Origin of the sequence: [Chlorobium] sp. 445, assembly GCA_002763895.1 — a bacterium.
Lineage (GTDB): Bacteria > Bacteroidota > Chlorobiia > Chlorobiales > Thermochlorobacteraceae > Thermochlorobacter.
In genome coordinates this window covers 1-57,314 of record NSLH01000006.1, presented here as the reverse complement: position 1 = coordinate 57,314, position 57,314 = coordinate 1, and the positions used below count along the sequence as shown (strand labels likewise).

56 protein-coding genes, 1 other RNA gene and 2 pseudogenes (1 of these 59 running past the window's edge) are annotated in these 57,314 nt (G+C 46.4%); 36 read left to right on the top strand and 23 right to left on the bottom strand.

Going from position 1 to position 57,314, the window contains the following annotated elements:
- The 10 genes from CMR00_03895 to CMR00_03850 all read left to right on the top strand — a co-directional run.
- Positions 1–1,260, top strand: partial view of a hypothetical protein gene (locus tag CMR00_03895; GenBank protein PIO48627.1) — the 3' portion only. 27 nt of this gene lie to the left of the window's left edge; only the last 1,260 of its 1,287 coding nucleotides appear in the window; its start codon lies off the left edge, out of view; it ends in the stop codon at positions 1,258–1,260.
- Between the two features lie 48 nt (positions 1,261–1,308).
- The gene (locus CMR00_03890; GenBank protein PIO48626.1) at positions 1,309–2,175 is read left to right on the top strand and encodes a cell division protein FtsX; all 867 of its coding nucleotides are present in this window, start codon (positions 1,309–1,311) and stop codon (positions 2,173–2,175) included.
- 228 nt (positions 2,176–2,403) lie between these two features.
- Positions 2,404–2,670 (top strand): hypothetical protein, encoded by a 267-nt coding sequence (locus CMR00_03885; protein ID PIO48625.1) that lies wholly within the window; start codon positions 2,404–2,406, stop codon positions 2,668–2,670.
- Between the two features lie 14 nt (positions 2,671–2,684).
- Entirely contained in the window at positions 2,685–3,518 is an 834-nt protein-coding gene (locus tag CMR00_03880; protein ID PIO48624.1) for a hypothetical protein, read from the top strand.
- 18 nt (positions 3,519–3,536) lie between these two features.
- Entirely contained in the window at positions 3,537–4,226 is a 690-nt protein-coding gene (locus CMR00_03875) for a hypothetical protein (GenBank protein PIO48623.1), read from the top strand.
- Positions 4,227–4,301: 75 nt separating this feature from the next.
- Entirely contained in the window at positions 4,302–5,378 is a 1,077-nt protein-coding gene (gene queG, locus CMR00_03870) for a tRNA epoxyqueuosine(34) reductase QueG (protein PIO48622.1), read from the top strand.
- 3 nt (positions 5,379–5,381) lie between these two features.
- Positions 5,382–6,005, top strand: a complete 624-nt coding sequence (locus tag CMR00_03865) for a hypothetical protein (protein ID PIO48621.1) — start codon at positions 5,382–5,384, stop codon at positions 6,003–6,005.
- Positions 5,965–6,483, top strand: a complete 519-nt coding sequence (locus tag CMR00_03860; GenBank protein PIO48620.1) for a hypothetical protein — start codon at positions 5,965–5,967, stop codon at positions 6,481–6,483. The genes CMR00_03865 and CMR00_03860 overlap by 41 nt, the downstream gene beginning before the upstream one ends.
- 18 nt (positions 6,484–6,501) lie before the next feature.
- Positions 6,502–7,536, top strand: coding sequence for a 4-hydroxythreonine-4-phosphate dehydrogenase PdxA (gene pdxA / locus CMR00_03855; GenBank protein PIO48619.1), 1,035 nt, complete (start codon positions 6,502–6,504; stop codon positions 7,534–7,536).
- Positions 7,533–8,207: a cell division ATP-binding protein FtsE gene (locus tag CMR00_03850; protein PIO48618.1), complete on the top strand. Its 675-nt coding sequence runs from the start codon at positions 7,533–7,535 to the stop codon at positions 8,205–8,207. Before pdxA ends, CMR00_03850 begins: the two co-directional genes overlap by 4 nt.
- Positions 8,208–8,236: 29 nt before the next feature.
- Here CMR00_03850 and CMR00_03845 read toward each other — a convergent pair whose 3' ends face one another.
- The 8 genes from CMR00_03845 to lpdA all read right to left on the bottom strand — a co-directional run bounded on the left by CMR00_03845 (position 8,237) and on the right by lpdA (position 16,895).
- Positions 8,237–9,652 (bottom strand): exopolysaccharide biosynthesis polyprenyl glycosylphosphotransferase, encoded by a 1,416-nt coding sequence (locus CMR00_03845; protein ID PIO48617.1) that lies wholly within the window; start codon positions 9,650–9,652, stop codon positions 8,237–8,239.
- A 170-nt stretch (positions 9,653–9,822) separates the two neighbouring features.
- Positions 9,823–11,601, bottom strand: coding sequence for a hypothetical protein (locus CMR00_03840; protein ID PIO48616.1), 1,779 nt, complete (start codon positions 11,599–11,601; stop codon positions 9,823–9,825).
- 14 nt (positions 11,602–11,615) lie between these two features.
- Entirely contained in the window at positions 11,616–12,614 is a 999-nt protein-coding gene (locus tag CMR00_03835; GenBank protein ID PIO48615.1) for a beta-aspartyl-peptidase, read from the bottom strand.
- A gap of 12 nt (positions 12,615–12,626) precedes the next feature.
- On the bottom strand, positions 12,627–13,040 hold the full coding sequence (locus CMR00_03830; GenBank protein ID PIO48614.1) for a hypothetical protein: 414 nt from the start codon (positions 13,038–13,040) through the stop codon (positions 12,627–12,629).
- A 225-nt stretch (positions 13,041–13,265) separates the two neighbouring features.
- Complete coding sequence (locus tag CMR00_03825) at positions 13,266–14,225, bottom strand: protease (GenBank protein ID PIO48613.1); 960 nt, start codon at positions 14,223–14,225, stop codon at positions 13,266–13,268.
- Between the two features lie 25 nt (positions 14,226–14,250).
- On the bottom strand, positions 14,251–14,703 hold the full coding sequence (locus CMR00_03820) for a hypothetical protein (protein ID PIO48612.1): 453 nt from the start codon (positions 14,701–14,703) through the stop codon (positions 14,251–14,253).
- A gap of 93 nt (positions 14,704–14,796) precedes the next feature.
- Positions 14,797–15,381, bottom strand: coding sequence for a hypothetical protein (locus tag CMR00_03815; GenBank protein ID PIO48611.1), 585 nt, complete (start codon positions 15,379–15,381; stop codon positions 14,797–14,799).
- Between the two features lie 83 nt (positions 15,382–15,464).
- Positions 15,465–16,895, bottom strand: a complete 1,431-nt coding sequence (lpdA, locus tag CMR00_03810) for a dihydrolipoyl dehydrogenase (GenBank protein ID PIO48610.1) — start codon at positions 16,893–16,895, stop codon at positions 15,465–15,467.
- 156 nt (positions 16,896–17,051) lie between these two features.
- On the opposite strand from lpdA, the gene CMR00_03805 reads away from it, so the two are divergent.
- The 3 genes from CMR00_03805 (at position 17,052) to CMR00_03795 (ending at position 20,482) form a co-directional block, all read left to right on the top strand.
- Positions 17,052–18,323, top strand: a complete 1,272-nt coding sequence (locus CMR00_03805) for an S-adenosylmethionine tRNA ribosyltransferase (protein ID PIO48665.1) — start codon at positions 17,052–17,054, stop codon at positions 18,321–18,323.
- 63 nt (positions 18,324–18,386) lie between these two features.
- Positions 18,387–19,163, top strand: coding sequence for a hypothetical protein (locus tag CMR00_03800; GenBank protein ID PIO48609.1), 777 nt, complete (start codon positions 18,387–18,389; stop codon positions 19,161–19,163).
- Positions 19,164–19,228: 65 nt separating this feature from the next.
- The gene (locus tag CMR00_03795; protein ID PIO48608.1) at positions 19,229–20,482 is read left to right on the top strand and encodes a hypothetical protein; all 1,254 of its coding nucleotides are present in this window, start codon (positions 19,229–19,231) and stop codon (positions 20,480–20,482) included.
- Positions 20,483–20,500: 18 nt separating this feature from the next.
- On the opposite strand, the gene rnpB is transcribed toward CMR00_03795, so the two are convergent.
- Positions 20,501–20,912: RNase P RNA component class A (gene rnpB, locus CMR00_03790), an RNA gene on the bottom strand.
- Positions 20,913–21,037: 125 nt separating this feature from the next.
- Here rnpB and CMR00_03785 point away from each other — a divergent pair.
- A complete protein-coding gene (locus tag CMR00_03785) occupies positions 21,038–22,228 on the top strand; it encodes a DUF5009 domain-containing protein (GenBank protein ID PIO48607.1) in 1,191 nt (396 codons plus the stop codon).
- 11 nt (positions 22,229–22,239) lie between these two features.
- On the opposite strand, the pseudogene nagB reads toward CMR00_03785, so the two are convergent.
- A pseudogene (gene nagB / locus CMR00_03780) lies at positions 22,240–24,192 on the bottom strand (glucosamine-6-phosphate deaminase).
- 353 nt (positions 24,193–24,545) lie between these two features.
- Between nagB and CMR00_03775 the strand changes: the two are divergent.
- The 5 genes from CMR00_03775 (at position 24,546) to CMR00_03755 (ending at position 30,117) form a co-directional block, all read left to right on the top strand.
- Positions 24,546–25,700, top strand: a complete 1,155-nt coding sequence (locus tag CMR00_03775; protein ID PIO48606.1) for a hypothetical protein — start codon at positions 24,546–24,548, stop codon at positions 25,698–25,700.
- Positions 25,649–27,583, top strand: a complete 1,935-nt coding sequence (locus CMR00_03770) for a hypothetical protein (GenBank protein ID PIO48605.1) — start codon at positions 25,649–25,651, stop codon at positions 27,581–27,583. Before CMR00_03775 ends, CMR00_03770 begins: the two co-directional genes overlap by 52 nt.
- Positions 27,584–27,587: 4 nt before the next feature.
- Positions 27,588–29,009, top strand: coding sequence for a hypothetical protein (locus CMR00_03765; GenBank protein PIO48604.1), 1,422 nt, complete (start codon positions 27,588–27,590; stop codon positions 29,007–29,009).
- Between the two features lie 189 nt (positions 29,010–29,198).
- The gene (locus tag CMR00_03760) at positions 29,199–29,681 is read left to right on the top strand and encodes a hypothetical protein (GenBank protein ID PIO48603.1); all 483 of its coding nucleotides are present in this window, start codon (positions 29,199–29,201) and stop codon (positions 29,679–29,681) included.
- Positions 29,682–29,748: 67 nt separating this feature from the next.
- On the top strand, positions 29,749–30,117 hold the full coding sequence (locus CMR00_03755; protein ID PIO48602.1) for a hypothetical protein: 369 nt from the start codon (positions 29,749–29,751) through the stop codon (positions 30,115–30,117).
- 5 nt (positions 30,118–30,122) lie between these two features.
- Here the strand turns inward: CMR00_03755 and CMR00_03750 are convergent, their stop codons facing one another.
- From CMR00_03750 to CMR00_03735, 4 genes are read right to left on the bottom strand one after another with little or no spacing between them, the layout of a single operon-like run.
- Positions 30,123–30,956, bottom strand: a complete 834-nt coding sequence (locus tag CMR00_03750) for a hypothetical protein (GenBank protein ID PIO48601.1) — start codon at positions 30,954–30,956, stop codon at positions 30,123–30,125.
- Between the two features lie 45 nt (positions 30,957–31,001).
- Positions 31,002–31,562: a hypothetical protein gene (locus tag CMR00_03745; GenBank protein ID PIO48600.1), complete on the bottom strand. Its 561-nt coding sequence runs from the start codon at positions 31,560–31,562 to the stop codon at positions 31,002–31,004.
- A gap of 45 nt (positions 31,563–31,607) precedes the next feature.
- Positions 31,608–33,797: a S9 family peptidase gene (locus CMR00_03740; GenBank protein ID PIO48599.1), complete on the bottom strand. Its 2,190-nt coding sequence runs from the start codon at positions 33,795–33,797 to the stop codon at positions 31,608–31,610.
- Positions 33,794–34,915: a hypothetical protein gene (locus CMR00_03735; GenBank protein PIO48598.1), complete on the bottom strand. Its 1,122-nt coding sequence runs from the start codon at positions 34,913–34,915 to the stop codon at positions 33,794–33,796. Before CMR00_03735 ends, CMR00_03740 begins: the two co-directional genes overlap by 4 nt.
- 111 nt (positions 34,916–35,026) lie before the next feature.
- Here CMR00_03735 and CMR00_03730 point away from each other — a divergent pair, with 111 nt between their 5' ends.
- Together CMR00_03730 and aroB are read left to right on the top strand one after the other, a co-directional pair.
- Positions 35,027–35,635: a shikimate kinase gene (locus CMR00_03730; GenBank protein ID PIO48664.1), complete on the top strand. Its 609-nt coding sequence runs from the start codon at positions 35,027–35,029 to the stop codon at positions 35,633–35,635.
- Entirely contained in the window at positions 35,632–36,714 is a 1,083-nt protein-coding gene (aroB, locus tag CMR00_03725; protein ID PIO48597.1) for a 3-dehydroquinate synthase, read from the top strand. The genes CMR00_03730 and aroB overlap by 4 nt, the downstream gene beginning before the upstream one ends.
- Positions 36,715–36,913: 199 nt before the next feature.
- Here aroB and CMR00_03720 read toward each other — a convergent pair whose 3' ends face one another.
- A complete protein-coding gene (locus tag CMR00_03720; protein PIO48596.1) occupies positions 36,914–38,068 on the bottom strand; it encodes an acyl-CoA dehydrogenase in 1,155 nt (384 codons plus the stop codon).
- Between the two features lie 259 nt (positions 38,069–38,327).
- Between CMR00_03720 and CMR00_03715 the strand changes: the two genes are divergently transcribed.
- The 8 genes and pseudogenes from CMR00_03715 to CMR00_03680 all read left to right on the top strand — a co-directional run bounded on the left by CMR00_03715 (position 38,328) and on the right by CMR00_03680 (position 45,024).
- Positions 38,328–38,639 (top strand): hypothetical protein, encoded by a 312-nt coding sequence (locus CMR00_03715; protein PIO48595.1) that lies wholly within the window; start codon positions 38,328–38,330, stop codon positions 38,637–38,639.
- A gap of 42 nt (positions 38,640–38,681) precedes the next feature.
- Positions 38,682–39,711 (top strand): annotated as a pseudogene (locus CMR00_03710) (ferredoxin-NADP reductase).
- Positions 39,712–39,779: 68 nt separating this feature from the next.
- Positions 39,780–40,286 (top strand): hypothetical protein, encoded by a 507-nt coding sequence (locus tag CMR00_03705; protein ID PIO48594.1) that lies wholly within the window; start codon positions 39,780–39,782, stop codon positions 40,284–40,286.
- On the top strand, positions 40,283–40,840 hold the full coding sequence (locus CMR00_03700) for a hypothetical protein (GenBank protein ID PIO48593.1): 558 nt from the start codon (positions 40,283–40,285) through the stop codon (positions 40,838–40,840). The genes CMR00_03705 and CMR00_03700 overlap by 4 nt, the downstream gene beginning before the upstream one ends.
- A 26-nt stretch (positions 40,841–40,866) precedes the next feature.
- Positions 40,867–41,766, top strand: coding sequence for an acyltransferase (locus CMR00_03695; protein ID PIO48592.1), 900 nt, complete (start codon positions 40,867–40,869; stop codon positions 41,764–41,766).
- Positions 41,767–41,988: 222 nt separating this feature from the next.
- On the top strand, positions 41,989–42,684 hold the full coding sequence (locus CMR00_03690; GenBank protein ID PIO48591.1) for a hypothetical protein: 696 nt from the start codon (positions 41,989–41,991) through the stop codon (positions 42,682–42,684).
- Between the two features lie 50 nt (positions 42,685–42,734).
- Positions 42,735–43,475 carry a hypothetical protein gene (locus CMR00_03685; protein PIO48590.1) on the top strand — a complete coding sequence of 247 codons (741 nt, stop codon included), beginning with the start codon at positions 42,735–42,737 and terminating at the stop codon, positions 43,473–43,475.
- Positions 43,476–43,578: 103 nt separating this feature from the next.
- On the top strand, positions 43,579–45,024 hold the full coding sequence (locus CMR00_03680; protein PIO48589.1) for a proline--tRNA ligase: 1,446 nt from the start codon (positions 43,579–43,581) through the stop codon (positions 45,022–45,024).
- A gap of 67 nt (positions 45,025–45,091) precedes the next feature.
- On the opposite strand, the gene CMR00_03675 is transcribed toward CMR00_03680, so the two are convergent.
- Both CMR00_03675 and CMR00_03670 read right to left on the bottom strand, forming a co-directional pair.
- Entirely contained in the window at positions 45,092–46,744 is a 1,653-nt protein-coding gene (locus tag CMR00_03675; GenBank protein ID PIO48588.1) for a hypothetical protein, read from the bottom strand.
- Positions 46,744–47,541, bottom strand: a complete 798-nt coding sequence (locus CMR00_03670) for a hypothetical protein (protein ID PIO48587.1) — start codon at positions 47,539–47,541, stop codon at positions 46,744–46,746. Before CMR00_03670 ends, CMR00_03675 begins: the two co-directional genes overlap by 1 nt.
- A 497-nt stretch (positions 47,542–48,038) precedes the next feature.
- On the opposite strand from CMR00_03670, the gene CMR00_03665 reads away from it, so the two are divergent.
- Positions 48,039–48,455: a hypothetical protein gene (locus CMR00_03665; GenBank protein PIO48586.1), complete on the top strand. Its 417-nt coding sequence runs from the start codon at positions 48,039–48,041 to the stop codon at positions 48,453–48,455.
- A gap of 3 nt (positions 48,456–48,458) precedes the next feature.
- On the opposite strand, the gene CMR00_03660 is transcribed toward CMR00_03665, so the two are convergent.
- The 5 genes from CMR00_03660 to CMR00_03640 form a co-directional block, all read right to left on the bottom strand.
- Positions 48,459–48,857: a peptidylprolyl isomerase gene (locus tag CMR00_03660; GenBank protein PIO48585.1), complete on the bottom strand. Its 399-nt coding sequence runs from the start codon at positions 48,855–48,857 to the stop codon at positions 48,459–48,461.
- Between the two features lie 13 nt (positions 48,858–48,870).
- Positions 48,871–50,202: a 30S ribosomal protein S12 methylthiotransferase RimO gene (gene rimO / locus CMR00_03655; GenBank protein PIO48584.1), complete on the bottom strand. Its 1,332-nt coding sequence runs from the start codon at positions 50,200–50,202 to the stop codon at positions 48,871–48,873.
- Positions 50,203–50,404: 202 nt separating this feature from the next.
- Positions 50,405–50,815 carry a hypothetical protein gene (locus CMR00_03650; protein ID PIO48583.1) on the bottom strand — a complete coding sequence of 137 codons (411 nt, stop codon included), beginning with the start codon at positions 50,813–50,815 and terminating at the stop codon, positions 50,405–50,407.
- A gap of 265 nt (positions 50,816–51,080) precedes the next feature.
- Complete coding sequence (locus CMR00_03645) at positions 51,081–51,614, bottom strand: glutathione peroxidase (GenBank protein PIO48582.1); 534 nt, start codon at positions 51,612–51,614, stop codon at positions 51,081–51,083.
- A gap of 106 nt (positions 51,615–51,720) precedes the next feature.
- Positions 51,721–53,163 carry a hypothetical protein gene (locus tag CMR00_03640; protein PIO48581.1) on the bottom strand — a complete coding sequence of 481 codons (1,443 nt, stop codon included), beginning with the start codon at positions 53,161–53,163 and terminating at the stop codon, positions 51,721–51,723.
- Positions 53,164–53,309: 146 nt separating this feature from the next.
- Between CMR00_03640 and CMR00_03635 the strand changes: the two genes are divergently transcribed.
- Together CMR00_03635 and CMR00_03630 are read left to right on the top strand one after the other, a co-directional pair.
- Entirely contained in the window at positions 53,310–53,594 is a 285-nt protein-coding gene (locus tag CMR00_03635) for a hypothetical protein (GenBank protein ID PIO48580.1), read from the top strand.
- A gap of 11 nt (positions 53,595–53,605) precedes the next feature.
- Positions 53,606–54,127 (top strand): NUDIX hydrolase, encoded by a 522-nt coding sequence (locus CMR00_03630; protein ID PIO48579.1) that lies wholly within the window; start codon positions 53,606–53,608, stop codon positions 54,125–54,127.
- Between the two features lie 73 nt (positions 54,128–54,200).
- Here the strand turns inward: CMR00_03630 and CMR00_03625 are convergent, their stop codons facing one another.
- Positions 54,201–54,386 carry a hypothetical protein gene (locus CMR00_03625; GenBank protein PIO48578.1) on the bottom strand — a complete coding sequence of 62 codons (186 nt, stop codon included), beginning with the start codon at positions 54,384–54,386 and terminating at the stop codon, positions 54,201–54,203.
- Here CMR00_03625 and CMR00_03620 point away from each other — a divergent pair.
- The 4 genes from CMR00_03620 (at position 54,385) to CMR00_03605 (ending at position 57,113) form a co-directional block, all read left to right on the top strand.
- A complete protein-coding gene (locus tag CMR00_03620; protein ID PIO48577.1) occupies positions 54,385–55,038 on the top strand; it encodes a hypothetical protein in 654 nt (217 codons plus the stop codon). The genes CMR00_03625 and CMR00_03620 overlap by 2 nt on opposite strands.
- Positions 55,039–55,280: 242 nt before the next feature.
- Complete coding sequence (locus tag CMR00_03615; GenBank protein PIO48576.1) at positions 55,281–55,655, top strand: ferredoxin; 375 nt, start codon at positions 55,281–55,283, stop codon at positions 55,653–55,655.
- Between the two features lie 148 nt (positions 55,656–55,803).
- The gene (locus CMR00_03610; protein ID PIO48575.1) at positions 55,804–56,463 is read left to right on the top strand and encodes a hypothetical protein; all 660 of its coding nucleotides are present in this window, start codon (positions 55,804–55,806) and stop codon (positions 56,461–56,463) included.
- On the top strand, positions 56,460–57,113 hold the full coding sequence (locus CMR00_03605; GenBank protein PIO48574.1) for an adenylate kinase: 654 nt from the start codon (positions 56,460–56,462) through the stop codon (positions 57,111–57,113). The genes CMR00_03610 and CMR00_03605 overlap by 4 nt, the downstream gene beginning before the upstream one ends.
- The last annotated feature ends 201 nt before the right edge of the window (positions 57,114–57,314 follow it).

Sequence of the window (57,314 nt, the reverse complement as noted above, 5' to 3'; positions counted from 1 at the left end):
CTGATGCTCTGCGCGTCAAGTACGGTGTTCGCGCAAGGCGGGTCGCTTTACTCACGGTTTGGTATCGGTGAATTAAGAATACCAATGACAGCACAAATGGCAGGTATGGGCTTTGCAGGTAGCGCCATTGCTGACCCGCTCTACATCAATCGTGCAAACCCCGCCATGCTGACGGCAATTAACCAAGCGCGCATCTCAGGCGATTTTACCTATATCGGATACCTCTCAGGTACAACTCAAACCTCAGGCTACCAAGTGGTCGCTGGCTTTGAAGGAGCAAGTTTAGCCATCCCAATCTGGAATGCAAGAGTGGCGATTTCTACAGGCATTCTGCCTTACTCACGCATCAACTATAAGCAAACGCAGCGCGGTATCACAATAGCGCCAAACTCAGGCGACACTGTAAGTTACACCTTTTCATACTTTGGATTAGGTGGATTAAATAGTGTCCCAGTTGCTATCAGCGCAATTGCATTCAAAGATGAAAACTGGGGCACGATGCGACTGGGCGGTGCAATCAATTTCATCTTTGGCGCCAGTACGCAAGGCTCAGAGCAGATCTTTGACACATTCGAGTTTGTTGACTCTGCAATTAATTTTGAAGATAGGCTTGCAGGCACAACCTTCACGCTGGGTGCAGCTTATAGCTCTAAGCAAGGCATTTTTACATCATCAGGTCAAGTCATGCTGGGGGCTTCACTAACCACAGCAACAACACTCAGCGGTACACGCCAGACTATACTCACCAAAAACTTAGGCAATGCACAATTTCAAGCACGCGATACCCTGACCGTAGTAGATGGAGAGGCGAAATTACCAAGTTCGCTTGTGATTGCTGTCGCCTACAAGGGCAATGCAAACTACACCATAGCCGCTGACGTTTTGATGCAAGATTGGTCAAGCGTAAGTTACTTTGGTCGCCAAAACGAACTGCAACGCAACGCGATGCGTATTGCACTGGGCGTAGAAATTATTCCCAGCACAGAAATGCGCAGCAATATCTTCTCTCGCATAGCCTATCGTGTGGGCAGCTATTATCACCAGACAAATTTACAAGTGGGTGGCACGGGCATTGATGAGTGGGGCATCACGTTTGGAATGGGCATTCCATTGAGCGCAGAATCATCTTGCCTCGATATCTACTTGCACTATGCACTGCGCGGTACAAAAGAAAATAATCTCATTCAAGAAAACATCTTCCGAATTGGCGCGGCGCTCAACATCGGCGAAAGATGGTTTTTGCAGCGTAAAATCGAGTAGTGTGGCGTGCAGTTCGTAAAGCTGAAAAACAGCTTGCAGCAAAACTCCATGAATGTGTCATACATTCTCAAAGAAAGTTTTTCAGGCTTTCAGAGGGCAAAACTCTCTACAGTGGTCTCGATTCTGACGATTGCTGTAGCGCTGGTGCTTGCAGGTGTATTTTTGATTTTAGCACAGAGTGCCACACGTGTGCTCGAAGAAATTCGCAGCCGTGTAGAAGTCGAGTTTTTTCTTAGCGAATCGGTCTCAATGGCTGATGCAAAAGCTATCGCTGATGAGATGAGCAAAAGTGCAGCCGTCGCCAAAGTCAGCTACATTTCCAAAGAAGATGCAGCAAAGATCTTTGAGCAAGAGTTTGGCGAGAAAATTGAACAGATTTTGGGCATGAATCCGCTCCCACAGTCTATCAAAGTTAATCTCAAACCGGCATATGCGACGCTCGATAGTCTGGAGAGATTTGCGCATGTAGCATCGCAATATCAAGGCATTTTAGAGGCACGATACAATAGGGAATTGCTCACAAGCGTCGATAGTAATGCGCGTATGTTGTTTCTCATAACAGCAGGATTAGGGGTGCTGATTTCACTGGCTTCTATGGCGCTTGTCTCCAACACGATACGCTTAGCCATATACAGTAAGCGCGAAATCATTCGCACCATGAAACTTGTCGGCGCAACTTTCAATTTCATCAGAATGCCATTTCTCTTGGAAGGTATTTTTCAAGGTGCCGTAGGTGGTGCACTCTCAACCGCGCTGCTGGCGCTCCTGATGCTGCTGCTCTCAAGGATTTCACCAGAAATTTACTCTACGCTTAAACCCGCATCGCTGCCGCTTTATGTAACCTTAATCATGGCAGGGGCAACTTTAGGCTTCTTAGGAAGTTTCTTTGCGGTGCGCAAGTTTATCGACGAATGAATAAATGAAAACACAGTTTGTTACGCCACTAAATCAGTGTAGATTTAAAGCTAGGCAAAAAAGAAGGTCACGACGACTGATTCAATTGGCAAAACAAACCAAGTGATACCAAAAGGCGTGCGTGATACTTATCACAGAAAGAGAAAGAAAAAAGAAATATACTCGCATAGCAAAAAATCCTGTCATCGCTCTGTAGTTGTTTTATTAAACTTCAAAATTTGAGTGAAAATGATGCGATACGCAAAATTTCTTTTGTTAGCAATGATGCTCTGTGCCGCAGGGACAGCAATGGCGCAGTTTCCTGCTGGCGTTAGTGTGAGCGGAGCTAGGATTGGCAATCCGCAAATTGTCCGTACGGGTGATATTCTTGCGCTAAATCCAGAGACAGGCGCCTCACCTACTGGCATTGACCTTTTCTTCATCAGCCTTAATAACAACTCAGGGCGCGATATTGTCGGACTACAGTTGCGTTTTGTGTTCCGCAAAATGGTGTAGAAATCGCGCGCGGCTTGTCGAGCAACACACCGCCACGCACTCTTCCACAAGGATCGCTGCGCTTGACAAGCAACCAAATCCCCTCAAGCCTCTGGGCTCCAAAAGGATTCAACATAGATGAGAGTGCGATAAGAACACTTGCAGGAATAAATGCAACAGTAGGAGGGGTGACGAATGTACCGTCACAACTGCCGGCAGGCGTCTACTCACTGGAATGGACGCTAGTAGACCAAAATGGCAATGAAAGCAACACCGTCGCAATTGTCTTCACACTGACAAATCCAACAGGTTTTGTACAACTTATTAGCCCTGGTACGCAAGTTGGCAGTGATGCCCCGCAAGAAGAAGTCAGTTCGGTATTGCCGTTTTTCCTCTGGCAAGGTGATGCTCCGGAATATGAAATCACTGTGTGGACCGATGATACTGAAGAAGGCAGTGGCAAGCGCTTCAATGAAGAAAATAGCCCGCATCCGAACCCAAATGTCAAAGAACGCGTGCGCGTGCCAAGCTATCAATTTCCCAGCGGTGGCTCAACATCACTCGGACGCGTCGTGCGCCCACTTACCCCCGGAAAAACAGTCTACTGGCAAGTTAAGTCGTTTGCAGAAGTTGCATTTGCAGGTACATCACCACTTGCAGTCTCACCCATATATTCTTTCAAAATTAGCGGTGTCGATAGCCAACTGCTCTCAGAACTCATTCAGTTGCTTAAAGACAAATATGGCGTTCAAGGACTTGATGGTTCAACTTTTGTAAGCTGGACAGGCGTGTCTAATGGAATGCTCTACCAGAATAGTCTTGACGCAAGAACCTTGCTCAATGAATTGCGTCGCAGAACCCCAAGATAACCAAAGGAGGATTTACAAATGAGAAAGAGAACCCTAAAGACAATAATTTTTGGACTCATCGCTTTCTGTGTTGTAAGTGCAGCTACAGCAAGTGAAACGCCTATAGTGGAGGGAGAAGGCGTTGCACTGGTCATCAAAGCCGTCAAAATTGTCGAAGCGCGTGAAAAGCAAGAAGCGTGGAGAGGCGTACAACGCGGGCAGCAACTCAATTCTGGCACACAAGTGCGTACTGGCGAACAGTCCTTCTCGATTTTGAAATTTGCTGACAACTCTGTGGTGCGCGTCGCAGAAAGTTCTCAAATCGTTGTGCGCGGTGATAAAGACAACAAATCTAATGCGATGAACAAAACAATTGAGTTGAACCTCGGAAAAGTTGGTTTCAATATCAAAAAGCAAGGTGCTAACGAACAGTTCCGCTTCGTCTCACCGACTTCCGTCGCGTCTATCAAAGGCACATCGGGATACTTTAGCCCGAACAGTTTGCTGATTTTGGAAGGCTCTGCGTCCTTTGGATTAGCAGATGGAACCACGATGCAAGATGTTGGTGCCGGACAAATCGGTGAAGTGGTCAACGGTCAAGTGCAAGTGCGTCAAGCGACACCTGAAGAACTTGATGAAGCGCGCCGCGTGTTAGCTGAAATTAATGAGCGCATTATCATCAAGTTCAGAGATGCAAATGGCAATATTCGCGAGATTGAGATTAAATAGCCCGAGTACTCCATAAAATTTTGTGGAAAGCGTCTGCGTTTGTTCTGAAACCAGGCGCTTTTTTTATTTTGCCAAATGACACTTGCAGAGAAGATTAAACAACGTGCGCGTGCCTTAGGCTTTTCAGCGGTTGGCATCAGTGAAGCAAAGGAACTTGTCGAAGAGGCGAGACGATTGGAAGCCTGGCTTGAGGCGGGCATGCACGGCGAAATGCACTACATGGAAGAAAACTTTGACAAGCGCGTCAATCCGAAAAAGTTAATGCCTGAATGTCAAAGCGTAGTTTCTGTTATTGCAAATTACTATACACCTACAAAACACGAAACGCCAAGACACAGCAGAGCACATAACAGAGCAGCTAACAAAAATGAAGCATACAAAGAAGAAAAAGCACAGAGAGCAGAGAAGAGAGAAAAGCGCATGCTGAGGGATAAATCCGAACCGTGGCGTGGGCGCATATCGATTTATGCAACACGCGCTGATTATCACATGGTCTTGAAACAAAAGTTACTTGAACTCTTCGACTATATCACCGAACTGGTGGGTGAAGTCAATGGACGGGCATTCGTGGATTCGGCACCGATGCTCGACAAAGCATGGGCAGCACGTGCAGGCTTAGGCTGGATTGGCAAACATACCAATCTGATTAACCGTGAAATTGGGTCATACTTTTTCATCGGAAGTTTGCTACTCGATTGCAAACTGGATGTAGATACCCCAATGCCAAAAAATTACTGCGGCACCTGCACTGCGTGTATTGACCTTTGCCCCACAAAAGCAATTGTTGCACCTTATCAAGTCGATGCAAGAAAATGTATTTCCTACCTTACAATTGAATTGAAGCGCAACTTTACACAGGAAGAAAAGACAATGTTAGGTGAGTGGCTGTTTGGGTGCGATATTTGTCAGGAAGTTTGTCCATGGACACGATTTTCAAAGCCAACGGAACTCTTAGAATTTGCGTCAAAGCCGGAACTTGAAGCGCTGTCTGAGCGCGAAATTTTAGAAATGACAAAATCAAGTTTCAGACGCATCTTTGGCGAAACACCTGTATTCCGAACGGGGCTGCGTCGACTAAAACGCAATGCCGAGGCAGTCCAAGAGAATCTCAGCGGTATGAAAATCTCAGAAAATGAGGCAACCCAACCATAAGCTATGCCAGAATTGATCGAGCGCGCAAATACAGAGATTTTCTTTTTCATCAATAATGCGATGAAACATCCTATCAATGACCTATGGTTAGGCTACACAACACAGTTAGGAAATGGTTATGTATTGCTTCCGATTGCTATGATTATGCTTTTTTTCTATGACCGTAAATTTTTCTGGAAAAATTTTGGCTACTTGTTTGCAGCAGGTGTGGTCGGCGGTATTGTTGTTACGCAGGCGAAACTGCTCTTTGATGCACCACGACCGCTGTCATTTTATCAACGCGAGTTAGAAGCTGGGCTTGTAAGCATCAATGTAATGTTCGAGCCATTGTATGCACACTCGTTTCCATCAGGGCATTCGCAAACCGCCTTTACGGTAGCGCATAGTTTAGCTTTGCTATGTACGCGCTTTGCTTGGGGAGTACGAGCCAGTTTCTACGCTGTGGCTGTCATCATTGCACTTTCGCGAGTCTATGTAGGCGCACACTTTCCAATTGATATCTTAGCAGGCGCGCTGGTCGGCGTGCTAACTGCACATCTGACATTTTGGGGACTTCGCAAAGTTGAAGCAAAGTGGACGGCACGAAATGACAGTCTGCCAAACATCAGTTCAAACACAAACTCATAAGAAAACAATGCTAGCACGCATTCAAACGCTTTATCTTTTGCTTGCAGCGCTATGCGCCGTGCTCAATATCGGCGTGGTTCCGTTCTGGAAATACGATTTCCCTAGTGAGGATACTGCAGCAATGATGCTATACGGCTTTGGCAGTTTTGGCAAAAGTCTGTCTATGGGCACATTGTTCTGGCTCTTCAACGCAGGTGTGGTGGTTGCTGCGCTGCTGCCGCTGGTTACGATAGCGCTTTTTAACAAACGGCTCTTGCAAGCAAAACTGGCGCTGCTCTCAGCTGGAATAGAACTTGCAACCTTAATCTTTGGTGTGGGCGCTGCGCTGGCATTGCAAGCAAAACTAGGTTCAACAAGTGTAACACATGTGCCGCAACTTGGTGCAGTATTGCTGCTAATTTCACCGATTTTTTCTTTGCTGGCAAGACGAAATATTTTGAAGGACGAAGAGATTGCAACCGCCTATAAGCGCCTGTAAAATCAAGGAGTTTCAGAGATGCGCATACTTTGGACGCAAGGTGATACAAATGGCATTGGCTCTGAACTGATTCTCAAAGCCTTTGAGGCGCTACGCCAGAGCGAACATCAATTTGTCGTTGTAGGCTCATACTGCATGATGAAATACTACGCCAAGCATTTAGGCTACAATGTGCCGATGCTAGAAATAGAAACGCTACAAGAGATTCCCCCAAAAAGACATGATGAGCCGCTCTATGTCCTAAGTTTGTCTTGTCTTGTCAAAGCGCGCCCTGGAGAAATTCAAGCTGATGCTGGACATGTAGCAATGCAAGCTGTAGAGACTGCAGCAAAACTGTGCCTTGCACAAAGCGCAGATGCAATGGTAACTGCACCTATTCACAAGCAAGCTATTCAGCAAGCGGGTTATTTCTTTCAAGGGCATACGGATTTTCTTGAGCATCTCTGCCGAAAAAAAGAGCCGCATGCTAAAGCGCAAATGATTTTAGTGGACCCTCAAAGCAACTTGCGTGTTGCATTAGCGACGGTGCACACGCCGCTCAAAGATGTGTCAGAGAAACTCCGTGCATCAGGCGCGCTAAGTACATTGATTGAATCGCTGGCAATGGCTTTGAAGAAAGACTTTGGGGTGGCAACCCCACGCATTGCGGTGTTAGGATTAAATCCACATGCCTCGGACGGTGGTGTCATTGGGCGCGAAGAAGTAGAGTGGATTCAGCCTGAGATAGAGCGCTTGAGAGAGAAATTCAAGGTAGAAGGTGCATTTGCAGCCGATGGTTTCTTTGGAGCAAGGCGCTACAAAGAATTTGATGCAGTGCTTGCGCTCTATCACGATCAAGGACTAATTCCATTCAAAATGCTCGCCTTTGAGACTGGCGTGAATGTTACCACAGGATTGCCAATTGTGCGCACATCACCTGACCATGGCACAGCACTTGACATTGCAGGCAAGGGTATTGCTAACCCAAGGAGTTTTATTGAAGCAACATTGTTAGCTTGTAGAATTGCGATGAAGCGCAAAAAGTTTGAACATGTCTCAAGTCTAGAAAGATGATTGCACTGCGAAATGTCTCGCTGCGATTTGGTGACAAACAAATTTTTGATCGGTTGTCGTTAGAAGTCGGGCGCGGAGAATTTCTCTATGTGCTCGGTGCAAGTGGGGCAGGCAAAAGTTCGCTGCTCAAACTGCTCTACATGGATATTCTTCCAGATAGCGGCGAGGTACAAGTCGGTGAGTTTAAGTCAAGCACAATCCGAAAACGCGAGATTCCCTACCTGCGGCGCAATCTGGGTATTGTCTTTCAGGAATTTCGTTTGTTTGAAGACCGCAGTGTGTATGAGAACGTGGCATTTGTCTTGGAGGTAACAGGCGTGCGACCAAAGGAGATTCCGAAAAAAGTCAGTGATGCACTCTCTGAAGTTGGGCTTGCGCAGAAACGCAACGAGATGCCGAAAAATCTTTCAGGTGGTGAGCAGCAGCGTGTCGCAATTGCACGAGCCATTGTGCGCGAACCCTACATTCTGCTTGCCGATGAACCCACAGGCAACTTGGATCCGCAAGTCTCACTTGAAATTATGCAGCTCTTGAAGCGCATCAGTTTCAAAGGTATCACAACAATTGTGGTAACGCATGACTACCATATCGCTGAAAAACTTCCCGCTAAGACTTTGCTGGTGAAAGAAGGAAAAGTAGAGGAAATTACTTCGCTGCCGAAATTGCTGTAGTGATTAGTAGATGGCAGCTAACAAAGGTGTTATTGTCCGCGCCCAGCGAAGATGACATAAATCGTAGCAAGTAAAATTTTGAAGTCCATTGATAAGCTCATATTCTCCACATAAAAAAGATCATACTTCATGCGTTCCAGCATTTCATCAAGGTTTGAGGCATAGCCGAATTTAACTTGTCCCCAACTTGTAATGCCAGGTCGAACACAGTGCAAACGTGCATAGTGTGGGGCTATGGCTTTGAGTTGTTCCACGAAGTAAGGTCGCTCAGGGCGAGGACCCACGATGGACATTTCGCCGATGAGCACATTCCAAAACTGTGGCAGTTCATCGAGTCGATACTTGCGTAGAAATCTACCAAAGGCTGTAATGCGGCTATCATTTTTCTGTGTCAGTTGCGGCACACCGTTTTCAGCGTCTTTGTGCATAGAGCGGAATTTGTAAATCGTGAAAGGTTTCCCATAGAGCCCGATGCGAGTTTGAGAGTAAATCGGAGAGGCTTTTGTATCGAGCCAGACAAGAAAGGCAAGAATTGCCATGATGGGAGAGAGAAAAATCAAAGCAATAAGCGAGACCGAGATATCAAAAAGACGTTTGACGTTTTCAGCAAAGGGAGTCAGCGGCGGTGAAGACAGTTCAATTAGCGGTGTGCCATAAATCTGCGTGGTTCGTGCAGCACCAGAGAGAATATCGTACATATCGGGAAGAATTTTTAAGCCGATGTTTTTGCCTTCGCAGCGACCGATGATGCGCAGAAGTTCATCGTGCTTAACGGATTGTACAGCGATAATCACTTCGGAGATGTGATGTAACGCAAGTGTAGAATCAAGGTCGTCTAAACTGCCGAGTGTGCGGGCGGGCAGTGCTGTAGCATCATGGCACTCCTTGATAAAGCCAACGACATCTAAGCCAAGTGCGGGATGATGTGCAATATCTGCGGCAAGTGATAGAGCACGCTGTCCTGTGCCGATGATAACCGCGCGCCGCCTGCCAATGCCTTTCTCCACAAGTTGTCGCCGCTGGTAGCTGCGCTGCACCAAGCGACCAATAGGCATCACGGAGCAGAGCACTAGCCAGTAGAGTGCTGCGCCAAAACGCGATGAATAGGTATGCGGCAGATCAGTTGCTTGAGCTTCAACGATATCGTCAGCAAAAATCAAAATGAAAAGCAGAAATGTGCCGAAGGTAATTGCTTTAAGTACGGTAACTGCTTCTTCGTAGCGCGAACTAAACCGCCAATCACGATAGAGACCAAAGAGCCAAAAGATGAGTATCCAACATACACTAAGTGTGAGCATGGGCAAAACCAGCATCGGAGCTTGCTCAGTGAAAGCCGCAAACGGAACAGTGTTGCGAACAGTGTAGTAACAAAGAAATGCAAAGTTGAAGGCAAAAAAATCAATGACGAGCGTCAGTAGGCGTTGCTTAGTTTCGGGTTTGAGCATAAAGCATAAATCAGAGCGACAGCACAAGTTTTTTAGGCATAAAGTCGTAGTGCAAAGTCGCACCTAAAAAGACGCAGCACAACTGCCTGAGGTCTAAAGCTCTCGCTGTTTGGCTATACTGCAGCATCGTTCGGGTTTTGAATTACAAAGATACATCAGAAACAAGGAACTTAATACTCCGCTGTAAAGCGCAAAAAGCCAAAACTGAATGGACGAGAGATGCCCAGCATAACATGCTGCTCAACTTGGTAACTGTAGCGCAATTCAAACACATAGTTTTTGAGTGGCTCATAGCGTAGCCATGCGCTAAAAACCAAGTCATTGAAGCGCACGCCATCGAGAAATGGAGCGGCACGGCGTAAGGGAATGTCGGGACCGTGTGTGAGGTCAATATCGCCACCGACATTTTTTACAAGCTCACCTTGCTCATCAAAGATATTCTCCCCACGTCGGATTGAGCGAAACTCAAAATTAAGGCGCAAATTTTCCAGTGCGTTGTAAGACAAGCGCAAGTAAAGTTCATCGGCATTCGGTCCAATCGGATGCCCGACAGCGAGCCCATTTGCTGTGAAAGCATTGCGCGGATTGACATGTGAGTAAAAAAACGGACGAATGTAAGTGTACTCGACGACAAGAGACAAATTCTGAATCCAAAAGGCTTCATACCAATAGGCACCGACTTGAAACGCATATTTATCGGTAACAAACTCATTAGGCGAAAAGAATTGGAAAGACAGGGCTTCATCCATCATAAAGGTGCCCTGAAGTTCGAAATTTTTGAAGAAGTGCGTTTGGAGATCAACGAAGATAAGTGAGTTGTCGCGGTCTTGCAGCACATCTTGCTCCAGAAACTTGTAGAAAATAATCGGGTTAAGGTAAGCGATTTCCAAGCCTCTGCCAGAGTAGACCATCACGTCGCCGAATGTGGCAGAAAACCAATTCGGCACGCTGACTTTAAGTTTATGCATAGCAAAAAATTTTGTGAAGCGCTCATCACGGTTGAAACTGAAATTGCCAACGGTCGAGGCATGAACCATAGAGTAGTGAAAAATGCCGTAGTTCGCATTGATTTTGAGGAAATCCAGCACGGGACCATTGCCAGAGACAAGCAAGCGGTTGCCATAGCCGAAGCCATAGCGAATTGGCTCACGACCAATTTGAAAAGCAAGATTAAGGTCTTGTGTCGGTTCGGTATAAAATCGCACATAGCCTTCGCTAAGGGTATAGTTTGGAAATTCTTCAGGCTGAATGTTGCCTTCAATGAGTTTGAAATTGGTGCGCAGGTCAGGGCGGGAGGCAAGCACAAGATCGCGGCTACCAGGGTTCATGCCCTGTGTGAAAGAAAGCATCGTACCGAGTTGACCAAAGAGCGTAACACGAAAGCGAAAGGCGGCGTCATAGATGAATGCCGAAACATTTGGGCGCGGCTCAAAGCGCAGCGCATTGTAGCCTCCAAGCAAAAGTTCCGTGAAAACGCTGGTGCTATCGCGCTTGTAGTAAAAAAAATTTTTCTCTTTGTCCGAAAAAACTTCGGCAACACGCTCACTAAACGGTCTATCGTATTGAATGAAATTGGAAAACGTCGTTTCGTTTTGAAATGACTCGTCAAATGTAATTTGGAAACGACCCAGCAGTCGGCGCTCGATATCGCTCAGTTCATTTTCTTTAGCGGCAATTTCTTTTAAGAGTCGAATAACTTCCAAGCGTGAAAGCGGCAGATTGTCGTCATGAAAAAACGACGTGATTTTTTTGACGCGCATGTCTTTAAGGTATTCATAGATATCAACGGCGTGAAATGTGGCGTTGAGGGGGATATTATCTTGCTGTGCATACAAGAGCGGTGCAAGAAGCAAATATGAGGCAAGGCAAAGCGCAAGGTAGATACAGCGTGAACGATAAGATAAGCTAAAGAGCGTGTGGCGCAACTGGGCGAGCATGAAACAAGGCATGTCAAACGAGTGCGTTACGGCGTATCCTTATAGATTTGAACAACCGCTTGCCCTCGTTCATTGATATAAGCGCGATACATACCTTCGCTATTGAAGGGTAGAGCAATGTTCCCGTTTTTGTCAAGAATGATCATGCCGCCATCGCCGCCAAGTTTGCCTAATTTTTCAATGACAAGTTTGCCTGCTTCAGCGGCAGATAGCCCTTTGTATTCCATGAGTGCCGAGACATCGTAAGCGGCAACTGTACGGATGAAGTACTCGCCCCAACCTGTGGCAGAGACAGCGCATGTGGCGTTGTTTGCGTAAGTCCCCGCGCCGATGATGGGCGAATCGCCGACACGACCGTAGCGTTTGTTCATCATACCGCCTGTCGAAGTACCCGCAGCAAGATTGCCGAACCGATCGAGTGCTACAGCACCAACCGTGCCTTTTTTGTCTGACTTTTTTTCTTGGGCAGATTTTTCGCGCTCTTTTGCGCGCTCGAGCCCTTTCAGCCGCTCAGGCGTGATAAAATAAGATTCTGGCACAAGTTCAAAACCCTGCGATGTGGCGAAAATCTCTGCACCGTCGCCAATGAGCAACACATGCGGTGATTTTTCCATGACGGCACGCGCCAATGAAATTGGGTTCTTGATGCGATGCACAGCAGCAACAGCGCCAGCTGCAAGTGTCTTACCATCCATTATGGCTGCATCAAGTTCCGCTTTGCCATCAGCATTAAGCACGGCGCCTTTACCTGCGTTGAAAAGAGGTGAATCTTCCAAAATTTTAATAGCGGTCTCAACAGCATCTAAAGCAGTGCCACCAGATTGAAGAATTGTATAGCCAGCAAGTAAGGCTTCAGTGAGTTTTTCCTGATAGGCTTTTTCTTTTTCGGGCGGCATATCTTGTTTGCGTATGACACCTGCGCCACCGTGAATGGCAAAAGCAATTTTGTTTGATGTCGGCTGCGCTTCAACGCTAGAGACCATCATGATGAGAGCGAAAAGAAAAGACAAAACACGAGAGAACATGTCAAAGTGCGTTTATCGGATGAAGTGAGACTTTTGGACTGCGCGAACTAAATCGCTGAATAAAGACTTATTGAACCACAAAAATAAAAATCCAACATAAAGTACAAAGAGCAAAACAATCACCACGACAATCAAGGCATTTTTGCGACCCACCATATTTGCACTGACATCAATAGATTTTTCTACAAGTGTGTTCGACCAGCGGCTGAGAAACTCAAAAGCGGGGTAGAAAAGCACCACGACAATCATCATGCCAAGTGCCGTGAGTAAATAGGGATTGATGAATTTATCGAGGCTGGTAACGAGCGTATTAATTGATGTGGTAACTAAATCGATACAAAGCAGGGTGAGAATAATCACGATAGCGCGAAAACGTCGGCGTGTGCGCGCCGCTTTTTGTTGCGGTGTATCAAGGGTTGCTGGCATAATCAAAAAGAAGACGCAATTTCAAGAGATCGTGGGGGCGAATTTACAGCCTTTTGATGAAATTGCGTGTGCGTCGGTGACGACAAGAGCTATTTATGCGCAGAAGTTTGCACTTATTCAAAGGTAAGCGACAGACCGCTTGCATGCCATTGATGTTGCAAACAATACGCCATTTGTGGCACATGCATTGCGCTAACAAAAGCAAGTCTGAAAGCGTCGCAAGGCTTAAGATTTTGGCACAATAGGTGGCTTACCATTCTTATCAAGGTCAAAAACACCACTGTTGAGCGCCATGAGTTGCTGCAGAGTGCGAGACATGCCCTCGACAGAACCATCAAGGAAAATCACATTGCCTTTACCATTTTCAGCGAAATTCTTAACAGCTTCTGTCCACATTGAGAAGAGAATAAAAGAGGCATCGAGATTTGCGGCTTCCATTTCTTTTGCGGCATTTCTCATACCACGTGCAACTTCTTCACGAAAGAGCGCAATACCTTGTCCGCGCAATTGTGCGGCTTGTCGCTCAGCCTCAGCTGCAATTTTAATTGCATTGCCTTCGGCTTCGGCTTGCTTCGTTTTTGTAATGAGCAAGGCTTGACCTTCGTTCTCTGCAGCGGCTTTAAGATTCTTAGAAGCCACAACTTGCGACATAGAGCGCATAATGGCTTCGTCAAATGTGATGTCGTTGATTTGCAGATCAATCAAGTGATAGCCCCACGATTCCAGCGTCGGATCAATTTGCTCTTTGACATAGAGTACAATTTCCGAGCGCAAACCTAGAATCTCAGCTTGACGCTTCTTTGCAACAAAACCGCGTACCGAGCCTTCCACTGTGCGCACCAGTGCCTGCATAAAATTCTGTTCATTGACAAACTTGAAGGCAACATTTTTAATGGTTTCTTCTTGCTGATCAAGCACAGAATAGACAAGCAACGATTTAAAATTCACGTTGGCTTGGTCTTCGGTAATTGCTTGAAATTCTAACTCTACCGAGCGATTCTGAATCGAGATACGTCTTTCAATCTTTTCAAGCAGAGGGAGTTTGAAATTTAGACCAGGGCGCATCACGCGCTTGTATTGCCCAAACTGGGTAACGACGGCAACCGTGCCTTGTTTAACCGTTACAAAGCATTGGAGCAAAATAAAACCGATGAAAAGAAGGGCGAGAATGAGGTAGATGTTCATAGTTACTACTCCTTGTAGATGTAGATTAGATTGTAAGCAAGTCCTGAAAGCTAAGAAAAAGTGTAGTAAGCACAAAAAGGGCATGCATGCCGATATCTATGCCTATTAAGCGCAGGATAGGTAGGTGTCTAAGCGCAGAAAAGAGCAGCAAAGCACGCCAGAGAAGTTCAAAGATGAAAAGAAAAAAGAAGGGCAAACTTAGCGCATTGAGTTGCCTAGCTTGAACAAAGTCGCCGACTGTAAAGCGTCCGATGTCACGCGTCATGCCGCAAAATGGGCAGGGCTTGCCAGTTCGCGCGTGATACCAGCAGGTAGAAATCGCAGCAGGAAAAAACTTTGCAAGTTGCGGAGAAAGCCGCGGGAAGCAAAGCGCATAGAGGCTGAGCGAAAGCAAAACCCAATTTGCGATGCGATACGCTTCACGCATCGTGTGGGGCATTGAACGAGATGAATCCAAAGCGAGGCGGTTCATGGTCATACGACATCTTCTAAGTGTGGCTCACAAGTAAAAAACGCATAGAGCTGGTTTAGTGCCTGCACTAAGATGGTTGGAACGAAGTGCATGAAGTTGCTAATCCAAGCCTAACTGTTGTTTATCCGATACCTTGCCATTTACAAAGCCAATCGTGATGAGTTTGAAGCCATCGGCTTTCCAGAGCAAAGTATAAGCCGGCATCGTGGATTCCATGCCTTCCTTGACAAGTTCTTCCGACATTGAAGTTTTGCCTATAATCGCTTCCACTTCAGCGAGTGTCATACCAGTTTGAATGCGATCGAAATTTGCTTTCGTGATTTTTTCAGGTGCGAGCGCCGTGCGCGCCGTTTGCAGCGTATCGATGCCTTTCTGAATGTCTTTGAACATTTCACTGGCACTGCTGTAACCGGCTTCTTTTGCGGCTTGTTCAAGGCCCCTGCCAAGTAGGACCGTTATCACAACAACCACAACAACAGAAAGGGCGTTAAGACCTGTGCCGACAAAACCCATGACAGGTGAAGCGGCGGCATCGCCGGCAGCCTTAGCATTATTTTTCTGAACGATTTCAACAATGCCTAAGATAAGGCCAACAAGTGCAGGCAGCAGTGCAAACCAGCCTACACAAGGAATCCATGCAATGAGAATGGCAATAATACCGAGGATGAGAGATGCAATACCCACAGGAGCTCGCCTCCTTTTTTGGTTTGGTTTTTGTTTGTTTTTCGACGTTGGAATATAGTGAATTATTCGAGCGAAACTAGAAACTAAATGTTAATTGCTTCACCATAAGCGTCAGCCGCAGCTTCCTTGATGGCTTCAGAAAAAGTCGGGTGTGCATGAACGGTATGGTGAATCCAATCCGCTGTGGCTTCAAGTTTGCGTGCAATGCCAAGCGAGGCAATCATCTCCGTGGCTTCGTAACCAATGATATGGGCGCCTAAAAGGTCACCATATTTAGCATCAAAAATGAGTTTGACCATGCCCTCGGTATGCCCGGCGGCTGTGGCTTTGCCAGAGGCTTTGAAAGGAAAGCGTCCGATTTTGACCTCATAGCCCTGTTCTTTGGCTTGCTTTTCTGTCAGACCAATGTGAGCCACAGAAGGTTGGCAATAGGTGCAAACTGGGATTTCCATCGGGTCGAGCGGTTGAACATCAAGACCGGCGATTTTCTCAACACAGCGAATGCCTTCAGCAGAGGCTTTGTGTGCCAGCAGCATACCGCCTGCTACATCACCAATGGCATAAACCCCTTCTACATTAGTGCGACCAAATTCATCGACTTTAATAAAGCCACGCTCGGTTTTGACGCCAACTTCTTCCAAGCCGAGATTTTCGATATTGCCTGTTAGACCGATAGCGACAAGGCAGTAATCAGAAAGCAGTTCTTTTTGTTTGCCATTGCTATCCGTAACGATGGTTTTGACTTTTTCGCCTTCGACGCATGCCGATTCAACTTTTGCGCTGGTCATGATGGTAATGCCTTGCTTTTTGAAGTCGCGTGTAAGGAGTGTGGCAATTTCTTCATCTTCGTTGGGCAAAATTTGCGGCAGGGCTTCAATGAGTGTAACCTGTGTGCCGACAGCATTGTAGAAATAAGCAAATTCTACACCGATAGCGCCTGCGCCAATAATGGTAAGTGTCTCTGGCTTTTCTGGTAGAATCATGGCTTCATAACTTGTAATGATGCGCTTGCGATCGACAGGGACGGTGGGGATAGAGCGCGCCTTTGTGCCCGTAGCAAGAATCGTGTAAAGCGAACTAATTTTTTCGGTTGAGCCATCGTCAGCTTTGATTTCAATTTCATGTGCAGAAAGCAACTTGCCGAATCCTTTTTTAACCGTGATTTTATTTTTTTTCATAAGGTATTCCACGCCCTTTGCCATTTGCGCAGCGACATCACGGCTGCGTTTAATGATTTGCGCAAAGTCAATGGACATATTCTCAAACTTAATACCGAAAGTGCTGGCATGTTTGAGCGTATTGAGAAGTTCTGCATTTTTGAGGAGTGATTTTGTCGGGATGCAGCCCCAATTCAGACAGACTCCACCGAGCGTAGGCTCTTTTTCAATCACGCAGGTTTTATAGCCAAGTTGTGAGGCTCGGATGGCAGTTTCATATCCGCCAGGTCCTGAACCGATAATTGCAACATCAAAATCGTAATGGTGAGAGGGCTTGTTAATGGCTTGTTTAGACATAGATAATGCGTTAGTTTTATTCGCAAAAAATTGAATGCAGCGCAAGAAAACGAGCTTGTTGTGCTCAAAAATGCACTGACAGACAGCAGCAAATATACGGCTTTTGAAAAAGAGTTAGGTGAAGCTAACGCCGAAGCAAATTCAACATTCAGAGAAATGAGCCAACATCAAATCGGCAACATAATCCCCGAAATACACATTGACGACTATATCTATGACCTGCCAGAAGAGCAAATTGCAACAGCGCCGCTGCCTGAACGTGACCAAAGTAAATTGTTGATGGTGCAAGCAAAAACAGGTGAAATATCGCATCATCATTTTTCTGATTTGCCCGACCTGCTGCCTGCTGAAACATTACTTGTCTTCAACAATTCCAAAGTGATTGCGGCACGATTAGCGCTAAAAAAACAGAGCGGCGGTAAGGTAGAAGTGCTATGTGTAGAGCCAAGTGAGCCAAATTCTGACATTGCTCTGGCACTGCTGGCAAAAGGAGCTGTAAAGTGGAAATGCTTATTGCATGGCAGGAATCTCAAAGCGTTGATGACGCTAAGCACAAGTGTGATGCATCAAGCAAAGCCACTTTTGCTCAAAGCCACGTTAGTCGAGAAGGGAATGGAATCTACGCTGTGCTTTGAATGGCAGCCAAAAGAACTCCCCTTCTTGGAAGTCTTAGAGGCTGTTGGGAAAGCACCACTACCGCCATATCTGAAGCGTGAGCCAACTCGGAGCGACAAGCTGCGCTATCAAACGGTTTATGCAAAAAGTGAAGGATCGGTGGCTGCACCGACAGCAGGACTGCACTTTACGCCAGCGGTACTTGAACGCTTGCGACAAAAGGGCGTGAGTTCAGCAGAGCTGACGCTACATGTTGGCATGGGCACATTTAAGCCTGTTCAACAAAGTAATGTGCAGCATCATGTAATGCACGCAGAGCAAATTAGCGTCCCAAAGCAAACCTTACTGACGCTGCATAATCATATCGAGAAAGGAAAGCCCGTAGTTGCTGTGGGTACAACCTCAATGCGCGTTTTGGAATCGCTTTACTGGTTCGGTGTGAAGTTGCTGCTCAAAGACAATAAAGTGCTGCACAAAAGCATAATGAATGTGGAGCAGTGGGAGGCTTATACTTTAGCATCGCAACTAAGCACGTTGCCAGCAACGGTTCAGGGTTTGGAGGCGGTATTGGAGTGTCTACAAAAACACTCGCTTGATGGGCTCTCTGGCAAGACGCAATTGATAATTGTGCCCGGCTATCGCTACATGATGTGTGATGGCTTAATTACCAACTTTCATCAGCCACGCAGCACACTGATTTTACTGGTGGCGGCATTCTTAGGTGGAGAGCTCTGGAAAAAAGTCTACAACGAGGCTTTGCAGAACGGCTATCGTTTCCTAAGTTACGGAGACTCATCACTGCTTTGGCGATAGCGCACAGCGCAACTCATCAATCGGGGCGAGAAAACTTAAGAAACCCATAACTCCTAACTACAAATGGCAATATCCCACGCAAAAAGCGACTCTCAGCTGAATCATCTGCTAAAGGTGACAAAACTTACACTGTTAGGCGAACTAATCGGCAGTGTGCTGCATGAACTTAATCAGCCTCTGACTGCGATGAGCATTGATGCAGGCTACCTAAAAATGCTAGCAGAAAAGTCGGGCGAAGTAACTGCAGAGATGCTGCACCAAATCGGTGATGATATTGAGAGCGATATTGCACGGTTTCAGAAAATCACTGAACATTTGCGCACTTTTGCTTACGAACGAGAAAAGACCTTGCAGACAAATCTCAAAAGCGCAGTGGAAAACGTGATGGGGCTGATTGGTGAGCAATTTCGTGCACGTGCAATTCGTTGGACATACAACCAAGAAGAGAATTTGCCACTAGTCACAATCGATATAATTGAGCTGGAATATATTCTGCTCAATCTCTTTCTCAATGCACGCAAAGCTATTGAAGTGCGAGAAAGACTTTTCCCAGAAAAACCTTTTCAAAAATATCTGTGTCTAAAAGCATGGTCTAGTTCAGAGGGGATATCGATGCTTGTCAAAGATTCAGGACTAAGTCTTGCGCAGATAAATCTTGATAAACTTGGTCAGCCTTTTGCAACTGCGCAAGTCGAAGACGAGATACTCTATTACAGTCTGTTCCTTGTCTCAGAGATTCTCGAAAAAATTGGGGGCAAGTGGCAAGTGCATGACAATCTTAATGATGAAGGTGTGGGAAATGCCATAGAACTGCTCCTGCCTGCAAGCACATCGACATGAGAAAAGTGTGTAAGTGTAAAGTGTAAGGTGTCAAAAAAAAAGTTGATACTGCTAAGAATATCTCTATGAAACGTGGACAATTACAAGAGGTGCGAAAACAAAATGCTGCTGCAACTCAGAGCAAGCAGGCTGAAAAAACATCTGAGAAAAGCAAGGTGAAAATTTTGCTGGTCGATGATGACCGGCGCATACGCGAGAGTTTTTCGCGTGCATTGACCTTGGCAAACTACCAAGTCTTTACAGCAAAATGTGGCGCAGATGCTATCGCACTCTTCGAAAAAGAACGCCCTGAGATTGTCTTGCTCGATATTCGACTGCCAGATATCGATGGCTTTGATGTGCTAAAAGAAATTCGTGCAAGAGATGAACTGGCAGAAACACTCTTCATCACTGGACACGGTGATATGAACCTTGTAATCAGTGCGATGCGTGCTGGAGCGTCCGATTTTATTCCAAAGCCGCTGCAGCTGGAACATGTCATTGAGCTGATTGGATTAGCGCAAAAGCGGCGTGAAAAGAAATTGAAAGCTGCAGCAGGACTATCTGTGCAAGTAACGCAAGCAAAAAAAGTCGAAGTCAGAGCATTTGGTAATCTGTGGATACGTCTTGGCAAGAAAGTTGTCATGCAGCGCGATTGGCTCTCACCAAAAACACGCGATGTCTTTAAGATACTCCTACTTAATCACCGCAAAATTTCAAGAACGGAGGAATTCTACGAAATTCTCTGGCCAGAAACACGGCGAGAGAGTGCAGAGATTGGACTCTACACAGCTATTTCTGCAATTCGGCGAATGTTTGAGCCTGAACTGGCGTCAGCAAAAGACTCACAATATGTGCTCAATCATAGTGGCGGGTATGAATTACGCTTAGGCACCAGTGAAAGTGATTACGACTATGATGTCGAGCATTTTCTCAAACTGTGCGCACAGAGTCGAAACACAAATAGCGTGGAGCCACTGCGTGTAGCAGTTGAACTCTATACCGATGATTTTCTCAAAGATGATGTCACACTCACGCCTATCGTAGAAGAGCGTGAGCGACTGCAGGAGGTGTATTTCAAAGCGCTCATCACACTGGCTCGCAACGATCTTGCAGCAAACCGCTTAGATGAAGCCCTGTACTACGGTCAGAAAATCACCAAAGCAGATCCACTCTACGAAGCTGGCTACGAGATACAGATTGATGCCTACCTCAGACAAGGTTATGCTGCAAAAGCAAAGCGTATCTTGGAGACATGTCGCACCATATACTTGGAAGAACTTGGTGTGCCCGAGCCACAGCGTTTGTCGCTGCTGTTACAAAGGGGTGGGAAGGCATAAGAGCAATAAAAATAAAAAAATGAAGTTGCGCCCGTAAGCCGAATTCTGTTTCCTTGAACGCTCAAGGAGGCAGCCATTTCTCTGATGCGACTTACCCAGAGACTCCCACCACTGAAGTGGATTGAGCTGGCTACTCTCTTTTCAGCGTGTGCTGAAAAAGCCTCTCTACTTAGTCTTGCATCGGAGAGGTTTGCATAGCTTACCCCATTACTGGAGTAACTGGTGGTCTCTTACACCGCCTTTTCACCCTTACCGCAGATGTGCTGCGGCGGTATGCTTTCTGTTGCACTCTCTGTCGAGACGCGATTGCTCGCGCTCGCCCGAACTTGTGCCCTCGCAGAAGAGAGCCTTGTTCGGCATCCTGCCATGTGATGTTCGGACTTTCCTCAGCAGTAGTATAAACACTGCCGCGGCTGCCACAGCGCAACTTCACACAAAATTTACGAAAGCATAAAAAAGAGTTTCACGAAGAAATTAAATTAACAAAAACAAATATCTTGCACGCCCAGATGTGGCGTGAGCACCTAAACAGATGAATGATATTCATTCTATTCTATGCTAACACAAGCATCTAAACAACAAACAACTCATACTGCTCAAGAAGCAGATACCTCTGTTCAACTCAAGCAGCAGGCAGGAACAGCTACACGCTTGATGTCACTCGATGTCTTTCGTGGGCTCACGATGGTGCTTATGACCGTTGTAAATAATCCGGGCAGTTGGACTTATGTCTATCCACCCCTGCGGCATGCAGAGTGGAATGGCTGGACAATTACCGATCTTGTTTTTCCCTTCTTCATCTTTATTGTCGGAGTAGCAATTCCGTACGCACTATCAAAGTACCGTGAGTCTGAATCACATCAAGCCATTTACCTCAAAATTTTGCGGCGCGCAGCTACACTGTTTCTCCTAGGCTTGATTTTGGCAGGCTTTCCAAGTTTTGACTTGACAACGATTCGCATCATGGGCGTCTTGCAACGTCTGGCACTCTGCTATCTCTTTGCGGCATTGCTGTTTCTGCATACGAACACGAGAACACAGTGTGTCATAGCTGTGCTTTGCCTTGTTGTGTATGAACTCTTGATGCAAATCCCAGTGCCTGATCGAGATACGCTCTTGCAAACCAAGGATGACAATTTTGGAGCATGGCTCGATCGCACCCTCTTTGGGACAGCACATCTGTGGAAAGCAGCTAAGACTTGGGACCCCGAAGGCTTGCTATCGACTATACCTGCGCTAACAAATGCGATTGCAGGCATGATGACAGGCACGCATCTGCGCTCACAGTCTGAGCCACTCGAGAAAGTTGCAGCAATCTTCTTTGCGGGGGCAATCTTGCTAGGCATTGGTGGCGCACTGGATTGGGTCATTCCAATTAACAAAAATATGTGGTCGCCCTCGTATGCTGTGTTTACAACAGGCTATGCACTCGTCGTGCTGGGAATGTGTTACTATGCTATAGACATCAAAGGATGGAAAAAGTGGGCGGAGCCGCTTGTGGTGTTTGGTGTCAATGCGCTGTTGCTCTTTTTCGGCTCAGGTATTTTAGCGCGTGTAATGGGCGGCCTCATCCGTTTTACAGTAAATGATGAACTGCTGTCGCTGCAGCAGTTCATCTACAAACATCTTTTAGCAGTATGGGCGGGGAATATGATCGGGTCATTGCTATACCCACTACTCTTGATTACTGCTTGGTACGTGGTCTTACGTGCGCTGTATAAACGCAACTGGATTTGGAAAGTCTAAGTTTGCACACGCTAAAATCGCCAGCGCACAAAGGCTTCGATGGCTTCATATTCAGCAAGACCCAGCTGGTCGTAAAGCTTAGCCGTATATCGGTTACGGTCTTCTGCGCGTTGCCAAAAACTCGCGGCTGTCTGCACCAGGGAAGCGTGCACTATCTTTTTGCGATTGATGTTTGAAAATAGCGCGCCGTTTGCGCAAAAGCTCATCAGGCTGAGCGGCACTGCCATCTCGATTTCAGCTAAATCCCACTCTTGCCAAGCGCCACGGTAGAGCCAGACATAACAATCCTTCAGCCAATCGTGGTGCTTGAGACGCTCAATGGCTTGAAAGAGTGCATCCAAGCACACACGATGCGTGCCGTGTGGATCAGACAGATCGCCTGCAGCGTAGATTTGATGTGGTTTAACACGCTCCAAGACCTCGATCATAATTTTGATATCATCTTCAGAGAGGGGTTTTTTCTTGATGCGACCAGTTTTGTAGAAAGGTAAATCAAGAAAATAGATGCGTGATTCAGGAACGCCGCAGTACCGACAAGCCGCTTTGGCTTCACCAAGACGAATCAGGGTTTTGATTTTTTGAACAGCTTCGGAGTCAACATCGGTTGGGGCTTTCTTGCGCAGCGAATCAGAGACTTCTTGATAGATTCTCTGGGCGGCTTGACTGTCTTGCAACCCGAAGGCAGCGTTGAAGTCACGCACAAAGTCAGCAAAGCGCAGGGCATCTTCATCAAAAACGGCAATGCTGCCTGAGGTTTGATAGGCAACATGCACTTCGTGTCCTTGATCAACCAAACGAATGAAAGTACCGCCCATGGAAATGACATCATCATCAGGATGTGGGCTAAAAATAAGCACACGCTTAGGGAAGGGTTTGGCACGTTCGGGACGGTTGCTATCGTCAGCATGAGGCTTGCCGCCGGGCCAGCCTGTAATGGTACGCTGCATCTGATTGAAGACATCGATATTGACCGTGTAAGCACTGCCGCGCTCCGTGAGCAAATCGCCCATGCCATGCTCGCGATAGTCTTCATCGGTAAGTTTCAAAATGGGCTTCGCTAATGTTTGCGAAAGCCAGACCACTGCAGCACGCGTGAGCTTTTCCGTCCATTTTACTTCACCAAGCAGCCATGGGGTCTTGATACGGGTAAGCTCTGCAGATGAAGCCGTATCGAGCACAATCGTAACATTAGGATGCTCTTGCAGGAAGGAAGCTGTAACACTTTCAGTTACAGGACCCTCAACGGCTTTGCGAACAATACTTGCTTTACCTTCGCCCCATGCCATCAAGATAATGCGCCGCGCTTGCAGAATAGTGCCGACGCCCATGGTGATAGCTCTGCGTGGGACATTTTCTTCTCCAAAAAAGTCGCTTGCAGCATCCAGACGCGTGATGCGGTCGAGCGTAACAAGGCGCGTGCGGGAGTCTTTCTTTGAGCCCGGCTCATTGAAGCCAATATGACCAGTACGACCAATCCCAAGAATTTGCAGATCAATGCCACCAGCCGCTTGAATCTTGCCTTCATACATCGCGCAGTATTCAGCGACTTTCTCACGCGGTACTGTGCCATCAGGAATGTGAATGTTTTCAGGTAAGATGTCAATATGATCAAAAAGGTACTCGTGCATGAACCTCACATAGCTTTGCAGCGAATCTGGCGACATCGGGTAATACTCGTCGAGATTAAATGTGATGACATTCCTGAACGACAAGCCTTCTTCACGATGCATACGCACAAGTTCTTCATAGACGCTAGTCGGAGTGGAGCCTGTAGCCAAGCCAAGCACTGCAGGCTTGCCCGTACTTGCTTTTTGGCGAATCAGGTCTGCAATTTCCTGCGCAACAGCACGTGAAGCTGATTTCGAGTCGGGATAAATTACCGTAAAGATTTTTTCAAGGCGCCGAGCGTCTTTGCTTGCAAGTGTTGAGTGCTCTGAATCAAGTTTAGGTGCAAGATGTATCATGTTTCAAGAAGCGATTGAGACAAGAAATTTTATGTATGTCCAGGTGCGAAGTTCCAAAGAATTATGATTTTTTCAAATAAGTGTTATTTTCGCGCAAAACACTAAACAAACAAGATGAGCAAAGCAAGTATCTCTAAAGCCATTTTCTGCAGGATCAATAACAAAAACAAGCCAAATCAAGCCTACCAAACTGCGCCCGATGCGCCTTCCAAACTGTACCAGATACGATGTGTGATGTGTCGCCAGCCTTTTAAGCACATTACTTAGTAAATCATAGTAAATCACATCTTCAGTAAGCCACATCATTGGTCTAAAATCAACATGTAACTCCATCATAAAGTATACAAAGGAGAATGCACATGCATTACTACAATAGTCAAGAAAAGTGTCGAGTCTTTGCTCGACGCTGGAGCAGATTTCTCACCAGCTTGTGTCTTGTTGCACTATTGCTTTACCCCATAGCAACATCGGCGCAACAGTTGCGCTACAGCATTAGCGGCAAGGTGCTCGAGAGTGCTACGCGTCAACCAATTGCAGGGGCAACCGTGCGCATTGAGAACACGGTGCTGGGCGTGCCAACAGATCGTGACGGTAACTTCAGCTTGACAGCGAGCTTACAGCCGGGCAATTATGTTCTGAGTGTCAGCTACATTGGGTTTAAGCGCAAACAGGTTCGCTTTACGCTTGGCGACAATAGTCAAGTCAAACTCGATGATATTTTGCTCGATGAAGATGCAGCACGTGCAGAAGAAGTAGTGGTAACAGGTGCATCCGTACTGACAAGTAAGAAAGAACTCGGCAATGCAATTTCCACAGTAACAGCTAAAGAACTTCAGAACGGGGCAGCGCAGCAAATTGATCAAGCCTTGCAAGGCAAAATTCCGGGGGCAATGATTAACCAAAATTCAGGAAACCCGGGCGGCAGTATCTCGATCCAACTGCGTGGCGCAAATACCATCTTGGGAAATACTGAACCCCTCTATATCGTTGATGGGGTCATCGTCAACAACGACCGCAACGTGCTCTTAAACTTGGGCGGATACGCACAAAATCGCTTGGTAGATTTGAACCCAAACGACATTGAGCGTATTGAGGTGGTCAAAGGCGCAGCAGCCGCAGCGATTTACGGCTCACGTGCTAACAATGGTGTGATTCAAATTTTTACGAAACGCGGCTCTGCAGGCGACCCCAAAATCGAATACAGCACTCGATTTAACTTTGATCAAGTGCGCAAACGCTTACCGATTAACGACTATCCTTTTCTTGACCCAGTAGGCACCCCAAACCAGCGACCAACACAGCGCTTCGATTATCAAGACTTTTCTTTCAAAATGCTTATGGTACGGAGCAATATCTCTCCGTGTCAGGTGGGACGGGCAACACAAACTACTTTATTTCAGGCTCGTATCTGGGCAATCAAGGCATTATCAAAGGTACGGCAATTCAACGCACCAGTGTGCGTGGCAACCTTGACCAAGTTCTCAACAGTTGGGCACGTGTCTCACTGAATCTCAACTACAACTATACTGAAACACAAGACAAAGCAAATAACGCCACATCAGCTAACGATGGTGTACTCACTGGCTTCGTGGTTGGCAATACTGCAATTGATCCACGACCGAATGCGTTAGGTGAATATCCGAGTACACGCAGCGCAACAGGCATTGCACTTGCAAACCCACTTGAAGTGATCGATCGCTTCCGCTACACACAAGCTACAAATCGGTTCGTGGGCAGTGCGCGGCTCGATATTGCACCCTTTGAAGGATTCGGTGCTGATGCCACGTTTGGCTATGACACCTACACACAAAACGGCATAATTTCTATTCCGCCCGGAAATACATCATTTGACTTTCGCAATGGCTTTCAGCGCTTTGCCACACAAAGCGTACGACAGGTCAATATCGATATCAATGCGCGCTATTCACGCGACTTGACGGATGGGCTAAGATCCACAACGCTTATCGGTGGCACGATGCAATACGATGAGACTGATATTCTCGGCTCACAGACAATCAATACTACACCGAATGTGGAAATTGTCGGTGGAGGCGTAACGACAATAGCAAGTGAGACGCGCGACTTGGTGCGTACGATTTATGGCGCCTTTATTCAGCAGACCTTTGGGCTCTACGACCGCTTCTTTCTCTCAGGGGCAGTGCGCATGGATGCCTCATCGGTCTTTGGCAAAGATGAACGCTTCCAATTCTTCCCGAAAGTCAGTGCCTCATATGTGCTCTCTGAAGAATCATTCTGGAAAGAGTCAGAGCTTGCAAAGACCATTAACAACTTAAAATTGCGTGCGGCACTGGGCTTTTCTGGCGGACTGACTGTGATTGGCGCCTTTGATCGCTTCACAAACTATGCGGCAAGTAACTATGATGGCAAAGCAGCTATTCTGCCTAGTGCGTTGCTTGGATCGCCAACAATTCGACCTGAACGTCAGCGCGAAATCGAAGTCGGTGTCGATGCCACCTTTCTCAATGATCGCATCGGCATTGAAATCACGTACTACGACAAATTGCTGACCGACTTGCTTATTCGGCGCAATGTCGCTGCCTCAACAGGATTCAGTCAGCAACTCGATAATGTCGGCACGGTCTCTAATCGTGGCTTAGAAGTCTTGCTGCGTACAACGCCAGTGCAAACCAATGACTTGCGTTGGGATGCTACTGTGAATTTCTTTTTCAATCGCAATGAAGTGATCGATACCAAAGGTGGCATTATTGCGCTGGGCGTCTATGGCTTTGCTTCAGCCATCAACGGCTACCCACTTGGTGTCTTTTATGCCAGTGCCTATAAGCGCGATGAAAACGGCAACATTCAGTATAGCCCTGATGGCGTACCGCTGCGACAACTCAATCCAAATGGTTCGGTGCAAAACAAAGTTATTGGCGATCCTAATCCAGACTGGCAAGCCACAGTCATCAATGAAATTTCGTGGCGCGAATTTTCACTGCGCTTGCAGATTGATATTCTGCAAGGACGACAGGTGCTAAACTTCACCAACCGCAATGGTGAGCAAAATCAAGTGCTTGCAGGTTACCGTGATGTACTGGAGGGAAGAAAGGCTCCAGGGTACTACACTAATCCACGCTTTGCCACAGAGCCAGAAAATCCGGGGGTCTTTCGCATCATTGAGCATTGGGTAGAGGATGGCTCTTATGTCAAAGTGCGCGAAGCCTCACTGTTTTACAACTTCAGCAATTTCTTCGGCATCCGAAGCGGACAAATTGGCATAATCGGACGCAACCTCTTTTCATTTGACCGCTACAATGGCTACGACCCTGAACTGAACGCCTTTGCGCGTCAGGGTGTGCCAACTGGCGCAGACGATACCGAAACGCCAATTCCACGCAGCATCTCTGTTGCGCTTCGCATCAACTTCTAACAAGATGAACGGAGGAATTCAAAACATGACATACACCTATTCAAAGTCTAAAAAAACATCGGCGCTTCTAATTGCACTGCTCAGTGCGACACTCTGTGCCGGCATGCTGACAAGCTGCACGCTCGATCCAGTTAATCCAAACGCTGTAACTGAAGACAAAGCCCTGACAACGCGTGATGGCATTTTCAACTTAACGGTAGGATTGCAACGCTTCTTTGCCGTTGATGTCATGTCTGCAATTATTCGTACGCCGGGCACAACTAGCCGTGAGCTGGCTGTTACGCGCACATTTATCAATCTGACCGACCTTGAAGCAGGCGGACAAGGCTTGTCAAATGAAAACACCGAGATTTTGGTACTCTTTCAGAACCTGTCGCGTGCACTTGAAATCAGCAATCAGCTTATTCAAGCTGCGCCTAGTGTAACAGCGATTCCTGACAGCACGCGCAATGGAATTTTAGCAATTGCGCATTTGCACAAAGCCATGGCGCTGAGTTATTTCATCCAGTATTTTGAGCAAGTGCCGATTGAAACAGATCGGCGTGAGCGCGCTGTGTTTGCGCCTCGTGCGCAGGTCTTAGCGGCAGCTCTGCGCTCACTTGATGAAGCAGAACAACTCTTTGCACGAGGCAATACTGCGCAACTGCGTGCTTCTGTGCTAAGTTCAGGAATCAATATGCTAAACACAATTCGCGCCTTTAGGGCACGCTGCCACCTGATGGCGGGTAATTTTCAAGCTGCCATTGATGCTGCAAACAGCGTTGATCTCTCAGTACAGTCCAGATTTGTGTATGATGCCGTCAATCCGCAGAATATAATGTGGCTCAATATCTTAACGCTGGGCGCAGGTGCCAATACCGCCGCAACATCGTATGCTTGCCGAGATAGCCTTGGCTTGCCTGCACAGTTCTATGAAGTGGCGGACAGTACCCGGCGCAACTTCTTCTTAGGTGCAACACGGCGTGCTCCAGCCGTAGGAGCTGCTGTACCTCAATTTTTTCACCGCAATCACTTAGGCTTTGGCGCCGTCAATAATGCCGCCATACCGATTTATCGCCCAATTGAGATGATTCTCATTCGCGCTGAAGCCAACGTGCGGCTCGGAAGACTTGCTGATGCGGTCGCAGACATCAACCGCGTGCGTCAAAAGACAGGGCTTGGTAATATCGCATTCAACATTGGAGCCAATCCAACACCCTACACTGGAGCACAAACTGAGCGCGCACTGCTTGACGAAATCTACAAGCAGCGCTGCATTGAACTCTATCTCTCAGGGTTGCGCATGGAAGATGCGCGTCGTTTGGGCATTCCTGGACCGCAGCCCGGTCAGCCAATTTCTGGGACAACACGTACGCGCAACTATTATCCTTATCCACGGCGCGAGCGCGATAACAATCCCAACACACCCCCTGACCCAACGATTTGATAAAGCTCAAGCGTAGTATGCTCTCGAAGCCCGCAATATCGCGGGCTTTTGTACTTTGTATATTTTAGCAACAATAAGGCGCACAAAAGACAGCAAAAGCCCTATGTCGAGAATTGTAATAGGAAACGGTTTGAGTAATTTTGTTTGTTGCTCTTGAAACTTTTAGTCAACTTTAAGCAGAATACATCTATGCACAGGTTTGAACGCTCTATTGAAATCGAAGCTCCAATTGAAAAAGTGTTTCATTTCCATGATGATCCTCAAAACTTGCTTCGGATTACGCCGAAAGATGTCAAAGTAGAATTGCTAAAAGCCACTGCAGCAGGCAAAGGGCAGCAAGTCAGTATTGTAGTTACACAGTTCGGATTTTTCAAAAGCCACTGGGATGTAGAAATCACTGAATATGAACCGCCGCACCGCATGGTTGATGTGGCAAAGCATAGCCCATTTCGTAAGTGGCGACAAGAACGACGCTTCGAGAAACTCGATGAGCAGCGCACACGAATGACTGATTACGTGGAATATGAGGTGCCAGTAGAATCCATTACCGATCTTTTTGCAAGACGCTTCATTGAAAAAGAAATAGAAAAGATGTTTAAGCATCGTCAAGAGATGACAAAAGAGCTGATTGAAGAGCGTGAGCGAGCCACGGCCCCTGCAACAATTTCTTAACATAAAAAACTTGAACTCTCAACCCGACTCGAGTTAAATTTCTACAAAAACTTATCGCGCAAAAAGTATGTCTGAATCGCAAGAAAGAGGTGGGCTAACTCCGCAAGAATGGAAAGATTTGCAGATGCAAATCGCAGAACTCTTCGACATTACCCTGCGCTATGCTGAGATTGTTGCTAAAGAAAGTGATAAAGTCTGGGATAGAGATCGACCGAAGTTTGTGAAATCAAAAGAAAACTCTGTCGACGAAGCGCTCGCTGAATATCAAAAACGCTTGCGTGAGTTCGAAGATGAACGACAGAAAGCCTACGAAAAAAATTATAGCCGCATCAAAGCCGATAGTTTTGATCGTGTCGTAAAAATTGAAAAGTATGTCGAGCGGCTTGCGGCAGCTGTTGGGGTCAATTTCTCTGTCGGTCTCGACCGAAAAAAATAAACTCTTCAAAGCCTAAGCGCTGTAGAAAGGTGCATGGCTTTTACTTTGCTCCCTACTTGACGCAAACCATATTGCAACTGCAAAAGACAGCCGGGATTAGCGGTTGCAACAATCTCTGCCCCTGTTGCAGCAATAGCACGAATTTTTTTCTCCAACAATTGCTCCGAAAAGTGAGGCTGCAAGAGATTGTAAATCCCGGCGCTGCCGCAGCACTCTGGCGAGTTAAGTTCAATCACCTGAGCAAACTTGCGCCGAAGCAACTCGCGTGGCTCGCGGCGAATCCTTTGACCATGCTCCAAATGGCAGGCATCTTGATAGGTAACTTTCATTGCAATTTTCTTCGGCTGAAAATCGCGTGCCAGCAGAACTTCAGACAAATCACGCACGCGCTGTGAAAACGCACTTGCCTCGGCGTGCTCAGGTTCATCAGGCAAGAAAAGGTCAGTGTAATGTTTCATCATTGCACCACACCCTGCAGAATTAACTACAATCAGTTCCGTACCAGCAAATGCGCGCAGGTTCTCACGAGCTAAGGCTTTGGCTTCTTTGAGAAAACCATTATGCGCATTTAGTGCACCACAACACACTTGCATTGCTGGCACAACAACATCCAAACCTACACTTTGCAAAAGCGCAACCGTCTCCCAGTGCACATCAGCAAAGGCGGTGTTCATAATGCAGCCTGAAAGAAAAAGCACACGCTCTTGCACTGAAGATGTAGGATTGAGGTAAGTATCATCAAAAAACTTGTGCGAAAACGTGGGTGCAAGTTGGTAGAGTCGCCGCAATGACTTTGGCAGAAGCAGCGCTAAAGGTAAGCGTTGAGAGAGCGAAAGCAAACGAGAGACGCGTTTGAAAAAGTCTCGGGCTAGTGAAAAGCCTTGTCATGGCAAAAGAAAGCAATCGCGTGGTAAGTGAGGGGCGTTGAGCGTGTTGCTCAACCACCAGCGTCTTTGCGGACTCAAAAATTTTTCATACTCTACACCAGCAGGACATGCGGTTTGACAAGCAAGGCAGCCCAAGCATGTATTGACCGAATCCGAGATGTCCGATAGCGCTTCTTCAGAAGAAAGGGTGCCTTCGAAGAGCGCTCGTGTAAGTTGAATGCGTCCGCGTGGCGAATAACGCTCAAGTTCAGTGAGAGCGTAAGTCGGGCAGTGCGGCAAACAAAACCCACATTGCATGCAGTTCAAAAGCATCTCATCCGTAACAAGCGGCAACGCAACGGATAGAGGAGTTGAGGCTTGGGCATCGGCTTTTTCTGCGTGTGAGTTTGAGTCGAGTGTGATAGCAGGCTGAGCGTGTGTGTCGGGCATATCGGAACAAAAGTTTAGTAATACTGAGAAGTAGACTGACAACAAAAAAAGTGAGGCTAAGCCGTTTTTAGGTGCTGCATGTGAGACAAGTGCAAGAAGTTGTAGTATGTTGAAAAAGTATGCGCTCACAACCTTGTTGCTGGTGCAAGCGCACACGCAATGCGTAAGCTATTTTCAGAGCTTTTCTAAAATGAACTGTGTCATCAATTGATGTAGATGAAAGCGCGCTGGTCCACGAATGCCATGATATTGCTCAGGGTAGAACATCGCTTGGAAAGGCTTGCCGAGTTCTTGCAGTTTCTTTGCAAGAGCAGTAGAGTTCTGGAAATGCACATTGTCATCCAGTGTGCCATGAATTAAGAGAAAATTGCCTTTAAGTCGATCGGCGTAGGTTAAAGGCGCAGAAATTTCATAGCCTTTCGGATTGCGCTGCGGGGTATCCATGTAACGCTCGGTGTAAATCGTGTCGTAAAATTTCCAGTGCGTAACGGGGGCGCCAGCAATACCTGCCTTGAAGACTTGCTCTGCGAGCGAATTGCCATAGGTCATACACATCGACGCCATATAACCGCCATAACTCCATCCATAAATGCCGATGCGGCTTTTATCGACAAACGCAAGTGAAGCAAGAAACTTTGCGCCAGAGACTTGATCTTCTGTTTCAGCAATGCCCAACTTTTTGTAAGTGAGTTTCTTAAAAGCAGCACCACGAAAACCTGTACCGCGGTTGTCGACACTAAAGACCAAGTATCCTTGTTGCGTCAGATAGTGATACCAAAGGTTAATGGCGCCCCATGCGTTGCGCACGGTTTGTGAGCCAGGACCGCCATAGACATGCATGAGTACGGGATATTTTTTGGTTGAGTCAAAGTCTGCAGGCACAAGTAGCCATGCATTGAGTTCGACTCCACTAGCATTTTTGAATGTAAGAAACTGCGCTTTGCCCATGCGATATTCAGAGAGGGTTTTTTCCAAAGCCGCATTGTTTTCCAATTCACGCACAAGTGAGCCATCTTTTTTGCGTAGGTAAAACTTCGGTGGTGTGCTGACGCTTGAATAGGTGTGGTAGTAAAGTGAGCCATCGGGAGAAAACTCGGCGCTATGCGTGCCGGGCTCTGAAGTAAGTTTCTGCATCTGTGAGCCATCGAACTTCACCGAATAAAGATGACGCTCTAAGGGACTGTCTTTTGCGGAAGTAAAATACAGCGTTTGGTTGGGCTCATCAACATAGAGCAGTGCATCATCATCAAAATCGCCTCTGGTAAGTTGGGCTTTGAGCACGCCATCGTAGCCGTAAAGATAAAAGTGCTGATAGCCATCACGGTCAGAGCTCCAAATGAACGCATCTGAATTTTTGAGAAAGTAATAGCCATTATTTTCTACTTCTACCCATGCATCGCTGCGCTCGGTAAGCACAAGTCGTGAGCTTTTTTGCTCAAGGTCGTAGAAGAAAAGTTCTAACACATTTTGCTGACGATTCAGACGCTGGTAAGCAAGGCGCTTTGAGTCGGGTAGCCAGTCAAGGCGTGGGATGTAGATGTCAGTGTTTTCAGCAAGGTCAATAAAGACAGGCTGCGGTCGGCGGCTGTCGACGCTTACGACACCGATTTTCACTAGCGAGTTTTTATCACCAGCTTTGGGGTAGCGGTATTCAAGAAACGAAAGATAGAGTGAATCATACTGAGTGATTTTGAACTCGGGCACTTGACTTTGGTCAAGGCGCCAAAACGCAATGTGCTTTGAGTCCGGTGACCACTGCCAGCCATCAATGATGGAAAATTCTTCTTCGTAGACCCAATCAAAGACACCGTTAAGGATATTAGCGTTGCCGTCGCGTGTCAGTTGAGTTTCTCTGCCAGTCGCAATGTCGTAGACGAAAAGGTTTTTATTGCGTACATAACCCACCTTTTTACCATCGGGTGAGAGTTTGACGATTTCATAATCGCCTTTGATGCGCGAGAGTTTTGTAACGAGGTTAGTTTTGCGGCTATAGAGATAGACCTCACCACCGGTTTTGAGTCGTCGTGCTGGAAGTGCGCCTGTCAGCAAAATGTGCTCTTTGTCGCTGCTAATTTCAAAGTGCGCAAAGTCAATTGGTCGACCGAGAAATTTCAAGTCTTCGCTACGAGCAAGCACTTCCTTTTCACCACTGAGCGCATTGACAAGGACGATGCTGACGGTCTTTGTAGCCTCATCAGCTTCGATTGCCGCATAGGTTGTACCGCTAAACCAATTGAAGCCTTGCACAAAGCGCGGCAAAAGTTTGCGCGATTTGAAAATTTCCTCAAGCGTAAAAGATTTTTCTTGTGCAAAACTGTGGGTAGAGATCCAAAGGAAAATGAGCGAAAAAACAAGACGCATCATGGTTGTAATTGAGTTGATTGCTCAGATGTGTGTTGAAAAGTGTTTGAGAACAGTGTCTGCCATTCCTTACTGGAAAGATACGATTTTGGGTTCAGCGTAGTGGGCACTTTCTGTGTCAGTGCTGCGCGTTCAGCTTGTGAAGGGTGCGTGGAAAGCACCGCAGGAATTTCAAAACTGCTGCTGCCGATGCGCTCAAGCAAGCGTGGCAAGGCTTGTACATCGAGACCAGCCTTGTGTAGAATATGCAGTGCAAACTCATCGGCTTCAAGTTCTTCGTGGCGGCTGTAGGAGAGATCGAGCAAAGTCGAGCTTTGACTGAGCAAGATGCCAGACAGTCCTTGCATGTCGCCAAACAAGAGTAAAAATGTAGCACTAAGCAGGGCGTTGCGGAGCAATCTTTTAGAGCCGTGTCGCAGTGCCACATGCCCGGCTTCATGTGCAAGTAAGCCAAAAAACTCGCTTTCAGTTTGAATAGAATCCATGATGCCACGGTAGAGCACGATGTAGCCACCGGGCAGGGCAAAGGCGTTTTTAACTTCTTTATTTTCTACAATCATAACATTGAGATGCAGTGCGCTATCGCCATGCCAGGTGCGTATGAGCTGGGCGCATTTTTGAAGTGTTGCCTTAACGGCAGAGTCTGTCGCAAGGCGCTGCGTGCGCAGAAAATCGGCAAGAGCCGCTTCGCCCATGGCACGTTCAAGTTCAGGCGGGACATGAGCAGCAGAGTACGAGACCAGTGCATTGAGTCCGACCGTGAAAAAGAATATCCCCAAGATAGACAGCACGCCAAAAAAAATTAGGGCACGCAAATAAAACGGTGTCTTAAAGTCAGGGCTTGCCTTGAAGAACCCATGTTGCTCAAGTGCAGCAATACCGGCGCGATCAGATAGCATGATAACGCCATCAGGAAGCAGTGCTGATGTAATTTTGACAAATGCCGTGTTAGGTTGCTCCGTTACTTGAAATGCACCAGCTAGCAACTCTAAACTTGAAGTAGTGTCTTCAATGCGCAAGCCACTTGGTGCGATATGCAGCACAATGGGCTCAGGTGTTGAAGCGTTTTTACGAAAGAGTTGTGCTGCGCCTTGCCAAGTCAAAGAGGTTTCAGTTGTCATGTGCGAGCATCATCTTAACGAAAGTTAGTGTTTTGGATTTTATTTTTTCGTATAAATTTCGATCCGCTGTGCAACAATCTTCAAACTGTGCGACAAAATGCGACAAAAGATATGCAGCAGAAGAAGCCTAACTTAATTTTTCTTACGGGATTTAGCACCGCAGGAAAATCAACGATTGGTCCAATCCTTGCAAACTCTCTTGGCTTTGATTTTGTCGATATTGATAAAGCCATTACTGAAAAGGAGCAAAAGTCGGTAGTAGAAATTTTTAGTGAAAAAGGCGAGGCTTATTTCCGACAGTTGGAATATGAATTGCTGCAAAAGTACGCACAAACAGAAAATCTCGTTGTAGCACTCGGCGGCGGAACCTTAGAAAACGATCGAAGTTTTGAAGTCGTCAAGGCATCGGGGACGCTCATTTATCTCAAATCTGATGTGGAGACCCTTGCTCGGCGGCTTTCAAACAAAGATGATCGACCGCTGATGAAAGCAGAAAATGGTGAGCGACTCTCCAAAGAGGCATTGCGCCAGCGTATTGAACAAATGCTGATGAACCGCGAAGAGCGCTATCAAAGCCATGCTCTGATTTGTATTGCGACCGATCAGAACCCGATTGGGAGAACAGTCGAGACCTTAACGCGCCAGATTGAGCGATATCTCAAAGCGCAATCGAGTCAAATAGACCAGACGGGCGGCGGTATTCCGTGCGCAAACCAATGAGCAAGGTCATTTTTACACACGCACTTTGCAGCGACCTAGCAGCGCACTTCGAAAAAAATGCTATTCCAAAAAAACTTGTGCTGTGTATAGATGAGACAGTTGATCGTTACTTTGGCACAGTGTTAGGTCTAGAACTGCGAAAGGAAAGTTTTACGCTGCATAAAAGTGTCGTGCCTGCAAGTGAGCGCTGCAAGTCGCTTGCGGTGGCAAATAGACTCTACGGTGAATGGGCAAAGGCAGATGTAGACAGAAACTACACCGTTGTAGCCGTAGGCGGCGGCGTTGTTGGTGATTTAGCGGGATTTGTGGCGGCAAGTTATATGCGAGGCTTGCGCCTTGTGCAGGTGCCAACTACGCTACTTGCCATGGTCGATTCTGCAATCGGAGGCAAGGTCGCGCTGAATCATCCAGCAGGAAAAAATTTGATTGGATTTTTCTACAAAGCCGATGCAACACTTATTGATGTTGCATTTCTGCGCTCACTGCCAGAGCGTGATATGTATTCAGGCTTAGCTGAAGTGCTCAAGTACGCTTTGATTGGCGACGAGAAATTTTTGACCTTCTTTGAAAAAAAGTTTGAGGAATTTCTTGCGCAGCGACCTGCCTTGCTTACCGCTATAAAAAAAAGCGTTGCCGCAAAGCAGCGCATCGTAAAAAAAGATTTCAAAGAAACAAGCAACTTACGGGCGGTGCTCAACTTTGGGCACACCTTCGCTCATGCTCTGGAAAAACTTGCACGCTATAAGTACTTACGTCATGGTGAAGCCGTGCTCTTCGGCATGCTTTGTGCATCGGCACTCTCGCATCGCATGGGAAAAATTTCGTCAGACGAATTGCAGCGCATTGTGCATGTCGTATCGCGCTTCAAAATCAAAGAGACAATCGTGAAGGCTTACTTTCTTGGACAAAGTGAACGAGCAATTACAGAAGCGATGCAAGCCGATAAGAAAAAGCAGAATAATAGCCTGCGTTTCGTGTTACTGGAGAAAATTGGTAAAGCGTATCTATCAGATGAGCCGATAGAGAAAGAGCAAGTGTGCAATGCAATAAAAAGACGCGAAAGCGATGTGGAGAGCTAAACATAAGTTTTAAGTCAGACCGCGGCATGTCGCACTCGCAAAAAGATACACCGATAAAAATCATTGGGCGTTGGTTTTATCGCATTGTGCTAACGCTAATTATCGTGCAAATTTTGTTAGCCTTAGGTGCGTGGGCGAAAAGTTGTTTTTACTTCTGACAAGCTCTTCACCCAGCGCACTTTGGATGCCCAACGAGCTATTAAGCACGCAAAAGTGAGCGTGCAATAACAATGCGCTGCACTTCTGATGTACCTTCATAAATTTCTGTAATCTTCGAATCGCGCAGATAGCGTTCAACTTCATACTCTTGCACATAGCCATATCCGCCATGAATTTGAACAGCTTCAAGTGCCGCTTTGACAGCGATTTTAGAAGCATAAAGTTTCGCCATTGCCGACTGCGCTGAATGCTGCTGATGTTGGTCTTTGCGCCAAGCTGCTTCATAAGTAAGCATTCTTGCCGCTTCAAGTTCGGTAGCCATGTCTGCAAGTTTCATCTGAATGGCTTGATGGTCAATAATCAATTTGCCGAATGATTTGCGTTCTTTGGCGTATTTGAGCGAGCGCTCAAGCGAGGCGGCAGCAATCCCTAAGGCTTGTGCAGCAATCCCAATGCGACCGCCATCCAGAGTTTTCATCGCAATCTTAAAGCCTTCCCCTTCAACACCGAGCATATTCTCCAAGGGAATGCGGCAATCCGTAAAGCCAAGTGAGCACGTATCGGAAGAACGAATGCCAAGTTTCTTTTCTTTCTTGAGGATCTCAAAGCCAGGCGTATTGCGCTCAACTAAGAAAGCAGAAATGCCATGCGAACCTTTGGATTTATCGGTCATGGCAAAAACAAGATACAATTCAGACGTTGTGCCATTGGTAATCCAGTTTTTTGTCCCGTTGAGTACCCAAGCATTGCCATCGCGTACTGCAGTAGTAGTCTGCGCAGTGGCATCGGAGCCAGCGTTTGGTTCAGAAAGACAGAATGCGCCAATGTAGAGTTTGCCATCTTTCTGACCTTTAGCAAGCGGACGCAAGTATTTTTCTTTCTGTTCAGGCGTGCCATATTCGCTAAGCGCCCAGCATACGAGGGAGTTATTGACGGACATAATCACACCGACAGAGGCATCAGCTTTGGAGATTTCTTCCATTGCAAGCACATAGCTGAGCGTATCCATACCTGCGCCATCATATTCGGGTGGCGCAATCATGCCGAGAAAACCAAGTTCGCCAAGTTTCATGACAATGTCGTAGGGAAATTCTGAGGTTTCATCGCGCTCAATGGCATCTGTGATTTCAGTGCGGGCAAAGTCGCGCGCCGTCTGCTGAATCATCAGTTGCTCTTCGGAAAAAGCAAATCGCATGGTCAGACTAAGTTAAGTTGGAAAAAACAAAACGAATTTAAACTATTTGTGGCAAACGCAAGAAAGAAACAAGAAGTGAGACAAAGTGCAGAGTATGCCTAAGCCAAAAGAGGGTAAGCAAGTGCAAGGTGTCTTGTGCTTGCTCGACCGATCCTTTTGGGAGGAAAGAAAATTTATAGGGCAAATTATTTTGAAGAAGTCGCTATATTAAGTTTTGAGTAAAACAAGAACGCACAAACTCATAAAACAGGCGCGAAGTATGGAGTTTCCGCGATGCGATTTGTATCCTGCTGAGGCAGGTTTTTACTGTCAGTGTGTTGGCTGTCCTGTAGTCTCGAATTTGCAACCCGGTTGTGTACTAACCGAAAAAGAAACAGGCATTTATGAATTTTTGGGACCGACACCAAACGGTGGAGTCAAAGCGGTGCTGGTGTTCACCAATGATGAAGGTGAAATTGTGCCAAAGCCTGATGCAAAACATGTTGAAATCCGAGAGTTAGACGAAAAGGGTGCAACTGTGCAAGTAACCTTTGGTGTAGCTGATCCACAAGGATTCTATTTGGATAGATAACCGTTGCGTCGAGAAGTGCCATAAAAAGAAGGAGAACAACAAATGAACAATGCCTCTGACGCAGCAGCACTGACTGACCTCAGCATTATCGGTGGCGGACCGACAGGAATTTTTGCAGCGTTTCAATGCGGCATGAATGATATGACCTGCCGCATCATCGACAGTATGCCTGAACTTGGCGGACAGCTCACGGCACTCTATCCCGAAAAGTATATCTACGATGTAGCTGGCTTCCCACAAATTATGGCAGGCGATTTGGTCGGTCAACTCTGGGAACAAGCGTCACAGTTTTCTCCTGAAGTAGTGCTCGGTGAGCAGGTAATAGATGTCCACAAGCGCCATGATGGCTCGTTTGAGTTAAGGACAAATGTCGGTAAGCATTACTATAGCCGTGCCGTGCTCGTGGCGGCAGGCTTAGGAGCGTTTTCCCCAAGAAAATTAGATCAACTTGGCGATGTCTCGCATCTGGAAGAAAAGTGCATTTTTTATGCCGTAAAGAAAGTTGAAACATTCAAAGATAAGCACGTTGTTATTGTCGGCGGTGGCGATTCGGCATTAGACTGGACGGTCGGGCTAATAGACGTGGCAAGAAGCGTAACGCTGGTGCACCGCATGTCGACCTTTCAAGGGCACGGTAAGACGATTGCCGATGTGATGGAAGCCCAAGAAGCAGGCAAAGTGAAAGTCTACTTGCACGCTGAAGTCAAAGCAATTGAAACACAGGGCGACAAGCTCCGTCGTGTCATAGTCGAATCTAAACCTGATACACTTTACTTGGAAGCAGATTGTCTGCTACCGCTGATTGGGTTTAAGTCCGATTTAGGTCCGATTAAAAAACTGGGGCTTGAAATTGGAAGGCAATGCCATTGTCGTAGAAAGCAGCACGATGCAAACATCCATAGCAGGCATCTATGCGGCAGGAGACATTGCAAGTTATCCCGGAAAACTTAAACTCATTCAAACAGGGCTAAGTGATGCCGCTATGGCAGTGCGTTACAGCCTGAACTATATTCGTCCAGGCGAAAAGGTCAAGCATCAATTTAGTTCTATCAAAATGGCAGCAAAAAAATGAGCCTGCTGCCAAAGCCCATCAACAGGGTGCTCTCAACAGAGTCGCTCAAACCATACTGCTGATGAACAATGACGGCTGCAAGACGATGTCGATTATTGATGGTTATTGCCATAATCGTGATGGGATGTAATCAAGCATGCCAAACATCAAAAGTGACAAATTCTCAAACTGAAACTCAAGCGCAAGCAAGAAGTCTGAAAATGATGGAAGAGATGGACTATCAAGAAAATGATCCAAAACCGAGTCCTGAACTATCGCCTGAAGATGTAGTCAAAATTCAACTCAAAGCATTGAAGTACAACGACGAGAAAAATCGCGGTATTGCAATTGTCTACCGATTTGCATCACCTGAAAATCGACTGTACACAGGACCGCTGCCAAACTTTACGAAGATGCTGCACAATCCACTCTACGCACCGATGCTGAACTACGACACCGAAGAGCTGGGTGCAATGAAAAAAAATGGTAATCGAGCCGAGCAAAAAGTCGTGCTGATTGATAAACAAGGCAAAGCTCACACCTATCTTTTTCACTCTCCAAGCAAGAAGATAGCGACTACAAAGGATGCTGGATGACCGATGGCGTTGTCAATCTGACGGCTGAGAGACAAAAAGAACAGCAGCGGCTCAAAATTACATTGGAAGAGAAAAAAGCTATGTTAGATTCGCTCTTTGCGCAGTTGAAAACTGCAGAGAGTGAAGATGCGGCGGCTTTCATTGAGAACTTAATTTGGGAGCTATGGACAACCAGTGAGCGTGAAGACATCAATGTGCTTATGGCAAAAGGTATAGAGGAGATGAGCGAGAATAATTACACACGCGCCATTCAAGCCTTCAGTGCGATAACGGAACTGGACCCCGACTTTCCCGAAGGATGGAACAAGCGCGCGACGGCTTACTACCTCAAAGGTGATTTTGCCGCGTCTATGAAAGATATTGAACGTACACTTGCCTTAGAACCTCGGCATTTTGGAGCACTCTCTGGCTTAGGACTGATCTACATGGCAATAGGCAATGAACTGGCGGCACTCAAAGCCTATGAAGCGGTCTTGCAAATTCATCCACAACAAAGAGACTTGCGAAAATATGTTGAGAACTTGCGACGCAAGCTCGGTGCGCGAGGCTTGTAAAAAGCTCAACCCTAAACTCTCAAAGCGTGAAACACATCGTCAAAGTCGGTTTGGTACAGCGTAAAGGACTGCCAAATCCTGAAGAAAATCTTGTCCGCACGATTGACGGTGTGAGAGAAGCGGCATCGAAAGAAGCAAAGATAATCTGCACGCAAGAGATGTTCACCACGCTTTACTTTTGCCAAACTGAAGACTATGCGCCGTTCAAATTTGCGGAACCGATTCCGGGCAAAACAACTCAAACGCTCTCAGAGCTTGCAAAAGAACTCAATGTCGTCATCGTCGCCGCCTTGTTCGAGGAGCGTGCGCAGGGTATTTATCACAACACAGCTGCTGTCCTTGATGCAGATGGCACCTATCTTGGCAAATACCGCAAAATGCACATTCCTGATGACCCCGGGTTCTACGAAAAATTTTACTTTACGCCCGGCGACTTAGGCTTTAAGGTCTTCAAAACCAAATTTGCAACCATTGGCGTATTGATTTGCTGGGATCAATGGTATCCTGAAGCAGCGCGTCTGACAGCAATGCAGGGCGCGCAAATTCTCTTCTATCCTACAGCCATTGGGTGGGCAACATCAGAGAAAGATCCAGCGGTGCGTGCTGCGCAACATCAAGCGTGGGAAATGATTCAGCGCAGCCATGCTATTGCAAACGGAATTTATGTGGCTGTAACAAATCGCGTCGGCACAGAATATTCTCCTGAAAATCCAAAAGAAGGGCTGGAGTTTTGGGGACAAAGTTTTGTGGCAAATCCCTTCGGCATTCAGTTAGCAAAAGCCTCAAGCGATAAGGAAGAAGTCATCGTGGCAGAGTGCGATTTGTCTCAAATTGACTTTTACCGTCAGCATTGGCCCTTTATGCGCGATAGACGCATTGATGCCTATGCGCCACTTACCAAACGCTTCCTTGATTCGGAAGTCTAAGCACAAAAATGCATGCACATGAGCCAAAGCGCATGCTAACCGTGTAGTTTGGTATGAGCCAAATCTTTATATTAGAGCCTATGGGCACGCAAGGGCAGTCGAATAAGTTGAAATCAAATGTGTATATTGCAACCTGAAAAGAACATCATACTCAGCAGTAAAGCAAAGCGTTAGTAAAGTAAAACCTCAATACGCAAACATCTCTAACCAAACTTCACTGCTATGAAGAAAATCGCCACACTATTTCTACTGATTGTTGCCATTGCATTTTCAGCTAACGCACAAATTCCCGGTCTTCCGCAGCTATTGACGATTGAAGGAGGCATCGGGGGCGGATTTGCAAGCGGAGGGCAAAACTTGGCGCTGGTGCAAAGGCAAGGCGGCTTAAATTTCAGCGATTTTGTCAAAGATGCCCCTCTCAGCGGTGCAAATATTGCTGCTAAACTCAAAATTATGCCGCCACTTATTCCGCTGCGTATTGTAGGGTTTGTAAACTATAACCTACTTTCGACAAACACGAACACTTCAGAGAGCATTTCAGTAGGTGGGACGACAATCCCGCTAAACATCAATCCCTTTGCTCCCTCTGGCAGCAGAGTAAATGTGCTCAACGCAGGTGCAGGTTTAGAATTCTCACCACTGCCACTGCCTATTATCACACCCTACATCGGTGTAGATTTTGGACTTTATAGTATTGCACCAGAAGGTAAATCCGCCTACACGCGCTACGGTTTGGGCGCAGGTATTGGAATTGAATTTTCACCACCGCTTATCCCAATTTCATTTGACATTGAAGCCAAGTATCGACTCGCAAATTTGACAGGCAAAGAAAATATTACACTCACGAACGCAATTGCTCAGGAAAACTCATTTAACTACTTGCAGGTCTCGGTGATGCTAATGTTCAAGATACTCTGAGCACATTTAATTGAGATAGATTCAACCAATGCAATACCAAAGCCAATTTTATGAAAAAAGTCAGCCTTCTTCTTGTTTTATGCTGCTTGATGCGTGTGGTAGCAGCACAGGTCCCCCAGTTCGAGGGTACTATTACGATGCAAACGAATACCACGAGCCCTGATAACCAAGTCGAGCTAAGTGCTACGATGATAGTGTATAGCAAAAATGGATCGACATTGATAGAGACAAGTACCAATGTTGGGGGAATGAAGATGCAACAAGTAACACTTGCACGCGCAAGTGAACCTAATAAGCTCTATACGATAGATAGAAAAAACAAAACATACGGGGTACTTGATGTAACAGGTATGCAATCGATGCAGAATGAAGAGGAGTTTGAGGTAAAGAAAATTGGCACGGAAAAAATTCGAGGAATGAAGTGCGTGCATGTGCAAGTGAAAATGAAGAAAAGTAATGTCATGATGGACATGTGGACGACAAAAGAGATAGGGGATTGGGAAATGTATTCAAGAATGCAGAAGAACAATCCAATGTTTCAAAACAACAAACTGCTTGCTGCCCTGCGTAAAGAAAATGCCGATGGCATGCCATTAAAAACCGTAGTGACCGTTGAAGGAACAAGAAGTGTTACGGAAGTGACGAAAGTCGAAAAAAAGGCGCTACCAGCGTCGCTCTTTGAGATTCCAAGCGACTACAAAGAGTCCTCGGACATGTTTGGCATTCCGGGGATGAGCAAAGACAAGATGCAAGAGATGATGAAGCAGATGATGAAGCAAGATAAGGACTAAAAGCAAGCAACAGAAGCTATATCTCGAATCGGCAGGTGGTAAGCCCCCGAGCAACCACCTGTTGCAATTCACTTTTTGTCAAATCTGAAACTGCAACATATCTGTGGCTGAAAAAATTACGCCTCGCAGTAAAGACTATTCTCAATGGTATATCGATATTGTTCGTGAAGCAAAACTTGCTGACTATAGCGATGTGCGTGGCTGCATGATTATCCGCCCGAACGGCTATGCAATCTGGGAAAAGATGCAAGCGGCGCTCGACAAAATGTTCAAAGACACAGGACATGTCAATGCCTACTTCCCGCTGTTTATCCCAGAAAGTTATATGAAAAAAGAAGCCGAGCATATTGAAGGCTTCGCGCCAGAATGTGCTGTTGTAACGCACGGCGGCGGAGAAGAATTGCAAGAAAAACTCTACGTGCGCCCAACTTCCGAAACGATTATCTGGTCGACCTACGCCAAGTGGATTCAGTCTTATCGAGATTTACCGATTCTCATCAATCAGTGGGCAAATGTCGTGCGTTGGGAATTGCGTACGCGGCTGTTTTTACGTACTGCAGAATTTCTCTGGCAAGAAGGGCACACGGCACATGCTACTGAAGAAGAAGCAAAAGCTGAAGTCTTGCAGATGATTGAGGTCTATCGCCGTTTTGCAGAAGAGTTTATGGCGCTGCCAGTCATTGTAGGCAAGAAGACAGAATCTGAAAAATTCGCGGGAGCTGTTGAAACCTATTGCATTGAGGCGATGATGCAAGATGGCAAGGCTTTACAGGCTGGCACATCACATCACTTAGGACAAAATTTTGCGAAGGCGTTTGATTGTCGCTATCAAACCAAAGATGGAAAGTTGGAGTATGTCTGGGCGACAAGCTGGGGCGTATCGACACGGCTGATTGGCGCACTGATTATGGCACACTCTGACGACAAAGGACTTGTGTTGCCACCGAAACTGGCTTCACGTCAAGTTGTCATTGTGCCAATCTTCAAGGGTGATAAATCTGCAGTGGTGCAAAAAGCCCACGAACTTGCTACAGTGCTGCGGGCGAATGGCTTAAGTGTCATCGTGGATGATAGCGAGCAAAACACACCGGGCTGGAAATTTGCAGAGTATGAACTGCAAGGTATTCCCCTGCGCATAGAGCTTGGTCCAAAAGACCTTGCGGCAGGTCAGTGTGTTATCGTGCGGCGTGATACCGGTGAAAAACAAACATTGTCGCTTGGCGACCAAATCCATGCATGTATTCACGATATGCTTTCTGCGATGCAGCAGCAGCTCTATGAGCGCGCTAAAGCATTTCGTGATGCAAATATCAAAGAAGTCAAAGACTATGATGAGTTCAAAGCGCAAGTAGAAAAAGGCTTTGCAATTGCGCATTGGGATGGCACACGCGAAACCGAAGCCAAAATCAAGGAAGAGACCAAGGCAACGATTCGCTGCATTCCAACGCAAGAGGAGTTTTTGAACAAGTATGATATGCGCTCTGAAGGCAAATGCATTTACACGAGCAATCCTTCAAAACAAAAAGTGGTCTTCGCAAGGGCTTACTGAAAACAACAAAAAAGTCAGGGTGTGAAGTGAAAATCAGCATCTTGGTAAATCAGAAGGTCTCGGGTGTTCAAGAACGGGAAGAGAGGCTTCGATAAAGCCACCGCTCGCTCAAGCGGTGCATCGTAAAGAGCAGTGCTAATCCTACAGCACTTCCCAAAGAAATTGCGCTCCAAATCTCGATGCGAAAATTTTCAATCTCATAGAATGTCTTGATAAGGTTGAGTGGAAAGACATTCCACGGGGTATGCGCAAGAAATACATAGAGCAGAAGCACCAGCAGACTAGACTGCACAAAGAGCAAAAGCTTCTCTGAATTTGCACGCATGGCAAGGTAAACAAAATTCCCCAGACACATCACGACCAGAGCGGAGGTCATCGCCATTTTTTCTTCAATGCGTGTGGGCTCAAAGAAAAGTTGAGTGAGATATTGCGAGAGGTAACTTGCCGAAGCAAATGCCACGAGAGAGATGGCAATAAAAGAAAATAGTTCGGTGAAAAATGCACGTGGTGGAGACGTTCGCGTGTTAAAGGCGGTAATGAAATAGACAGGCAAGGCGACACCGAGCAAACTCAGCAAACCCGAACGACGTGGCGTAAGAGGAAAAAGTGCGCCAAACAGCACCGTTGAGATTTCCAAGAGCAGAACGATGAGATTTTTAGTAAGGTAAAGTTTCGAAATAGAGAGCACCGTATTCAAGATTAATCGACCTTGCTCAAAGATTTTGGGCAAAAGCGAGAATTTATTTTTGAGCAAGACAATGTCAGCAATTTCCTTCGTAATGCTGCTGCCTTCTTCCATCGCAATGCCAAGCGTCGCTTCTTTCACTGCAGGCACATCATTGACACCATCGCCAATCATGGCTGTTCGTCGATGCTTGTTTAAGGTGCGAATGATGCGCTGCTTATGCTCGGGCGAAAGACGGGCAAAGACACTTTTTTCTTGAACGCGCTCTACAAATTGATGTGCCGCAAGCGTATCAAGTTCTGCACCAGTAACCACATCGCCTTTGGTGGTTTTCCAACCAATGTCATTCAAAGTGGCTTGTACGGAATCGGCAGAGTCGCCCGAAAGGATTTTGATATCAATTTGATTTTCGCGAAAGAGTGCAAGCGCCTCAGGTGCATCGTGGCGAATGGCGCCGCTCAGGCATATCAAAGCAAGCGGTTTAAGTTTGAGCGACATCTCGCCGTTGGGCGAAAAGAGCGAGTTCAGTGGCACGCCGTCGCTGAGGCTTGCAAAAATCAAATTGCGGTAACCGCGCAAGCCATGTTCTTCAAGTGTGCGATTCAAAACGCGCTGATTGGCTTCATCCAAAAATGGTAAGAGAACTTCATAGCCGCCAAGAGCCAGCGAAAACTCGCCTAACTCGGTTTTGAGGCGAAGTGCAGAAAACTTGCGCGCAGAGCTGAATGGCAATTCAGCAATCACTTGGCTTGGCGTTTTGGGTAAGTGCCGCAGCGCTTGAATTGTAGCGTTAGAATCCGATGAAGCGTGCGCAAACGCCCCTAAGAGTTGCTTGATATTGGATTCAGAGACGCCATTTTCAAACGCATGGAGAGCATGCAGCGAAAGATGATTCTCTGTCAGGGTGCCTGTCTTGTCTAAGCAGACCACATCAACGGTAGAGAACGATTCAATGGCGTTAAGTTTTTGCACGACAGCGCCAAGTTTCATCACACGATAGACGCCAGCAGCAAAGACAACTGTCGTAAAAAACACTAAGCCTCGGGTAAGAGTGTAATAACAACAGTAGCAATGCGGCGGATAAAATCAAGGTCTGAAAGTCCGCCGGTTTGGGCGCGCATCAGAATTTCAAAGAGCGCTAAGCCAAGGGCAATGACAAATGACCAAACGAAAATTTTATCAACCCGTTTTTGAAGCGGTGTGCTCACGAACTTATACTCGCGTGCAAGCGCAGTAATACGTGACGCATAAGAACTTTGTCCGACACGCTCGGCAACATAGTAGCCCGTGCCAGCTACACAGTAACTGCCTGAGAAAAGTGCAGACCCTACAGGCTTTTCAATCGTGAGCGATTCACCAGTCAGAAGCGATTCATCCATTTCCAACCCAAGGGAATGAATCACTGAACCATCAACGACAGCATATTCACCCCGGTGAATTTTCACGACATCGCCTTCGACAACTTCCGAAGGTTCAATGATGATTTCCTTGCCTTCACGTACGACCGTTACTTCGCGTGAGAGCAAAAGGCGTGTGTTTTCTAAAATGGCACGTGTACGAAATTCTTGCACGATAGCAATCGCTGTGTTGGCAAACACCACCGTAATGATGCCGACGCTATCGAGCAACAGACGAATGTCATCTGACCAGACAAAGACACCAAAAAGGAAAGCTATAATTGCAAAGTTGATGAGATTAAAAACCGTGAGGATATTTTCGAGGAAAATTTCGCGTGTGCTTTTGGCATGCGGTGTGCGCGTAAAGTTGACACGTCCTTGACGCTGCTGCTCTTGAACTTCTGCTGCAGATAAGCCGCTGATGGGCAGTGGCATAATAAGTTAAAATTTCAGTCCGTAAAATTCGTAACCCCCTCTGGGCAGTTAAATTCAAATCAAAGAATTGCCGCAAAGATTTCAAACCTGAACAACCACCAAGGGTGCTTATCAACAACCTTGAGGGGCTGACTCAATGCGGCAAAGGCTTGCCAAAAGAATGTAAAAAGCATCTGTTAAACTCTTGTAAAGTTTGCTTACAGAAAATTGTAGCCACGCAGAACAAATTTTACAATTTGGAAACAGATTTTCTTGTATCTTTCAGTACGCAAACAAAACCCATATGACATCGATTCTAATAGCACTGCTTTGGCTCCTTGCCTTCATCATCATCTACCGCTTTCTTCGTTTTATCACAACGCCGCTCTTTATGAAGTTAGGCATCTACACATATCACTCAGAGATGCTTTTTACTGTCCCGATTTGGAAAAAAAGCGCGAGATTCACTTAGGGACATCATATGATTTTTCCGTACTGATATTGTTGGCTCGCGCAAAATGCTGGCGTCGCTCTCGCAAGGGCTGCTAAAACTGTGCGAAGACATTGAACGCGGGAAATACTCCAAAGATCTGCTGCTGCGTGGCACAACCTACTACTTCAGTGATGCGACACTGATAAAATTTGGTTTCCAGACGCGCCCGCTGCGCTTTATTGAAGCCGTTTTCTTTAGCCTCAATTATCTCGAACTGTGTATTCTACACAGCCTCAGCAAGCGGCGCCTAACGCTGATCAATACCGATTCGGTACGCATCGCTTACTGCTATGCAACAGACCTCTTGCGCCATAAGGAAATCTGTCGCAAATATGCTAACATGCTGCTCAAAGAAAATCACACAAAGGATGTTAAGCACGAGAAAATCCCAGCGATTCTCGAGCGCGGTACATCCGATTCACCCGATTCACTTGCCGCGTAGGCGCTATTCCACGCTAAGCAATTCTATATCAAAAATCAAGGCGCTATTTGGTGGAATCTCGCCTGCAGGCTCACTGCCATAGCCTAAGTGCGGCGGAATTTCAAGCCGACGCTTGCCGCCAACACGCATGCCTTTCAAGCCCTCATCCCACCCCGGAATGACCATTCCAGTGCCTAAGACAAATTCAAATGCCACTCTTCCCGGCAAGCGAGATGAATCAAATACCTTGCCGTTCGTCAGCATACCCGTGTAGTGCACCGTAAGTTTTTTGCCCGGCTCTGCTACAGCGCCTGTGCCGACGACTTCATCAATAATGTTCAGGGTTTCAATTTTTTTGCCACCACAATTGAGTTGGCTAAAAGCAAAGAGCAAAAAAAGAGAAATGGTCAGGTAGTAACGCATAGCGTGAAGTGATTTAAGATTTGCAAAGAACGGTGCCAAATAAGTCAAAGGCTTCAGCATCAGTGATTTCAACATCGTAAAACTCACCGACACGAAGTGCTTTTGTAGAAAAGTCAGGATGAGCAGAGTTAATGATGACTTCGTTATCAACTTCGGGGGCATCGAATTCAGTACGTCCAATAGCAACGCCGTGCTCAATGCGGTCAATCAAGACGCGCATGGTAGAGCCGATAAGCGATTCGTTTTTCTTTAGCGAAATTTTTTCTTGCAGTGCCATGGCACGCTCTACACGGCGCTTTTTCTCTCGGGAAGGAACATTGTCAGGTAATGCAAATGCAGCTGTGTTTTCTTCATGCGAGTAAGAAAAGCAGCCTAAGCGGTCGAATTTCATCTCGGCAATAAACTCAAGGGCTTCTTCAAAAATTGCTTCGGTTTCATTTGGATAACCAAAAATGAAGGTGGTGCGCAAGCAAATGTTGGGTACTTCGGCACGAATCTCTTCAATGAGTTCAATAAGACGGCGCTTCGTGATACCGCGGCGCATGGATTTCAACACGTCATCATTGGCATGCTGAATCGGCATATCAAGATATTTGCAGATATTTTCGCGCTCGCAGATAACAGGCAAAATCTCTTTTGGGAACTTTGCAGGATAAGCATAAAGTAAGCGAATCCAACAGAATCCAATATCAGAGAGTCGTTTGAGTAGTTCATCTAACTTGCGCTCACCATAAAGGTCAAGACCGTAGTATGTAAGATCTTGTGCGATGAGAATAAGTTCTTTGACGCCCTGTTCATAGAGCCGTGTGGCTTCGCTAAGAAGGGCAGGGATAGGCTTAGAGCGATGAGCGCCACGCATCAGCGGAATAGCACAGAATGAGCAAGGATTATCGCACCCTTCTGAAATTTTTAGGTATGCAAAATGTGATGGCGTAGAAAGAGCACGCTCGCCTAAGAGTTCTGCTTTAAGATGCCCTCCAAGTTCAATGAGAATATCTGAAAGGGTTTTACCATCAAAATCTAAGACTCCGAAGTAGCGATCCACTTCGGGAATTTCACGCTCAAGCTCTGAGCGATAGCGTTCCGAAAGGCAACCCATCACAAGCAATTTTTTAAGTCGACCAGACTTTTTGAGTGCCACACCGGCTAAGATGTGGTCAATAGATTCTTGCTTGGCGGCTTCAATAAATCCACAAGTGTTAATGACCAGCACATCGGCTTTGTGAGCCTCAGAGGTAAGGATAAAGTCATTAGCCTGCGCTTGTGCCAGCAGCATTTCGGAATCGACAGTGTTTTTAGAGCACCCTAAGGTAAGTACATGAAGTTTAGGCAATTTTGTTTTCATGTTTCAAGCAAAGTGAATCTTGAGAAGTGGCGAAGATAGGAAAAGATAGGTGAAGAACCACAGGGAATGAAAGAAATGAAGAAGAGAAAAAGAAAAACAGCAATAAAAAAGCCCCCGTTACCGAAGTAACAGGGACCCTCAACCTTCAACCAACAAATGCACTAAGAAAAACAGGAAGAAAGAACAGGAAACATGCTGCAGGTTACGCTGCGGCTGTTGTATTGGGCGATGATGAGTGCGATGCCGATGTCTCAGTGCTGGTCGTGCTTGCAGCAACTTGTGTAGCTTTGCGACGCGCTTCTTCTTCAGCCTTACGCCGTGCAAGTTCAGCCTCTAACTTTTCACCGGTCATGGGTACAAACTTGCCGTTGACAAACTCCATCGGGATTTTACGCAGGGCTTCATCTAATGCTTTGAGCTTTTCAGCCTCCTGCTTTTTGCGCACTTCAAGTTCTTCTTTAGAGAGCCCGACGACATTGTCGCTATACATTTCACTCAGTGGCTCCAGACGGATGTTATCCTGCTGAAATTTGTAAGACGCAAATTTGTAGAAAATGAACACCAAGATGAAAAAGATAGGCAGAGCAAAGGCGTAGATGTAGAGCCATGACATGGATGTAGGCATAGCAGTTCTCCTTCTTTTGACTTCATAAAAAGTACTGAGCATGTTGCTCAAAACGAATATCTGCTCTGCACGAGGAATTGACAATCTCTTTGAGGCGTGATTGTGCCTGTTCAAAAGACGATTTGGACGCTTTGAGAGACAAACGGTGCAGCACACTGTGCTTGTATGCGATGGGCATGTGTGCCGCAGCCGCTTGAGCTGCGCATAACCTTTATGCGTTAGAAGATACTGTGCAAGGCAAGACTAAAAAGGGCTATTTCTTTGCTAGTTCTGCTTCAATAGCTTTTGTTAAGTCAGCACTCATGGGATTTACACCACTTTTGAAACGCCCGACAATTCTGCCATCGCGTGAGATAAGAAACTTCTCAAAATTCCAACCAATTTCACCAGAAGGTGTCGCTTGGCTGGTCAGATACGCATAGAGCGGGTGCTTCTTTTCACCTTTTGTGGGAATTTTCTCAAAAAGCTCGAAGGTAACACCGTAGGTTGTAGTGCAAAACTTTTTGATATCTGCATTGCTACCCGGCTCTTGTCCGCCATAATCGTTAGAAGGGAAAGCTAAAATCACAAATCCTTTATCACGGTATTTCTGATAGAGTTTCTCGAGCTCAGCATACTGAGGCGTATAGCCACATTCGGAAGCGACATTGACAATTAAAACCACTTTGCCTTGATAATCCGAAAGTGATTTCTCCTTACCATCAATTGTTTTGACGGTAAAGTCATAAATCGATGGAGCAGGTGCAGCAAAAGTCCAGAGCAGCACAAAGAGAAAGGTGCGAAGCATTGTTGAAAGAATTAAGCGGATTAAGAGTTAGAAGAAGATTCATCAGAAATCGGTGCAAAGACACGACAACGACTGCACAACAACTCTGTGTTGAGCTTGCAGCGTTTTATTCTGCTTTGACAACTTGAGCTTTACGAATCGAGCCGTTGTAGACAAGTCCGCGTCGAATCACTTTAAGAACAGTACCGGGCTCATAATTCGTTTTTAGAATTGCGCCAGCTTTTTCATGCTTTTCAATATCAAAAAGCGACTGCTTTTGCTTGACTTCAATTTCTTTGACGCCGAAGACATCCATCAGGGCTTTGAGATAGGTTTGTACGCTCTCAGGTGTGTTGATTGGAGCATCTGGTTCAGCTTGGAAAAGGGCATCAATTTTATCGATATGCGTGATAAGCGATTTTTGAATAAAGGATTTGACAGGCATATCGCTATCGAGCAGCGTGAGTTCTGCAAGAAATTCGTCGAGATAAAGAAGAAGTTTATGCGCGATCTCCGTTTGTGCAACAGGCTGCGTCTCTTGCCAGCGTGAGTGATAAGACGCAATGATGGTTTGCGCTTGTCGTGCAAGGTCATTTTGGAAAGCCGTAGTGCGACGCTCAACTCCAACTTGCTTTTCAAGCGCAGCCAGACGAGAGAGCACACTGTCAAACACCTTAGGGCTAAGGCTATGGCTTTCGGATTGTTGCAGGACTTCTTGATAAAAGGGTTTGTTGAGTTTGGAATCCAGATGTTTGACTTTGGACTCAAGCTTAGAGAGTTGCTCACGCTGCTTGCGCAAGGTACTGAGAGAAATTATAGCAAGATAAAGCGTCACAATCAGTGAAAAAAATGCCAAGAGAAAAGCCCAAGTTGCACGCTCTTCAGCTTTTTGAATTTGAGCAAGATCTTCAGTCATGAGCTTAGTAGGTTTGATCGCCACTGGCTCCTCAAAGAGTGATTCAAGCGTAGTACGGCGCAGGAGGCGTGAGACAGTTGTGCTTTTAAGCAAGCGATCTTTATAGTCGAGTAGCGCCGTTTGTTCTCGCCATTCCCCGAGCGCTAAGTTGTAGAGCGCCATGGCTTCGGCGCTGTGAGCATCTTTAAGAAGTCTGGGATTAGAATCGGCAGCATCCGCATCGAAGGCGAGAACTCGGTCGGGAATGCCAAATGCACTAAGATTGACTTGCCTCAATATGCGGTTACCGTTTGTGACAGCTTCAAGCAGGTCTTTGTATTGTGCAGGTGTGGAGAGTTTGCGTTTATCAAATTCAGTGAAGAAGGAGCTAAGACGACTTTCAAAGACTTGGACAATTTCATTAGCGCTGGGCGTGGCACCTGCAATAGGCTTAGCGGTTTCAAGGTAGAAGAATTTCGTTTTAGGTTGAATCCGCAATTGAAGCTCAGGCGAGAGCTGGCGCGTGTTTAAGATGAAGAGCGTCAGACCGTCATCAGCATTGAGCAAATTTTGTCGCTTGAAGTAAAAGCAGACGGTTTGGGGCTCAGGTTGTGCCCAAAGCGTAGAAGCAAAAGGCAAGAGCAGCATGCAAAACAGGAAAAGACGAATCAGCATGATCGTCAAAGAAAAAAAGATCGGTTTGAGAGTCGAGCAAAGCTCAAAAAAACTTAGGTTGAAGATTTAGGTTGAGAACCGTTGAACTAATAATTTTAACGAAAAACAAGATAACAAAAATCTAATAAGTTCAGTAAGGGAAGCCTATGTCAAAGCAACGCTCACGCATACCGCTGTCGCGCGAAGAAGAAGCGGTACTTGACGCGCTGCATTTTGTACTCTCGTTTGAAGAGTTACAAAAAGAAACCTGCTTGGAGAAAGAACAATTGCAAGCCTGCCTTAGGCAGATGATTGAAAGTGGAGATGTGCAAGCCTTAGCATGGTCGGAAGAAAAAAAAGAGTATTTGCCCGTTGAGCAAATTCTGGCGCCGTTAGGGAGCTATCACTTTCTAGCAACCAAAGAAGGCCTGTTTCGTCATCACTCTGCGTAGAACATACAAACATGTCTCAAACTAACACTAGTATTCGTCTACGAGTGGCGGCATTAGCTGTGCAAGATGGAAGAGCGCTGCTTGTCAAGCATCGGCGTTTTTTGAGTGGAATAGATTTGCCAGATGAATCATGGATTTTGCCCGGTGGCGGTGTCAAAGTGGGAGAGACGTTAGAAGAGGCGGTGCGCCGTGAAGTAAAAGAAGAAACGGGTTTGAGCTGCGACGTGGGTGATATGCTGTTTGTCAAAGAGTTGATTTATCCTTACTGCGATGAAGCCGTGAGGCATGAACGCCCCTTGCTGCATGTGCTCTCACTTTGTTTTGCGGTTAAAATTACAGGGGGCACACTGCAAACAGGTAAAGATCCAGAGTTACCTGAAGCCGACCAGCTTATTCTGGAAACAGCTTGGCTGCCAATTGATGCTCTGAAAGACTACCCAATTTATCCCTCTTCTTTGGCAGCGTTTATTCAAGAGTACGCAGCCGAAGGCTTTAAGCCATGTCAAGCGCGATACTTTCGCAGCAAAGATTAAAGTCCAGACGCTAGATAAAGCGTGAGGATAACAAGTGAGCGATGCCAAAAGCAAAAAAGAAGCAAAAAGAAAATCAAGTTTTCACAAAGCAAAGTATGGATATTTGTGGTGAAAAATTATATTTAGCTCTGTAAGAAGCGGCTAGTCGGTCTTGGGCGATCAAATAAGATTGAGAGTTTTCTTGACCTTCTTGACCCTTCTTGAGAAATGCCATCAAGGCATAGCAATAAATCAACAAAATTTCTTGTTCCCGCAACATGCGAAAGATTGACCCGACAAATATCCCGATTTTTGAAGGCATCTCTCCAGAAGAAATGGAACAAATTATCAAGTATGCCTTCATCAAGAGTTTTGAACCCGGGTATGTGCTCTTTCGCGAGAATCTCATTGTCGGGCAGATTATGTATGTGATTCTCTCGGGGAAAGTAGATCTGGCTAAGAAAAATGCGGCAGGTGAAGATGTGGTATTTCTGACGCTGGGACCGGGAGCATTGCTTGGCGAGATGTCGCTCTTTGAGCAGCAAAAGCGTTCGGCATCAGCAATTGTGCGCGAGTATTCGGAACTGTTGGTGATGCCAAAGTATAACTTCGACCGAATGCTCCAAAGTCGACCTAACGAAGCTATCAAAATTTTGCTCAATTTCATCAAAATTCTCTCTCAGCGCCTGCGCGACACCACTAACAAAATGATTCAAGCGCAGAGCGAAGCGGAAGAATCGCATAATCAATCGGCGTCAGCGTCTACAACCGCACATGCGCCCATGCGTGCGCCCATGCCCGGTGCCAATGTGCCCCAACCAGCCGTCATGCCTGATAAACTGGCTATCAAAGCTAACGAAAAAAAGCGGCAGCGAAATGTATGTCCTGACCGCAGAGGAAATTGCAAGTGGGAACCTTGTACAAATCATTGAAGAAAAACGCCGTCAAGGTTTGACAGCTGATAGTAACATACGCATGCTGATGATTCGCGACCTTGTCAATTACTATCTTCAACTGCCGCTAGAAGAACTGCAACTCAAAGTAAGAGAAATGGAACTGCGCTACCGCAGTCGTCCAAAGTAAAGCAAGTAAGCGGGCAAGTCCGTATGGAATTGAATGGCAGTAAAACTCGTTTGCAAGGACGAAATCTTTGCAAATTTTTATTTCAAAAATAATGGTACAATCAACCTTACCTAAAAGTAAAGCCGAAGCGCAAAAGACACCACGCTACAAAGTAACCCTGCATTTCTACAACAGCCCTGGCGAAGAACGTGTCATTGAAGTCGACGAGGGTACGACAATTCTTGAAGCCTGCATGGAAAACGCAATTCAATTACAACATAATTGTGGAGGCGTATGTGCTTGCTCGACTTGCCATGTCATTATTGAAAAAGGCATGGAACACTTGCCTGAGATGACAGATGAAGAAGAAGAACAACTCGATGAAGCTGTTGGACTGACACTGAAATCACGTCTGGGCTGTCAGTGCCGCATCTACGGCGACATCACGGTATTCATTCCAGACCAATCTATCTACTTAGGGCACTAAACAAAAAGGAGAACGCACTAATGGAGATGAAATTGCACCAATGCAGGCTAGTTTAGCCAGTTACAGCATTATATAACTGTATCTGAGAAAAATCTGCTCTGAGCTATTTTGTAACAGACATTAACGCCAATTTTTAAGTTTTAAGTCTATGCCGTTTCAACTTGATTTGCGTCCTGAAGCCTTGCTCAAAAAAGCGGTGATGGCGTTCACTGTCCGTGAATCTGAAACATCTGATAATCCTGAATTTTCAGAACTCAAAACCCGCCGATACCGTGCAACAATAAATGAAACCTATGATGCAGCGGTAACAGTCATCTCGCGCTGGTTTGGATGGCAACTCAAGACGCGACAGAAAAACCTCGGTGGCATGGCACTGCTTAAATGCGAGATTATCTCAATTGCACTAGGTGGTAATACGCTCGAGCTTTCAGTATGGTTCATTCAGGAAAATCTACCAGATGGTACACCGCAGACCGTTGTAAATTGCAAATGCATTTCCAATGCGCCGACCAAAGGCGACTTGGGAGAAACACGGCGCGCCATAGCATTCTTTCTCTCGGCACTCGATGATGAGGTCATTGAGCTACCCTTGAGCGAAAGTGCGGAGATGCCAAAAAGTCAAAGCACACCAGTGCCGCCAACTCCTGAACCCGAAACGCCCAAAATTAATATGCCGCCGCAAAGTCCGCCGCCAGTTGTGCCGACGCCAGAGCGCAAACCATTGGTGGTGCAGGGTAGCAAAGGTGGCAAAATTCAAATCAAGCAAATTCCAAAGAGCGATAAAACGACCAACACCGCTGAACAATGAAGTTAATTTTATTTGGAACTCCGGGCGTCGGGAAAGGTACTCAAGCTAAAATTCTCGCAGAGAAATATCATGTTGTACATCTCTCGACTGGTGACATGCTGCGTGCAGCCATTGCGGCACAAACACCGCTGGGGCTTCAAGCTAAAACTTTTATGGACAAAGGTGAGCTCGTGCCCGATGACGTCATTATCGCAATGATTGAAGAGACCCTCAAAGCACCTGAATCAAAAAACGGATACTTGCTCGATGGCTTTCCGCGCACTGTGCCGCAAGCAGAAGCACTCGATAAAATTTTGGAGCGCACCTCACAGAAGCTCGACCATGTAATTAACCTTAGCGTTGCCGAAGATGAGGTGGTGCGTCGCTTATCAGGTCGGATTACTTGCGCAAACTGCGGCGCGATTTACAACAAGTTCTATCAGCCACCGAAAGTAGAAGGAGTCTGCGACAAATGCGGCAGCACAGATTTGCGCCAGCGCGATGATGATAAGGAAGAGACAGTGCGGCGTCGACTCAAAGAGTATTATGCTAAAACAGAACCTGTGCTATCCTACTACCGTGCAAAAAATCTTGTAGCTGATATCGATGCCAGTAAAAGCATTGAAGAAGTAACCCAAGCCATTGAAGCTATCGCACTCAACGCCAGTTAGTGCTATGCACTAAGCCGAGAAGCTGATAGCAAACAACACAGTGTGATGCGGCATTGAGAGACAACTCCTGCTACTTAGTGCTGCTCGGACACGCTCGCTATGCTGCGCAAGCTCAATGATGCAAAGAACTGACAGTGTGCCTCGTTTTGTTTGGCATGTGGCAAGTGAGGGTGCAACTTGCTTCTCAAGGCAAGTTGCTGT

Excerpts from the sequence above, each read along its gene's own strand:
- pdxA (PIO48619.1), top strand. The coding sequence starts at position 6,502 with ATGCGCATACTTTGGACGCAAGGTGATACAAATGGCATTGGCTCTGAA.
- CMR00_03860 (PIO48620.1), top strand. The coding sequence starts at position 5,965 with ATGACAGTCTGCCAAACATCAGTTCAAACACAAACTCATAAGAAAACA.
- CMR00_03795 (PIO48608.1), top strand. The coding sequence starts at position 19,229 with ATGAAACGTGGACAATTACAAGAGGTGCGAAAACAAAATGCTGCTGCA.
- CMR00_03840 (PIO48616.1), bottom strand. The coding sequence starts at position 11,601 with ATGCCTTGTTTCATGCTCGCCCAGTTGCGCCACACGCTCTTTAGCTTA.
- CMR00_03735 (PIO48598.1), bottom strand. The coding sequence starts at position 34,915 with ATGACAACTGAAACCTCTTTGACTTGGCAAGGCGCAGCACAACTCTTT.
- aroB (PIO48597.1), top strand. The coding sequence starts at position 35,632 with ATGAGCAAGGTCATTTTTACACACGCACTTTGCAGCGACCTAGCAGCG.
- CMR00_03670 (PIO48587.1), bottom strand. The coding sequence starts at position 47,541 with ATGCCACTGCCCATCAGCGGCTTATCTGCAGCAGAAGTTCAAGAGCAG.
- CMR00_03820 (PIO48612.1), bottom strand. The coding sequence starts at position 14,703 with ATGACCATGAACCGCCTCGCTTTGGATTCATCTCGTTCAATGCCCCAC.
- queG (PIO48622.1), top strand. The coding sequence starts at position 4,302 with ATGACACTTGCAGAGAAGATTAAACAACGTGCGCGTGCCTTAGGCTTT.
- CMR00_03865 (PIO48621.1), top strand. The coding sequence starts at position 5,382 with ATGCCAGAATTGATCGAGCGCGCAAATACAGAGATTTTCTTTTTCATC.
- CMR00_03645 (PIO48582.1), bottom strand. The coding sequence starts at position 51,614 with ATGCTTCGCACCTTTCTCTTTGTGCTGCTCTGGACTTTTGCTGCACCT.
- CMR00_03690 (PIO48591.1), top strand. The coding sequence starts at position 41,989 with ATGAAGAAAATCGCCACACTATTTCTACTGATTGTTGCCATTGCATTT.
- CMR00_03700 (PIO48593.1), top strand. The coding sequence starts at position 40,283 with ATGACCGATGGCGTTGTCAATCTGACGGCTGAGAGACAAAAAGAACAG.
- CMR00_03605 (PIO48574.1), top strand. The coding sequence starts at position 56,460 with ATGAAGTTAATTTTATTTGGAACTCCGGGCGTCGGGAAAGGTACTCAA.
- CMR00_03830 (PIO48614.1), bottom strand. The coding sequence starts at position 13,040 with ATGCCAGCAACCCTTGATACACCGCAACAAAAAGCGGCGCGCACACGC.
- lpdA (PIO48610.1), bottom strand. The coding sequence starts at position 16,895 with ATGTCTAAACAAGCCATTAACAAGCCCTCTCACCATTACGATTTTGAT.
- CMR00_03760 (PIO48603.1), top strand. The coding sequence starts at position 29,199 with ATGCACAGGTTTGAACGCTCTATTGAAATCGAAGCTCCAATTGAAAAA.
- CMR00_03845 (PIO48617.1), bottom strand. The coding sequence starts at position 9,652 with ATGCTCAAACCCGAAACTAAGCAACGCCTACTGACGCTCGTCATTGAT.
- CMR00_03805 (PIO48665.1), top strand. The coding sequence starts at position 17,052 with ATGAGCCAACATCAAATCGGCAACATAATCCCCGAAATACACATTGAC.
- CMR00_03685 (PIO48590.1), top strand. The coding sequence starts at position 42,735 with ATGAAAAAAGTCAGCCTTCTTCTTGTTTTATGCTGCTTGATGCGTGTG.
- CMR00_03610 (PIO48575.1), top strand. The coding sequence starts at position 55,804 with ATGCCGTTTCAACTTGATTTGCGTCCTGAAGCCTTGCTCAAAAAAGCG.
- rimO (PIO48584.1), bottom strand. The coding sequence starts at position 50,202 with ATGAAAACAAAATTGCCTAAACTTCATGTACTTACCTTAGGGTGCTCT.
- CMR00_03715 (PIO48595.1), top strand. The coding sequence starts at position 38,328 with ATGGAGTTTCCGCGATGCGATTTGTATCCTGCTGAGGCAGGTTTTTAC.
- CMR00_03625 (PIO48578.1), bottom strand. The coding sequence starts at position 54,386 with ATGTTGCGGGAACAAGAAATTTTGTTGATTTATTGCTATGCCTTGATG.
- CMR00_03800 (PIO48609.1), top strand. The coding sequence starts at position 18,387 with ATGGCAATATCCCACGCAAAAAGCGACTCTCAGCTGAATCATCTGCTA.
- CMR00_03785 (PIO48607.1), top strand. The coding sequence starts at position 21,038 with ATGCTAACACAAGCATCTAAACAACAAACAACTCATACTGCTCAAGAA.
- CMR00_03705 (PIO48594.1), top strand. The coding sequence starts at position 39,780 with ATGACGGCTGCAAGACGATGTCGATTATTGATGGTTATTGCCATAATC.
- CMR00_03885 (PIO48625.1), top strand. The coding sequence starts at position 2,404 with ATGATGCGATACGCAAAATTTCTTTTGTTAGCAATGATGCTCTGTGCC.
- CMR00_03775 (PIO48606.1), top strand. The coding sequence starts at position 24,546 with ATGCACATGCATTACTACAATAGTCAAGAAAAGTGTCGAGTCTTTGCT.
- CMR00_03765 (PIO48604.1), top strand. The coding sequence starts at position 27,588 with ATGAACGGAGGAATTCAAAACATGACATACACCTATTCAAAGTCTAAA.
- CMR00_03650 (PIO48583.1), bottom strand. The coding sequence starts at position 50,815 with ATGTCATGGCTCTACATCTACGCCTTTGCTCTGCCTATCTTTTTCATC.
- CMR00_03740 (PIO48599.1), bottom strand. The coding sequence starts at position 33,797 with ATGATGCGTCTTGTTTTTTCGCTCATTTTCCTTTGGATCTCTACCCAC.
- CMR00_03755 (PIO48602.1), top strand. The coding sequence starts at position 29,749 with ATGTCTGAATCGCAAGAAAGAGGTGGGCTAACTCCGCAAGAATGGAAA.
- CMR00_03620 (PIO48577.1), top strand. The coding sequence starts at position 54,385 with ATGCGAAAGATTGACCCGACAAATATCCCGATTTTTGAAGGCATCTCT.
- CMR00_03640 (PIO48581.1), bottom strand. The coding sequence starts at position 53,163 with ATGCTGATTCGTCTTTTCCTGTTTTGCATGCTGCTCTTGCCTTTTGCT.
- CMR00_03850 (PIO48618.1), top strand. The coding sequence starts at position 7,533 with ATGATTGCACTGCGAAATGTCTCGCTGCGATTTGGTGACAAACAAATT.
- CMR00_03730 (PIO48664.1), top strand. The coding sequence starts at position 35,027 with ATGCAGCAGAAGAAGCCTAACTTAATTTTTCTTACGGGATTTAGCACC.
- CMR00_03720 (PIO48596.1), bottom strand. The coding sequence starts at position 38,068 with ATGCGATTTGCTTTTTCCGAAGAGCAACTGATGATTCAGCAGACGGCG.
- CMR00_03665 (PIO48586.1), top strand. The coding sequence starts at position 48,039 with ATGCTGGCGTCGCTCTCGCAAGGGCTGCTAAAACTGTGCGAAGACATT.
- CMR00_03630 (PIO48579.1), top strand. The coding sequence starts at position 53,606 with ATGTCTCAAACTAACACTAGTATTCGTCTACGAGTGGCGGCATTAGCT.
- CMR00_03835 (PIO48615.1), bottom strand. The coding sequence starts at position 12,614 with ATGTTCTCTCGTGTTTTGTCTTTTCTTTTCGCTCTCATCATGATGGTC.
- CMR00_03615 (PIO48576.1), top strand. The coding sequence starts at position 55,281 with ATGGTACAATCAACCTTACCTAAAAGTAAAGCCGAAGCGCAAAAGACA.
- CMR00_03875 (PIO48623.1), top strand. The coding sequence starts at position 3,537 with ATGAGAAAGAGAACCCTAAAGACAATAATTTTTGGACTCATCGCTTTC.
- CMR00_03660 (PIO48585.1), bottom strand. The coding sequence starts at position 48,857 with ATGCGTTACTACCTGACCATTTCTCTTTTTTTGCTCTTTGCTTTTAGC.
- CMR00_03825 (PIO48613.1), bottom strand. The coding sequence starts at position 14,225 with ATGAACATCTACCTCATTCTCGCCCTTCTTTTCATCGGTTTTATTTTG.
- CMR00_03635 (PIO48580.1), top strand. The coding sequence starts at position 53,310 with ATGTCAAAGCAACGCTCACGCATACCGCTGTCGCGCGAAGAAGAAGCG.
- CMR00_03890 (PIO48626.1), top strand. The coding sequence starts at position 1,309 with ATGAATGTGTCATACATTCTCAAAGAAAGTTTTTCAGGCTTTCAGAGG.